39 protein-coding genes and 1 pseudogene (2 of these 40 cut by a window edge) are annotated in these 57,671 nt (G+C 36.5%); 19 read left to right on the plus strand and 21 right to left on the minus strand.

From position 1 onward, the window contains the following. Together IPL24_13900 and IPL24_13905 are read left to right on the plus strand one after the other, a co-directional pair. Nucleotides 1-1,141, plus strand: the final stretch of a protein-coding gene (locus IPL24_13900; GenBank protein ID MBK8364705.1) for a DUF4394 domain-containing protein. 1,607 nt of this gene lie to the left of the window's left edge; only the last 1,141 of its 2,748 coding nucleotides appear in the window; the start codon falls outside the window, past its left edge; it ends in the stop codon at nt 1,139-1,141. A gap of 165 nt (nt 1,142-1,306) precedes the next feature. Beyond that, the gene (locus IPL24_13905; GenBank protein ID MBK8364706.1) at nt 1,307-1,651 is read left to right on the plus strand and encodes a ribose-5-phosphate isomerase; all 345 of its coding nucleotides are present in this window, start codon (nt 1,307-1,309) and stop codon (nt 1,649-1,651) included. Between the two features lie 11 nt (nt 1,652-1,662). Here the strand turns inward: IPL24_13905 and IPL24_13910 are convergent, their stop codons facing one another. The 4 genes from IPL24_13910 to IPL24_13925 all read right to left on the minus strand — a co-directional run bounded on the left by IPL24_13910 (nt 1,663) and on the right by IPL24_13925 (nt 4,107). Further along, a complete protein-coding gene (locus tag IPL24_13910; protein ID MBK8364707.1) occupies nt 1,663-2,631 on the minus strand; it encodes a pirin family protein in 969 nt (322 codons plus the stop codon). A 206-nt stretch (nt 2,632-2,837) separates the two neighbouring features. After that, the gene (locus IPL24_13915; protein MBK8364708.1) at nt 2,838-3,221 is read right to left on the minus strand and encodes a SpoIIE family protein phosphatase; all 384 of its coding nucleotides are present in this window, start codon (nt 3,219-3,221) and stop codon (nt 2,838-2,840) included. Between the two features lie 15 nt (nt 3,222-3,236). After that, nucleotides 3,237-3,827 (minus strand): hypothetical protein, encoded by a 591-nt coding sequence (locus tag IPL24_13920; GenBank protein MBK8364709.1) that lies wholly within the window; start codon nt 3,825-3,827, stop codon nt 3,237-3,239. Continuing rightward, nucleotides 3,796-4,107 carry a cyclic nucleotide-binding domain-containing protein gene (locus tag IPL24_13925; protein MBK8364710.1) on the minus strand — a complete coding sequence of 104 codons (312 nt, stop codon included), beginning with the start codon at nt 4,105-4,107 and terminating at the stop codon, nt 3,796-3,798. The genes IPL24_13920 and IPL24_13925 overlap by 32 nt, the downstream gene beginning before the upstream one ends. Before the next feature lie 159 nt (nt 4,108-4,266). Here IPL24_13925 and IPL24_13930 point away from each other — a divergent pair, with 159 nt between their 5' ends. Both IPL24_13930 and IPL24_13935 read left to right on the plus strand, forming a co-directional pair. Beyond that, nucleotides 4,267-6,177 carry a S9 family peptidase gene (locus IPL24_13930; GenBank protein MBK8364711.1) on the plus strand — a complete coding sequence of 637 codons (1,911 nt, stop codon included), beginning with the start codon at nt 4,267-4,269 and terminating at the stop codon, nt 6,175-6,177. Continuing rightward, a complete protein-coding gene (locus tag IPL24_13935; GenBank protein ID MBK8364712.1) occupies nt 6,137-6,391 on the plus strand; it encodes a prolyl oligopeptidase family serine peptidase in 255 nt (84 codons plus the stop codon). Before IPL24_13930 ends, IPL24_13935 begins: the two co-directional genes overlap by 41 nt. On the opposite strand, the gene IPL24_13940 is transcribed toward IPL24_13935, so the two are convergent. The 3 genes from IPL24_13940 to IPL24_13950 all read right to left on the minus strand — a co-directional run bounded on the left by IPL24_13940 (nt 6,388) and on the right by IPL24_13950 (nt 11,116). Further along, nucleotides 6,388-8,880 carry an AAA family ATPase gene (locus IPL24_13940; GenBank protein MBK8364713.1) on the minus strand — a complete coding sequence of 831 codons (2,493 nt, stop codon included), beginning with the start codon at nt 8,878-8,880 and terminating at the stop codon, nt 6,388-6,390. The two genes, IPL24_13935 and IPL24_13940, sit on opposite strands and share 4 nt — an antisense overlap. Nucleotides 8,881-9,125: 245 nt before the next feature. Then, nucleotides 9,126-9,773 carry a trypsin-like peptidase domain-containing protein gene (locus IPL24_13945; GenBank protein MBK8364714.1) on the minus strand — a complete coding sequence of 216 codons (648 nt, stop codon included), beginning with the start codon at nt 9,771-9,773 and terminating at the stop codon, nt 9,126-9,128. Nucleotides 9,774-9,883: 110 nt separating this feature from the next. Beyond that, nucleotides 9,884-11,116 carry a PQQ-dependent sugar dehydrogenase gene (locus tag IPL24_13950; GenBank protein ID MBK8364715.1) on the minus strand — a complete coding sequence of 411 codons (1,233 nt, stop codon included), beginning with the start codon at nt 11,114-11,116 and terminating at the stop codon, nt 9,884-9,886. A gap of 648 nt (nt 11,117-11,764) precedes the next feature. Between IPL24_13950 and IPL24_13955 the strand changes: the two are divergent. Then, nucleotides 11,765-14,253, plus strand: a pseudogene (locus tag IPL24_13955) (PIG-L family deacetylase). Between the two features lie 114 nt (nt 14,254-14,367). Further along, nucleotides 14,368-16,050, plus strand: coding sequence for a sodium:solute symporter (locus IPL24_13960; protein MBK8364716.1), 1,683 nt, complete (start codon nt 14,368-14,370; stop codon nt 16,048-16,050). A 261-nt stretch (nt 16,051-16,311) separates the two neighbouring features. On the opposite strand, the gene IPL24_13965 is transcribed toward IPL24_13960, so the two are convergent. After that, nucleotides 16,312-17,172, minus strand: a complete 861-nt coding sequence (locus IPL24_13965) for a DUF2911 domain-containing protein (GenBank protein MBK8364717.1) — start codon at nt 17,170-17,172, stop codon at nt 16,312-16,314. Between the two features lie 246 nt (nt 17,173-17,418). Here IPL24_13965 and IPL24_13970 point away from each other — a divergent pair, with 246 nt between their 5' ends. From IPL24_13970 to IPL24_13980, 3 genes are all read left to right on the plus strand, one after another. Continuing rightward, the gene (locus tag IPL24_13970; GenBank protein ID MBK8364718.1) at nt 17,419-20,337 is read left to right on the plus strand and encodes a T9SS type A sorting domain-containing protein; all 2,919 of its coding nucleotides are present in this window, start codon (nt 17,419-17,421) and stop codon (nt 20,335-20,337) included. 47 nt (nt 20,338-20,384) lie between these two features. After that, nucleotides 20,385-21,431, plus strand: a complete 1,047-nt coding sequence (locus IPL24_13975) for a T9SS type A sorting domain-containing protein (GenBank protein ID MBK8364719.1) — start codon at nt 20,385-20,387, stop codon at nt 21,429-21,431. 104 nt (nt 21,432-21,535) lie between these two features. Then, nucleotides 21,536-23,089, plus strand: coding sequence for a T9SS type A sorting domain-containing protein (locus tag IPL24_13980; protein ID MBK8364720.1), 1,554 nt, complete (start codon nt 21,536-21,538; stop codon nt 23,087-23,089). Nucleotides 23,090-23,163: 74 nt separating this feature from the next. On the opposite strand, the gene IPL24_13985 is transcribed toward IPL24_13980, so the two are convergent. The 5 genes from IPL24_13985 to IPL24_14005 form a co-directional block, all read right to left on the minus strand. Next, complete coding sequence (locus IPL24_13985) at nt 23,164-24,861, minus strand: T9SS type A sorting domain-containing protein (protein MBK8364721.1); 1,698 nt, start codon at nt 24,859-24,861, stop codon at nt 23,164-23,166. A 214-nt stretch (nt 24,862-25,075) separates the two neighbouring features. Beyond that, nucleotides 25,076-26,416 (minus strand): T9SS type A sorting domain-containing protein, encoded by a 1,341-nt coding sequence (locus IPL24_13990; GenBank protein ID MBK8364722.1) that lies wholly within the window; start codon nt 26,414-26,416, stop codon nt 25,076-25,078. 97 nt (nt 26,417-26,513) lie between these two features. After that, a complete protein-coding gene (locus IPL24_13995) occupies nt 26,514-26,954 on the minus strand; it encodes a response regulator (GenBank protein ID MBK8364723.1) in 441 nt (146 codons plus the stop codon). Between the two features lie 174 nt (nt 26,955-27,128). Next, entirely contained in the window at nt 27,129-27,692 is a 564-nt protein-coding gene (locus IPL24_14000; GenBank protein ID MBK8364724.1) for a hypothetical protein, read from the minus strand. Further along, a complete protein-coding gene (locus IPL24_14005) occupies nt 27,692-28,228 on the minus strand; it encodes a sigma-70 family RNA polymerase sigma factor (protein ID MBK8364725.1) in 537 nt (178 codons plus the stop codon). The genes IPL24_14000 and IPL24_14005 overlap by 1 nt, the downstream gene beginning before the upstream one ends. Before the next feature lie 131 nt (nt 28,229-28,359). Here IPL24_14005 and IPL24_14010 point away from each other — a divergent pair, with 131 nt between their 5' ends. Then, nucleotides 28,360-29,388, plus strand: a complete 1,029-nt coding sequence (locus IPL24_14010; GenBank protein ID MBK8364726.1) for a hypothetical protein — start codon at nt 28,360-28,362, stop codon at nt 29,386-29,388. A 29-nt stretch (nt 29,389-29,417) separates the two neighbouring features. Next, on the plus strand, nt 29,418-29,951 hold the full coding sequence (locus tag IPL24_14015; GenBank protein MBK8364727.1) for a hypothetical protein: 534 nt from the start codon (nt 29,418-29,420) through the stop codon (nt 29,949-29,951). An 85-nt stretch (nt 29,952-30,036) separates the two neighbouring features. Here IPL24_14015 and IPL24_14020 read toward each other — a convergent pair whose 3' ends face one another. Both IPL24_14020 and IPL24_14025 read right to left on the minus strand, forming a co-directional pair. Further along, a complete protein-coding gene (locus tag IPL24_14020) occupies nt 30,037-30,768 on the minus strand; it encodes a response regulator transcription factor (protein MBK8364728.1) in 732 nt (243 codons plus the stop codon). After that, entirely contained in the window at nt 30,761-31,786 is a 1,026-nt protein-coding gene (locus IPL24_14025) for a histidine kinase (protein MBK8364729.1), read from the minus strand. Before IPL24_14025 ends, IPL24_14020 begins: the two co-directional genes overlap by 8 nt. Before the next feature lie 228 nt (nt 31,787-32,014). On the opposite strand from IPL24_14025, the gene IPL24_14030 reads away from it, so the two are divergent. Further along, the gene (locus tag IPL24_14030) at nt 32,015-33,223 is read left to right on the plus strand and encodes a T9SS type A sorting domain-containing protein (protein MBK8364730.1); all 1,209 of its coding nucleotides are present in this window, start codon (nt 32,015-32,017) and stop codon (nt 33,221-33,223) included. Nucleotides 33,224-33,868: 645 nt separating this feature from the next. Then, nucleotides 33,869-35,539 carry a DUF4139 domain-containing protein gene (locus tag IPL24_14035; protein MBK8364731.1) on the plus strand — a complete coding sequence of 557 codons (1,671 nt, stop codon included), beginning with the start codon at nt 33,869-33,871 and terminating at the stop codon, nt 35,537-35,539. Nucleotides 35,540-35,542: 3 nt separating this feature from the next. Here the strand turns inward: IPL24_14035 and IPL24_14040 are convergent, their stop codons facing one another. Further along, on the minus strand, nt 35,543-36,892 hold the full coding sequence (locus IPL24_14040) for a SpoIIE family protein phosphatase (protein ID MBK8364732.1): 1,350 nt from the start codon (nt 36,890-36,892) through the stop codon (nt 35,543-35,545). A 228-nt stretch (nt 36,893-37,120) separates the two neighbouring features. On the opposite strand from IPL24_14040, the gene IPL24_14045 reads away from it, so the two are divergent. Next, nucleotides 37,121-41,122 (plus strand): CotH kinase family protein, encoded by a 4,002-nt coding sequence (locus tag IPL24_14045; protein ID MBK8364733.1) that lies wholly within the window; start codon nt 37,121-37,123, stop codon nt 41,120-41,122. A 137-nt stretch (nt 41,123-41,259) separates the two neighbouring features. Then, on the plus strand, nt 41,260-41,814 hold the full coding sequence (locus IPL24_14050) for a hypothetical protein (GenBank protein MBK8364734.1): 555 nt from the start codon (nt 41,260-41,262) through the stop codon (nt 41,812-41,814). 69 nt (nt 41,815-41,883) lie between these two features. On the opposite strand, the gene IPL24_14055 is transcribed toward IPL24_14050, so the two are convergent. The 4 genes from IPL24_14055 to IPL24_14070 form a co-directional block, all read right to left on the minus strand. Continuing rightward, nucleotides 41,884-44,799 carry an SBBP repeat-containing protein gene (locus IPL24_14055; protein ID MBK8364735.1) on the minus strand — a complete coding sequence of 972 codons (2,916 nt, stop codon included), beginning with the start codon at nt 44,797-44,799 and terminating at the stop codon, nt 41,884-41,886. Nucleotides 44,800-45,162: 363 nt separating this feature from the next. After that, nucleotides 45,163-46,182: a PorT family protein gene (locus tag IPL24_14060; protein MBK8364736.1), complete on the minus strand. Its 1,020-nt coding sequence runs from the start codon at nt 46,180-46,182 to the stop codon at nt 45,163-45,165. 16 nt (nt 46,183-46,198) lie between these two features. Then, nucleotides 46,199-46,813, minus strand: coding sequence for a hypothetical protein (locus IPL24_14065; GenBank protein ID MBK8364737.1), 615 nt, complete (start codon nt 46,811-46,813; stop codon nt 46,199-46,201). Nucleotides 46,814-46,818: 5 nt separating this feature from the next. Next, on the minus strand, nt 46,819-47,376 hold the full coding sequence (locus IPL24_14070; GenBank protein ID MBK8364738.1) for a sigma-70 family RNA polymerase sigma factor: 558 nt from the start codon (nt 47,374-47,376) through the stop codon (nt 46,819-46,821). 524 nt (nt 47,377-47,900) lie between these two features. Between IPL24_14070 and IPL24_14075 the strand changes: the two genes are divergently transcribed. The 3 genes from IPL24_14075 to IPL24_14085 all read left to right on the plus strand — a co-directional run bounded on the left by IPL24_14075 (nt 47,901) and on the right by IPL24_14085 (nt 54,268). Further along, nucleotides 47,901-49,622, plus strand: a complete 1,722-nt coding sequence (locus IPL24_14075; GenBank protein ID MBK8364739.1) for a T9SS type A sorting domain-containing protein — start codon at nt 47,901-47,903, stop codon at nt 49,620-49,622. Nucleotides 49,623-49,839: 217 nt separating this feature from the next. Next, a complete protein-coding gene (locus tag IPL24_14080; GenBank protein ID MBK8364740.1) occupies nt 49,840-51,801 on the plus strand; it encodes a T9SS type A sorting domain-containing protein in 1,962 nt (653 codons plus the stop codon). A 256-nt stretch (nt 51,802-52,057) separates the two neighbouring features. Continuing rightward, nucleotides 52,058-54,268, plus strand: coding sequence for a T9SS type A sorting domain-containing protein (locus IPL24_14085; protein ID MBK8364741.1), 2,211 nt, complete (start codon nt 52,058-52,060; stop codon nt 54,266-54,268). Between the two features lie 146 nt (nt 54,269-54,414). Here the strand turns inward: IPL24_14085 and IPL24_14090 are convergent, their stop codons facing one another. Continuing rightward, nucleotides 54,415-56,082: a formate--tetrahydrofolate ligase gene (locus tag IPL24_14090; protein ID MBK8364742.1), complete on the minus strand. Its 1,668-nt coding sequence runs from the start codon at nt 56,080-56,082 to the stop codon at nt 54,415-54,417. 396 nt (nt 56,083-56,478) lie between these two features. Here IPL24_14090 and IPL24_14095 point away from each other — a divergent pair, with 396 nt between their 5' ends. Next, nucleotides 56,479-57,671: the beginning of a hypothetical protein gene (locus IPL24_14095; GenBank protein ID MBK8364743.1), read on the plus strand. 5,662 nt of this gene lie beyond the right edge of the window; only the first 1,193 of its 6,855 coding nucleotides appear in the window; the start codon lies at nt 56,479-56,481; the stop codon falls past the right edge of the window.

A 57,671-nucleotide genomic window follows, 5' to 3' on the forward strand; every position in this document is an offset into this window, starting at 1 on the left:
AACTAACATCGGAACAATCGGTTCAGGAATAAGTGTAAAAGATATTGCAGTTGCAATTGATCGTACAGCTCCGCCACTTACAGGAAGAATTATTTATGGACTTTCGGGTTCATCGTTATTCTCTTTCGATTCCGACAACACTACTTTCATTCGTAATTTTATGCCGATAACAGGTGTTACCGCAGGACAAATAATTGTTGGAATGGATGTTCGCCCATTAAACGGCGATCTGTTTATAATGGGTTATGACACTACAGCATCTACTGCACAATTATATACAGTAGATACCACAACAGCAATAGCGACACCGGTCGGCGCAAGTGCTATCACACTGGATCTTGGTACAGGAAATGTTGGATTTGATTTCAATCCATTTGTAGACAGAATCAGAGTTGTTGGTGTGAACGATATGAACTATCGTTTAAATCCAATTACAGGAACTCTTGCAGCAACAGATTCAATGGAAAATTACGCTACCGGAGATATGAACTTCGGAGCTGACCCTTCTATAGGATCAGTTGCGTATACAAATAATTACAACGGTACCGGCTCGACAACTTTGATAGGATTCGATGAAGGCCTCAATACATTTGTTACTCAGACACCGCCAAATGATGGCACTCTGAATACAATTGGAATGTCAGGTCTTACATTGAATTCAAACGATCTGAGTGTTGACATGGATATTTATTTCAATGCAGATTCTGTTATGGATGAAGTTTATTTTGCAGCCAATACAGATTCATCGATAATGGATAATCTTTATACAATTGATCTTGCCACAGGTGCTGCTACACTTGTTGGTCGCATAGGTTCAGGAATTATGGTAAAAGATATTGCTCTTTCTCTTCCTTCCACTTTAACGGCGATAAATGATCTTCAGATTAATTCAATGGATTTGACAGCTTATCCGAATCCATTCCGTGATGTAATAAATGTAACATTCATTGCAACGGTTTCCGGAAACATTTCATTAAGTGTAATTGATATTACAGGAAGATTAATTGAAAGCAAATCTATTAATTCAGAAATAGGTGTTAACAATATTTCTCTGAATACAACGGGATACACTAACGGACTCTACATGATTCGTCTTGAAACTGCTTCGGGAAAATCATCAGGTATCAAGATGATCAAATAATAATCAGACAAATTGAATTTTCTCAAGGGACAGTGGCAGTAGCTACTGTCCCTTTTTTTGATGTAATTTATTTCAAAATTTTACGTTGTGTAACCGATAAGATAGGCAGATGCAAAAATTCTATAACCTATACTGCAGCAATTTCGTATAAATTAAAGTTCTGCAATGTCACACAAAGTCTACGTCATCGAACTCTCTAAAAAAGTTTTCTCTGAAAACTGGAAATTCCGTTCTGCCAATCCGCAGTTTAACGGAGTATTGGAATGTCTGTACGTAGGGATGACTTCTAAATCGCCTGATGAGCGTTTTCTTCAGCATAAAACAGCATATAAAAATTCGAAAGGACACGATCTGTCTTCCTATTATCCATGGAAATATGGTTTGTACTTGAGGCCCTCATTGTACAATGAAATTAATCAGGTAAAAATGAATCGTGAGCAAGCATTAAAAATGGAAGCTAAACTTGCATGGGATCTTCGTAAGAAAGGATATGCTGTCTGGTTTAACTAAACGAAAACTTATTACTTTATCTTATTCACCAGATCAGGATTTCCCATTTTACCTGATTGATAATCTTTGTAGCATTTTTGAATTTCCGATTCGCTGTTCATTACAAATGGCCCGTATGCATAAACCGGTTCATTATGCGGTTGTCCGCCAAGCAAAAGTAATTCGGCGCCCTCTGCACTGAATAATTCTATATTACTATCACCACGCTGATATAAAACAACCTGATTTGCATCGATTGATTTTCTTCCTTCTACTTCCAGCTTTCCATTGATTAGGTAAACGAATGCATTGTGTTGCGGATTCGTTGGTATACTTAACCGGCAACCCGCTTTCATTTTAATATGAAAATAAAATACAGGGAATAATGTTTCTATTTTTGATTTTGCATTAAACATTTCTCCCAAAACAACTTTAGCTGAATAATCCTTTCCATTCAGGTCTGCCATTTTCTCAGTACGATGTACATCAGTTGCCGGCGCAACCCATTTATATTTTGCAGGCATGTTTAACCAGATCTGAAAACCATGATACAGGCCGCCATCATCATACAGCTTTTTACCTGTCTCTTCCATATGAATAGCACCACGTCCGGAAGTGAACATCATAAAATCACCTTTACCGATCTGGAAATCGTAATTGAGACTATCACGATGATGACCTGTGCCATTGAGAAAATAAGTTGTCGGAATTATTCCTGCATGCGGATGCGCATCAACCCGAAGTGGTTTGTCTTTAGGATTCACATGAACAGGACCAAACTCATCAAAGAAAACATAGGGCGATACATAATCATTATTGTCGCCTGCAAAAGCACGTAGAACCGGCAATGTACCCACCATAGTTTTATTCGCAGTTATGATTGTGTAGACCTTTCTGCCTTTTCCCGTCTCCAGCATACCGGAAGTAGCCTTAAGAAATTCCGGAATAACAACCGATGCACCTATGATCGCTGAACCTTTGATGAATTGTCTTCTTTTCATGTGACGTGGAGTTTGGTGCAAAGGTAAACATCTGCCCTTTTACTTTTACGCACAATAACAAAGTCAGAACCGGGATTTGCCTGATTTTGGGATTTTGCTGATTCGCAGTTTGGCAATTTGTTAGGAATTGGGATTTCATATTGGCTAACTCCCATTCAGATAAATCCCAAAATCAGGCAAATCCCGGTTCAGACATTGTTTTCCCATTAACCTTTGCTTTGAAACTTGCTGTTCAACAAAACGCCCATTACCAAAACATCGTCAACTTGCTCGTGGTCGGACTTCCATTTTTCAAGATATTCTGCCAGGAAGAATTTCTGTTCTTCCATTTTCAAATGCTGAATTGAAACTAAGATCTCTTTAAACTTCTTTGTCATCAATTTCTTGCCAAACTCACCACCAAATTGATCGGCATAACCGTCGCTGAAAATATAGAATGTGTCATTCTTTTCTACTAAAATCTCATGTGTCGTAAAATTTTCTTCATGAGTGATCTGCAATCCACCAACCGGAAATTTATTGGGATTATAAACTAACATTTCATTGTTTCTGATAAACCACAAAGGCCTGTTTGCGCCTGCGTATTTCAAAAAGATTTTTCCAGATTATAATGAACATATAGCAATATCCATTCCGTCTGTAGATTCAGTATGTCGCTGATTCAACATGTTGATCATCTCTTCATGGAGACAGTCAAGAATCTTTCCCGGATCTATTATCTTTCGTTCGTTGATGATCTGTGTAAGCAGTGAATTACCGACAACACTTAAAAATGCACCGGTCACTCCATGTCCGGTGCAATCTGCCGCAATTAAAATTGCAGTGTTTTCTATTTTGAAAAAAGAATAAAAGTCGCCACTGACAATATCTTTCGGAAGATAGAAAACGAATGACTCTTTAAAAGAATTCTGAATCTTTTTCTGATCCGGAAGTATGGCTGACTGAATCCGCTTTGCATAATATACATTGTCAGTGATCTCGCGATTCTTTACGCTGATCAATTCATTTTTTATTTGCAACTCCTTTGTTCGTTCATCAACTAATTTTGTCAACTGTTCTTCACGGGTCCGTAGCTGATCGATGATAGATTCATTCTGCTTGCGCAAACGTTTGGTTAGTGCACTGATAATTTTTTTTGCAACCTCCGGCTGACTTTGCAGCAATTCATAAAACAACTCCCGTGTAAAAGGGATCAAATCTATTTTCAATTGCAGTAACTGACATCGATCTTGGACCGGCATCCAATAAAGAAAATTCACCGAAGAAATTTCCTGCTTCGGTTATTGCAACAATGTGATCACCATCATGAACCTTGACCTTACCTTTAGCGATAACAAACATGGAATCGCCGTGATCGCCTTTTTGAATAATAGTTGAATTGGGCAAAAAAGAAACTACCTGCAGTCGATTTGCAACTTGTTCTAAGAGATCTTCGGGCAAACTGCTGAAGATCTCTACTGTTTTAATCAAATTCAAAATTGATTCTTTATTCATACAGAGTAATGAAATTAATTCAGGCTTGTAAGGTATAATAAGGATATGGATTAAATATCAACTCTACTACAATTATTAAATTATTTTATCAATATTCAAATAATTTTAAATAATATTACACTTCAAATAATCTCTATTAACTTGAAACCACTCTCAATTTTTCTTTTTCTGTCCTGGAGTATTTTTCTTCATGCGCAGAAACCAAATATCTATCCTTTAACCGAAAGAGATTCCGTTGTAGATACAATATGGAATAAGACTGTAGCTGACCCTTACCGCTGGCTCGAGAATGTTCATTCTGATAAAACAAATCTTTGGCTTGAAAGCCAGGCAGAGATCAGAGATAAATATGCCAGCAAACTTACTTATAGCGTAGCCGAACATCTTACCAACTATTCAAGGATTCAAATGAAGAGGGTAAATAAGGAGGGTAAATATTATTTTTCATATGGGAGTAGCACATTACTTGAAACTGCATCATTGTATATTCGATCACATGCCGATGAACAGCCAAAACTTTTATTTAATCCAAATACATTAGAAAAAGGCGTAGCTATTACCATCGACGGTATAGATATTTCAGAAGATAATAAAACTCTTGCAATCATTCTATCGCGAAATGGAAGCGACTGGAAAACGATCCGCTTCCTTGATCTGGAGAAAAAAGAATTGTTAAACGATTCCGTAAATTTTGTCAAGTACAGTCCACTATACTGGTCGGGCGACAAAGTATTTTATATTAAATATGATGTTAAAGATGTCTCTGAATCCTTTTCAGGATTAATAAAAATTAAAGCGCTTCAATATCATACTCTGGGAACTTCACAGGACCAAGATTATCCTGTTTATACACCCGAAAGTCTGACCGATTACTTTAGTTTTAAAATTACTCCGGAAAAGAAATATCTGATCTTCACACAAAAATTCAAGAAAGGTGAAAAATTCTCTATTACATGTTCTTATAAAACTCTTCCTCTGAACCCTGATGAAGATTTTAAAATATTTATTGATACTGAAGTAAAAGATGGCGTCAACATTCATGCTGTAGGAGAAATTAATGGCAAATTGCTTGTAGCTACAAATAAATTCGGCAACAATGGCAGTGCTTACCGGTGTGATCTAAATAAGAAAAATGATTTTGAAAAATTTATTCCACAATACAAAGAAAGACTTCAGTCAGTAGTTATCATTAACGAAAACAAAATACTTACTCTCTACAACGGTGATAAAAAATCATATGCATTAATTGCTGATTCTAACGGAAATAAATTAAAATCGTGGAGCATACCGGAAGGTTATTCTTTCAATGGATTCTCCTATACCCGGGGCGATAGTATTTTAGTTTATTATTTCAATTCATTTTTTAGTCCGTCTTCTGTCTATCAGATCAACCTGAATACATTTGAGCAAACTTCACTCTCTAAAACTATTGTACCATTTAGTTTCAAGGACCTGACTACTGAAATGGTTTACTATTATTCAAAAGACAGCACTTTGATTCCGATGTACCTTACTTACAAAAAAGGCATCAAACTAAATGGAAACAACCCAACAATTCTTTATGGTTACGGAGGATTTGGGAATTCAATGCAACCCAATTTTGATGTCAACAATATCGCCTTTCTGAACAGCGGCGGCATTTTTGCAGTTCCAAAACTCCGGGGCGGCGGAGACTTTCCCGGATGGCATGAAGCCGGAAAGAGATTTAAGAAACAAAATACCTTCGACGATTTTATAGCTGCTGCTGAATATCTGATTGCTCAGAAATATACTAACTCTGAAAAACTTGCTGCAATGGGCGGTTCAAATGGCGGATTACTAGTTGGTGCATGCATGACACAACGACCGGAACTTTTCAAAGTGGTAGTTTCACAATCAGGCGTATTAGACATGTTGCGCTATCATAAATTTAATGTCGGATATAAATATACCGAAGAATATGGAAACATTGAAGACTCTCTCGATTTTCTGAATTTGTTGTCCTACTCCCCCGTGCACAATGTAAAATCAGGTGTTGATTATCCCTGCAACATTACTGGTCGCTTCAGATAACGATGACAGAGTAAGTCCGTTTCATTCTTTCAAGTTTCTTTCTCAACTTCAGACGTATGGCGGAACTAAAAATCCTTATGTATTATATTACCAGGAACAAGCAGGGCATTCAGGAAGCGGCGTATTTGACAATCAGATCACAAGGAAAGCTTATGTCTACACTTTTATTTATAAATACCTTGGCATAGAAAGTAAAATTTACTTTGAAGATTAAGAAGCAAATTCCTTCAGCTTCTTTGCAATAAGCCAGGCCTGCACCAGTTTCAACTTACCAAAAGAATATTTATTCCCACACATTTCTCTCGCTGCTTTTAAATCAGTTGAATTGTCAGGAAAAAATGTTCTTATCTTTTCTATCATATCAACTTCCATCACTGTTTCAATCTGGATCAGATTATTCTGTACTGCAAGTGCTAGATGTCCTTCAATGGTAGATTCTGCAAGTTTTCTGATCGCACAAACTTCTTTAATACTATTTCCTGATTTAATGAGGACAATAGTTTCGTTAACTGTTACCGATAATATTCCGGACTTTTTGAATATCGCTTTACTCTTACCTTTAACTTTTCCTTTTTGATTTCCTTTTGAATAATTCAATTCTATGCTATTCTCTTCACAGTAACGGCGAATCATTTTTAATACCTCAAAACCATATAATGATAATTTTGTTCTGCCAAATCCGCCCATTGCAAGCATCGTACTTTCGTCTCCGGGAAGTTGAGCACAACAATTTCGTATTGTCTGATTACTGAAGATCATATATGGCGGGACATCTTCTTCCTCGGCCATTTCATCCCGATACGATGAAAGGAGTTCGAACAATTCCGATTTCTCACCGGAAACTCCTTCCATAGCAGATGAAATATATGTCGACTTCACTTTTTCGAAATTTGCAGGCAAATTCTTTTTCCATACAGACAGATCATTCATACTAAAACCTGATTTACAGAGGTCCGTTTTTGTCTGATTATAAACCATCTGTTCATTCAGTTCTTCCAACACTTTATCAATTGAACGGGCTGTTCGCTTATTGCTGATCTTTATAGGATGCGCAAGCAAAATATTTTTCCATGTAACTAACTGCTCTGAAAAATATTTAGAGGCTTCGCTTACTCTTACCTGAAGTTTCTCATTTGTTGCCGGATCACCGCCTTCATTCCATATCTCCTGAAGCTGTTGTTTAAACTTGTTTGAAGTTGCAAGCAGGTTTTCATGAAGACCGGAAAATTCTCTCAGCCATTTTCGGATAGAATCGTCGGTTAAAAATTCTGAGATCTCTTTATTAAGTTTGATGAGATAAAAAAGAAATTGTTCATACGTAAACACACCAAATAACACTTGCTTCAAATACTCTTCACGTGCCTTTTCAAATAAAACCGGAAGAGATTTTTCATCATGCTTTGTTTCCTGCCAGCTTTTCAGATCAGCATGCGGGCCAAGAAAACGATCGTTGACAGGACTGGTCAATATTAATCCTTCAAGTGAAGTAGCCCTGCTCAATGCAACATATACCTGTCCGTTTGCAAAAGCATTTTCTGCATCAATCACGACTTTATCAAAAGTCAATCCCTGACTCTTGTGGATCGTAATCGCCCATGCTAAACGCAATGGATATTGCGTAAAAGTTCCAATCACTGATTCCTTGATCTCTTTTGTATCAGGATCGACAGCATATTTAACATTTTCCCAGATATATCTGTTCACATTAATCTTGTCACCATTGCAATTAACAACAACTTCATCGTCAGACAGATCTTCAACAATACCGATCTTACCATTAAAAAATCTTTTCTCAGGATCGTTCTTGATGAACATTACCTGTGCACCTTCTTTCAGCACCAATATTTTTTCTGCAGGTACAATATGATCAGGGAATTGATCTTCAATCGTTGCTTCATATTTAAATTCAGCTTTCTTTACATTGTTGAGTTTAATTTCATTTATCTTATTGGCATTTGCATTGTGAGTTGTTAAAGTAATATAACCGTCGCCATCTTTTGAAATGAAATCACTTTTCATCCTGCTATTCAATGCCAGTAAATGTTGCTTAGTCAGAGTATTTTCTCTTAATCCGTTTAGTATATCGATAAAACTTTCATCTTTCTGACGAAAAATCTTTTTCAATTCTACCATTACCGGTATGTTGGCTTTTAAGACCAGGCTATCGAAAAAGAAATTGGAAGAATAATATTCTTTCAGCAACTTCCATTCATTGTCTCTTACGACCGGCTGCAATTGATACAGATCACCGATAAAAAGTACCTGCACTCCGCCAAAAGGTGCCTGCTTATGCCTGACAGTTCGTAGAATAAGATCAATTTCATCGACAGTATAAGAAGCAACCATACTTGCTTCATCTATTACAAGCAATTCGAGTGCATTAAAAAAATTCAGTTTTTCGGAATTGTAGCGCAATCTCGAAAGCAATGTCTTTTTATCTATAGCTATTGTTGTAGGCCTGTTTGCAGGAATGAATGGACCAAATGGAAGGTGAAACATTGAATGTAACGTTATTCCGCCTGCATTTATCGCTGCAACTCCTGTCGGAGCAGCTACAGCCATATTTTTAACCGGATTTTCCTTCAGATATTTCAGAAAAGTAGTCTTACCCGTTCCCGCTTTTCCGGTAAGAAAAATATTTACATTCGTTTCATTTATGAATTTCAAAGCAAGTTCAAATGCTTCTGTTTTTATAGTTTCCATTTTACAAATTTGGATAACAAAGGTAACACATAAGTAAAACGGAAATTCAAATGATAGTTGTATCGGTACATTTTCATACTTATATGCGAATTCTAAAGATCTAGGATATTGGAATATCTCTCTGCGCAAAATCTGCGGGATTTGCGAGATCTGCGGGAGAACAAATCACGCTTTATTTTCTCCCGCAGATCTCGCAAATCCCGCAGATTTGGCGCAGATTTTTTTTTTCACAAGTATGGGATAGACTAAACCGACAACCCATTCGCTACCGCCAAATCCATTATAGAAGCCACAGTTGCTACAATAGAGATCGATAATTGATTGCCTTGTTTGGAATTTAAATTTCCACATTGCATTCCGATAACAATTCCATCAGAAGTAAATGCCGGACAACCACTGGAACCGCTGTACATCAGATTATCTGTTTCATAAAATGTGATCATGTGTCCGTAAAAATTATGTGGAAAATATCCGCTTACAAAACCATGTTGAAATCGTTCCTTAAGGATCCAGATTCCGTTAGTCATTTCGGACAAAGGAAAGCCAAGTGTTCCTATCATGGTTCCTTTATTTACAAAATCATTTTTGATCGAAACCGAATTTGAATAATTACCACCCATGATCCTTAGAAAGGCAACATCGGTTGTCGGATCCTGAAAAATTAATTGTGCAGGCACCGGAGTCTTTCCAATATCAACTGAACAAATCACTTCAAAAAAATTGTGATGAACTCCGGTAGCAAGATCACGCATACCATGAGCAGTAGTGGCAATGATGTTTGGAGCAATTAAAAATCCGGAGCCTAAAGAATAAGTAATCTGCCCCTGATTATTTACTCCGGCTCTTACACCAAAGATGGAACTACTTAATTGAGAACACGCTTTTTGAAACATAGAGTGGGTTTATTTTTCACGTAAAACTTTTTCTGATAGTCACAAAACTAGTATGAAAAGCCTTACATGCAAACCTCATCACTCACAATTACTAACATTCAAAGCAGAAATCACTTCTTCCCTATTCTATACAATCTCCCTTCATCAGTAATTGCATACAATTTGCCATCATTACCCATTGTAATATCACGAAACCTCTGACCTTCGTCTTCTAGTAACCGCTCTTCACCGGTCACTTTATTATTTTCAATTACCAATCTGGCAATATGATTACTGTTCAATCCGCAAATGAATAAATTATTTTTCCATTCTGCTACTTCGGTTCCATTGTAAAATGTCATTCCACTTGGCGATAAAACAGGATCCCAATAATAAACCGGCTGTTCCAGTCCATCTTGCTTTGTAAGGCCTTCGCCGACTTTAAATCCCGTGTATTCCAATCCATAGGTTATTGTTGGCCAGCCATAATTTTTTCCCGGTTGAATCAAATTAATTTCATCGCCACCCTTTGGACCGAATTCATTTTCCCAGATGTCACCGGTTACCGGATGTAATGCAAGACCCTGAACATTTCTGTGTCCATACGAATAAATTTCAGGACGCACTTTCTGATCATTAGCAAATGGATTTCCTGCGGCTGGTTGTCCGTCAGTAGTTATCCTGATAATTTTTCCTAAACCTGAATTCAGATCTTGTGCCTGAGGTCTTGTAACTTTGTCAGAACGCTCACCTGTACTTAACAAAAGATTTCCTGTCTTATCAAAAATCACTCTGCCGCCATAGTGAAGAGTTCCATCGTATGCCGGTGTCGCTCTATAGATCACTTTAACGTTCTCCAGACTCTTCTCATCGACAGACAATTTCCCTTTTGCAACAGCGGTAAGATTTCCTTCAGGCATATTTTCCGAAAAAGCCCAATAGACCATTCTGTTTGTTTTAAATTCTTTATCAAGTGTCAGTCCCAATAACCCTCCCTGACCATCAGAATTAACCGCCGGTATCCCTGTAATTTTTTCACCCACTTTTCCTGTCGGAGAAACAATTCTCATCGAACCACCTTTTTCTGTAATTAAAAATCTGCCATCGGGCAAAGAGACTATTCCCCATGGTTTTTTAAGTTCGTCAGTTAGTTTGGCTGCTTCATATGATACGGAAGTTTTTATTGCTTTAATTCGTGTTTGTCCTGTGAAAGCGGGTCTAAAATCTGAATTAGGTTTTTTCGTTTCAACAGAAACAACTGATGAATCAGAATTTTGATCTTCATTTTTTCCTGTAGGATTTGATCCACATGCATTCAGCATAAAACCGAAATAAGCAACAATGAGAATAATTTTAGTATTCATATTTTAATAATTTAGAATTTAAAGTAAGTCAATTTGTAACTTCCTGACAATGCAAAAAGGAGGCCTCTGTGTAAAAAATGAAATCGATGACGATTAAAAATTAAACATGGAGAACATAGAGGAAAAAAGGGAGGAAAAAGAGAATTAAATCATATTTTATTATGGCCTGCTCAATTAACTTTAAACCATGCCCAGATTGCAATTCCTATCCAAACCAGGCCTTTCAGAAGAAAAAACATAAACCCATAGACACCGACTTTTTTCAGCCAGCTCTTTTTCTCTGTAGGGGTAGTTTTGTCTTCAGGCAAAATCATAATTTCAAAATTGTTTTAAACGAAGGAAATTCCGGCTGTTTTTTCATTCCAACTAATTACAAAATTAAGAATAGTTCCCGAATTAAATAAAACTTAAATTCTTTAACAAATTATATTCCTTTTTATCTGAAAGACTACAATTTGCATTAAATGTACCACAGAATAATGACTCTGAGCCTGTTCCCATTAAATCGAAATTAACTAAAATCAGGTTTTTTTAACCCCATTTTCCAATAATCTCAGCTTGTTGCACGCTCTTACTAATTCATGCAGGTTTAATGTATTTTGAATTTTAAAAACAGTATTTTCCCACTCCAAATACATCCCAAATTTTATGAAAAATTTACTGCTAATACTGGTTATTACTTGCTTCCATTTTTGCTCATTCGCACAATCACAACAACCGTTGACTTCTTCAGAAATTCTGCAGGGAATTAAGAAGTTGAATGTTGTTGGATCTGTGTTATACATTGCAGCACATCCTGATGATGAAAATACAAGACTACTTACTTATCTTAGTAAAGAAAAGAAACTTCGCACCGGTTATTTGTCATTGACTCGTGGCGATGGCGGACAAAATCTTGTAGGAAAAGAACAGGCCGAGCAGTTAGGTATAATCCGCACACAAGAATTACTTGCAGCAAGAAGAATTGATGGTGCAGAACAATTTTTCAGTCGCGCAAATGATTTTGGATATTCAAAAATCCTGAAGAAACTTTTAATTTCTGGAACAAAGACACGATTTTATCTGATGTTGTCTGGATCATTAGAAATTTCAAACCGGATGTCCTCATCTGCCGTTTTCCTACTACAGGCGAAGGTGGCCATGGACATCATACAGCTTCTGCAATACTAGGCTCTGAAGCGTTTGAAGCTGCTGCCGATCCAACACGTTTCGCATGGCAATTAAGATATGTTGATGTGTGGCAGATCAAAAGAGTTTTCTGGAATACTTTTAATTTCGGGACAACAAACACTACTGCAGCAGATCAGGTACAGATCGATGTAGGCGGATTCAATTCTCTCCTCGGTAAAAGTTATGGAGAGATCGCAGCTGAGAGTCGGTCAATGCACAAGAGCCAGGGATTTGGTTCTGCAAGATCGCGTGGAAAACAAATTGAATTCTTCAAACAAATAAAAGGAGATTCAGTGAAAGCTGATGTTTTCGAAAATATAGATTTGACATGGAACAGACTGGGTAATCAAAATGATCTGATAAATAAAATCAATTCATGTATTGCAGAATTTGATCCCGAATTTCCTGCCAAGAGTATTTCTGAATTAAAAATTATTTACAATTCACTACTTGCTTTACCTGAAACAAATAAAAATATTGCATATTGGAAAAAACAAAAATTAAAAGAAACAGAAAATTTACTGCTCAATTGTGCCGGCATCTGGATTGAACCATCTGCAGGAAATTTTTCAGGAATACCGGGAAAGAAAGTAGAAATTACTTTGCAGGCAATAAACAGAAGTGATGCAAATGTAAAGATCAATAGCATTGTTTATTCTGATAAATCAGATACTATTGCTGAAATTCCTCTGAAGAAAAATGAGCTCAGTGTTTTTAAACGAACAATTTCACTGAACAAAAACATTTCTTATTCCAATCCTTACTGGTTGAAGTCTGTACACAATGAAGGATTCTTCACAGTCACTGACCCAATGCTTATTCTTCAACCTGAAAACTCTGCAGCCTATTCTGTAAAAATCAATCTGAATATTGAAGGACTGAATCTGGAGATCAACAAACCTCTGGTTTATAAAAGTGTAGACCCTGCAAAAGGAGAAGTATACAGACCCTTCGAAGTTCTTCCTGCAATTGCAGTTAATTTTTCCGCCAAAGCTTTTACATTTCAAAATGGTAAACCTGCTGGAATTCAATTGAACATAATTGCTAACGAGGACAGTGTAAAAGGAAAAGTCACTCTTAATTTACCTAAAGGCTGGAAAGCTGAGCCGGCGGAATTCAATCTGGAAATATTCTCAAAAAACAATAACAGAATTTTTGAAACAACTATTACACCGCCTACTACCCATTCAGAAGGAACGATTTCTGCTATGGTCATTTCAAATGGCGATTCCATTTCTTATGGTATAAAAAGGATGGAGTACGACCATATTCCATATCAATTTATGCTTAATGAAGCAAAAGCAAAATTGGTGAGTTCCGATATCAAACTTGCAGGGACAAATATTGGTTACATTCCCGGAGCAGGCGATGAAGTTGCAGAATGTCTTGCACAGATCGGTTACAACGTAACTATTCTCAGCGATGAATTATTATCAAAGATCAATCTGAATGGTTTTGATGCAATTGTTACCGGTATACGTGCATACAATACAAATGACTGGCTTCAAAATCATAGTCAGAAGTTACTTGACTATATCAATCAAGGTGGAAACTTTATAGTACAGTATAATACTAATAACAGAATCGGACCGCTGATCTCAAAGATCTCACCTTACCCTTTTAATATTTCCCGCGAAAGGGTAACAGATGAAAAAGCAGAAATTCGTTTCAATGAACCTGCAAGTTCAACTCTTAATTTTCCGAATAAAATTTCTCCGGATGATTTTACAGGATGGAAACAGGAACGCGGAATTTATTTTGCATCAGATGCTGATCCGGCATATCAGAAAGTACTTTCAATGAATGATCCCGGAGAAAAAGCAAATGATGGAAGTTTAATTGTTGCAAAATATGGTAAAGGGAATTTTGTTTATACCGGTCTTGTTTTCTTCAGAGAATTACCTGCAGGAATTCCCGGGGCATACAGACTCTTTGTGAATTTGCTAAGCATACCGAAAAACAATTAGAATGAGTGAAAACCGATCGCATGAAGTAAAAAACTGGAAACGGATCTATCTTTCAATAGTAGTCTTTCTTGTCTTGCAGATTTTATTTTATAACTGGTTTACCGGGTTCTTCAAATGAGTACGATCGACTGGCTGGTAATGGGCATAACTCTGTTTTCCATAGTTGTCTATGGAATGTGGAAAAGCCGTGGAACGAAAAATATCCGCGGATATCTGCTTGCCGATAAAAAACTTCCATGGTATCATGTTGGATTATCAGTAATGGCTACACAGGCAAGTGCGATTACATTTTTATCTGCGCCCGGACAAGCTTACAATGATGGAATGAGGTTTCTGCAATTCTATTTCGGATTGCCGCTTGCTATGATCGTTCTATGTGTCACATTTATTCCGATTTTCCAAAGCCTGAATGTGTATACAGCATATGAGTATCTGGAAAAACGATTTGATATCAAGACAAGAATGCTGACGTCGTTTCTTTTCCTGATTCAGAGAGGTATTTCTACCGGCATTACGATCTATGCGCCTTCGATCGTGCTTTCATCGATCTTAGGAGTTAACATTACTTACACTACTCTATTCATTGGGGGAATTGTAATTTTATATACTGTGTATGGCGGAACAAAGGCCGTTTCACATTCACAACTTTTTCAGATGATCATTATTTTCTCCGGATTATTCTGTGCTGCGTTTATGGTGATTCACATGCTGCCGGAAAATATCGGCTTGGTCGATGCGCTTCACATTGCAGGGAAAATGGAAAAACTGAATCTGATCGATACCGATTTTGATCTAGACAACAGGTATAATATCTGGTCGGGAATCATTGGTGGCTTCTTTTTGCAATTGTCGTACTTCGGAACGGATCAATCGCAGGTAGGTAGATATTTAACAGGCAGTTCAATAACACAAAGCAGACTTGGGCTGATCATGAATGGATTTGTGAAAATTCCAATGCAATTTTTTATACTGTTAATTGGTACGCTCGTTTTTGTCTTCTATCAATTTCATCAACCACCGGTTTTTTTCAATGAAGTTGAAGTAAAAAATATCCGCAATAGCGTTTACAAAGAAGATTTCAATAAACTTGAGTCTGCCTATGTTGAATTGCATGGAAGCAAAATTGTTCATCTGAATAATCTTAAAACCGGAATCGATTCAGAGAACGAACAACTGATAGATGAATCACGGAAGCAACTACAACACACAGAAAAAAAAGAGAAAGAAATTAAAAAGTCTGTTACAGATCTTCTTAAAAAAAATAATGTTTTAGCAGATGTGAATGACACTAATTATGTTTTCCTGAGTTTCGTTACAAAACAGTTGCCGGTTGGAATGATCGGATTGTTAATTGCGATCATCTTCCTGGCATCAATGGGCTCAACGGCCAGTGGCTTGAATTCTCTCGCATCAACAACGCTCGTAGATATAATAAAACGTCTGATCAAAAAAGATGAAAGCAGCCATTGGTATTTATCGGCTTCACGCTGGGCTACTGTCGGCTGGGGATTATTTTGTGTCGTCATTGCAATCTATGCCGGGAAAATGGGTAACCTACTTGAAGCTGTTAATATTCTCGGATCACTATTTTACGGGACGATACTTGGAATCTTTGTTGTGGCATTCTACATGAAAAATGTTGATGGCAGATCTGTATTCTATGCAGCAATTCTTGCAGAAGTCTTTGTATTTATTTCCTGGAAACTTGATCTGACTGCTTTTTTGTGGTTGAATGTGATCGGGTGTTTACTGGTGATGGGTTTTGCATTTGTTATACAGAAGCTTAAACCGGACTAGGATTTATTGGATTTAAGGATTAAAAGATTATCATGGAAGATATCCGGAATTTAAAGGATTTCGGGGTTACCGGGAACTTGAATTAGAAGGAAAAAAAATGGACTTATAAATTAACATAAATCATTTACGTCAATCCATAAATCCATTTTATCAGAATCAAAAAATCTCGGTAATCCCGAAATCCATTAAATCCCGGTCAAAATCTCCTGTTATTAAATAACTAAGAAATCCTATAATCCATTAATCCAAATAATCCTAGTCTTACTTGGTTCCTTTAGCTTCAGCGATCAGCTTCTCATTCAACTTCACATAATCAGCATTGCTATCTTCTTTCGCAGCTGCCATCGATTTTTCTGCAGACTCAACAGCGCCTTTTGTATCTTTCATCTTCATCTGAATTTTTGCTTTCAAGTGCATCATCCAGTATGCTTTTGGATTTTGTTCAGTAGCTGTGTTTACCCACGTAAGAGCTTTAGTAAGGTCTTTGTTATTTTCATAGTAGTAATTTGCTGCCTGAAAATATGGACGCGAATCTTTTTCTAAAGCAGCTTCAATGTTTTTCATAACCTTCTCGTCAATGTCAGTTGATACACCGAAAGAAACTTTAGTCATATCCCAAAGTAGATCGATACTTGCTGTTGTTGCAGTCATATCACCAACATTAATCGTAAATGTTTCAAATTTCATAGGAGACGCTGAAACTTTTCCTTTTACACGAAGAGCTTCTTCTGTTGCTTTGTATTCAGCAGTGTTTCCGCCCAACGTAAGATCTTTGTAGAATAAAATATCCCAACTGTCTTTATTAGGAATTGTATACAAAGCATATGTTCCTGCTTTAAGTGCAACACCTTCAATTTTTACATCATCACCGAAAGTGATCTTTGTAGATTGATTTGCTCCTGTTCTCCATACTTTTCCATAAGGAACTAGATCTCCATAAATTACTCTGCCTTTAACGCTCGGTCTTGAATATTCGATCTTGATATTTGACAAAGCAAAAGCCTGGTCAATAGTTTGAGTTGGACTCGGTGCCGGAGTCTTCAACGCTTGCGCATTCGATGGGAAGATCGATGCGATCTGCACTATTAATAATAATGCAAGTGTGTGTGTAAGTGATTTCATTTTCATTGTTTATCGGGTTGGTTAAATTAGGGTGCAAAAATAACGATTATTTTGCTACTAAAAGATTTCAGATGCAAATGATATAAAATGCTGTAATCTAGCAATATGCAAGCTTTATGGCATCTGTTTTTTCGAGTAAATTTATAGACTCCGATTTTTGATTAATTAAAGGACATAACTGACTTTTAGTTAAACAATAGATTAACAGTTAATTATTTATATTTGTTTTGATAAAACCTTATAACAATGAATAAATTCATTTCTTCCTTTAATTTCGTTATTTTAACTCTTATAATTTCAGGAATAATTTTCTTAAAACCACAAGAAGGATTCGCACAAAGATTGTCATCAAGTAATCATCATAGTGCTATAATATGCGCTGATGGTACAGTACAGTCATGGGGATTGAATCTGGATGGTCAACTTGGAAATGGTTTAAATACAAATACTAATTTTCCGGTAACTGCTCTAATTGATAGTGTAATTTATCTATCAAGTGGTGGCGCATCAGCAAATGGATATACACTCGCAGTAAAATCAAATGGCACAGTTTGGGCCTGGGGTGGCAATACTTATGGCAATCTGGGTGATGGCACCTACGTTTCAAGGAATACTCCCGTGCAAGTGCCAAACCTTATCAATATAAATTCTGTTGTTGTTCCAACTGTTCAGGTCAGAGCATTCTCTCTTGCTTTAGATAATGATGGCATTATATGGGCATGGGGAGAAAATAACTCCGGTGTATTAGGAAATGGAACTACAAATAATAGAATTACTCCGGGACAGGTACCCGGATTATTTAATGTAAAAAAAATTACAGCCGGAGGATCCGGAAATGTAATTGCTTTGTGTGAAGACGGATCTGTATGGACGTGGGGCGAAAATAATTTGGGACAACTGGGTGATGGAACAACAACATCTAAACTCACACCGGTACAACTACTTGGTCTTCCACCCATGATTGATATAGCAGCAGGATTTCAACATGGACTAGGTCTAAGTGTGGATAGTAACGTTTGGGCTTGGGGAGTAAATTCTGCAGGTGAGATCGGCGATGATTCTTTGATCACTCGTTTAAATCCAATCAGATTATTTTCCCTATCAGGTATTTCAAAAGTTTTTGCTGGCTTCAGAACATCATTTGCCTTAAAAAATGATTCATCTTTATGGGCATGGGGAGTTAATAATTATGGTCAACTTGGAATTGGAACATTAGATTCAAGCTTACATCCGGTTCAGGTTCTCACGAGTGATATTACAGATATAGGAGTTGGGGGATATCAGGTTCTTGCTCTCAATAAAGACGGTCGATTGTGGTCATGGGGTCACAATGTTAATGGACCTTTAGGTGATAGTACAAATATCGACCGTTCTATTCCCGGATTGACAGCCACTTTATGTTATATACCTTCACCTGAACAATTTTTTGAACATAGAATACGGGGAATAATTTATCACGATTCAAATGCTGATTGTAATGAACAACCCTCAGAGTTAAAATTCCAATTTGTTCCGGTTTACTCTTCACCGGGAAACATGTATGGCTTCTCTAATTCATCTGGTTATTATTCAATCAAACTCCGAGATTCAATCAATTATTCAATCACCCCTCTACTGAATGCATATCATTCAAGTATGTTGACAAATCCATGTCCGCCTTCATATAATGTCACTTTAAATAATCCTGACTCAAGAGATACTTCAGGTTTCAATTTTGGATTCACTGGAAATCCTTGTCATTTGCTTATGGTTGATCTGAGTAGTACTCCTAAGAGAAGTTGCATGCTCTCTAATACTATTATCAGATACAGTAACACCGGTATAACACCTGCGTATAATGTTACCATCCATGTTAAATTTGACCAGGACGATATTCCTGTTTCTGCTTCATTACCATATACAATTGATGTTTCAGACAGTTCAATTGTTTTTGAAATAGATACTCTTAATCCGCAGCAAACAGGAAGCATTCAAATCAGAGATTCAATTGCGTGTGACACCGATTTATTCGGTTTGACAAAATGCACAAAGACCTGGATACTCCCGGTGAACCAATGCTTAATTGACTCAACGACCGGCCCGACATGGGATCAGTCTTCCGTATACGTTACCAGTATTTGTGTCAACGATACTGTTATCTTTCAAATCAAAAATAACGGAAGCAACATGGCTGTTCCAAGTAACTACAGAATTTTTGCCGATAATAATCTGGTACAAACAGGGAGTTATCAGTTGATGGCAGGTGATAGCATCTTGATTTATTTTGCATCTGCAGGAGCAACTGTTCGTCTTGAAGCTGATCAAACTCCCGGTCACCCCGGAACAAGTTTGCCAAGAAGCACCATCGAAGGATGCGGTGTAAATCTTTCAGGATTAATTTCAACTAATCAGGTTAACAATGCTCCAATGGACGATGAGGATGTTGACATTGAAATTGATTGCATCATGATTACTGGATCTTATGACCCAAATGACAAATCTAATTCTCCTTTGGGCATTGATTCCATTCACCTTGTCACTCCCGGAACTCCAATTGATTACACTATACGTTTTCAAAACACAGGAAATGATACTGCTTTTAAGGTAGTTATCATAGATACACTTTCAAATGACTTTGATCTTTCTACTTTAGAATTAGGGGCTGCTTCACACAATTATGTAGCAGAATTAAGTGGGCAGAATATTGCAGTGTTGAAGTTCATTTTTGACAACATCCTTCTGCCGGATTCAAATATTGACGAATTAAACAGTCATGGTTTAATTAAATACAAAATTAAACCAAAGAGCAATGTTGCTTTAGGAACTCAAATTAATAATGTCGCTGACATCTTTTTTGATTTTAATTTTCCTATAAAAACAAATACAAGTTATTTCACTTTAGGAAATTACTCAACCGCTTCAGTAAAATCTCTGGAGAAATATAAAACACTCGTAACAGTTTATCCAAATCCATCTTCTAATTTAATAACATTCAAATCAGATCTTAATCAACCGTTCAGATCCATAACAATTTATAGTACTGATGGAAAAGAAATTCAACTACAGGAATTTAATCTGAGTCAATCCGAAATCACATTGTCTTTAAATAAGCTTTCTAAGGGAATCTATTTCGCTAAATGTGAATTTAAAAATGAAAGTCATATGGTAAAATTCATAATTAATTAAAAGGAAGAAGAAAAACTTTTATAAATTGGATTATCAAAACTAAACTCATGAAAATACCCTTTCTTCTTTTATCCTTGTTTATGATCTGCTTTATGCCTGAAGTTAGTGCGCAAAATAATAATATAACTTCAGGCTCATCCATCGATGCAGTTACTTGCGCTGCGAATACTTTCTACGGTTTGACATCAACAAATGAAATTGTTTCATTAACGATCAATGGTTCTTCTGTAACTAACAATGGTGTCATTTCAACTTCAATGAACAATATAAATTCCCTTGCAGTGGGAAATGATCTGATCAATGGAACGAGCCAGCATATTTTCTATTCCTCAAATGTTGACAGCATAACATACAACGATGGCACCATTTGGAATCCTGTTTTATTCGATCCTGTTACATATCATAATGCAGGTGGGGCAGGATCTTTTGTCTATTATATGTCCAACGCTTTTCCATCCACTATCTCGCGTTTTACGGGAACCGCACTAAACACAATTCTTATCGATAGCAACCTGACATTTACTGTTGCTGATATAGGAGTTTCAAACTACGGTACCATTTACTATTTCTCAGGTACAGGTGCATCTACTCAATTTATGTATGAAATTTCTTCAACAGGAAATTTACTGAATACATATCCACTTAGTCTGTTTTCAGCAGCAGCATATGGCTGCTTTGTTATGAATAATACAATCTATGTTGGAATAGGGCCATCAGGTTCTCCTGCAAATTCAATTATTCCAATAACCATTAGCGGAATGAATGCTACTGTAGGTTCACCTATATCAATGCCTGCGATCAACTTTAAAGATCTTGCTAGTTGTATAGGAGAAGTAACTGATGTTACTTCAGTTAACAATTCAGAGAATATAGTTGTTTATCCAAACCCTGCTTCTAATATTTTCCATTGTGAAATTCCGGGAACAGGGTTGGTTGAATTCAACATCTCTGACGTTTCCGGAAGAATATTTTTCTCCAAAAAATTTAAATCCGGAAAAAATGAAATCGATTTAAGTCATTTAGCAAATGGAGTATATTTTGCCAAATTCATATTTAAGGACGAGATCATAATTAAAACGATTCAGAAATTTTAACAATTTCGATTTTCAGCTTCAGGACAACTGTTAGATAAGTTAACATTAATTTAAAAGATTTGAATGCAAGAATGTCTACATTGCGATGTTCACAAATTCAAATCATGAAAATTATCTTTGCACTATTGACAACTTGGATCTCATTCACTAAAATTTCAGCTCAGATCCTTCCCGGCTGGCAATTCAACAGTTTGAGCGGCTACAATTACTATCCTACAACAAACATTATACACGATGGAACGAGCACATTTGTTTGTTCGCAATCGACCGACCCTCTTAAAGTGGCCTACATTTATAAATTAGATGATAATGGCAATTTAATTGCGCAAGACAGTATACATAATTTCGACTATTCCATTCTGGACCATAAACGAATGGTCCGTGATAATTCAGGTGCTATATATCTATGCGGAAATGAATATGACGCTTTTCTGAATAAAACTATCAGACTGATCAAATTTGATTCATCTTTAAACAGAATCTGGGATGTAAATTTTCTTGATTCAAATTCGCAATCCAGCGCAGCAACCGGTTTATTGTATTCATCAACCGAAAACAGAATATCTCTTGTAGGAGAAAAATATGATTCGATGGATCATACAATTATTCTCAAATATGATACTTCCGGAAATTTATTGTGGGAATCTATCGATACACTGACAAATACTCTATCCTTAACGTCATATACAATTGACAACATTGGAAATGTAATTTTGGGTGGCTATGCTTTTATTAACGGAATTGGTACCGCTGAAGATTTTGTGATATACAAAACAAATACTTCCGGTTCACTGGAATGGCTGGTAAGAGAAAATGGCAGTTCAAATTCTGATGATATGTTATTTGACCTCTGTGTGGATTTCGAAAACAATATTTATGCTTCAGGAATTTTTGAAGATACAGTCCGGCAGAAAATCTTTAAATATAACTCTGCAGGGAATCAAATCTGGACGAGAAACCTTCCTCAGATCAGCTTTACCAAAGTTGCAGCAGATCTTGCAGGTAGTCTTTATATTGTAGGACTTGATACTGTTCCTGAACATGAATTTGCTGTCTTAAAATACGATTCTTCCGGAAACTTCATCCACTCAGCCTTTAGTGACCTTCCTGATTTCAATTATTACAATCAGGATTATTTCGTAAGTATTCAGACAAACGATTCCGGGAATGTCTTTCTTTTGAATAATGCTGATTCCTCCGGCAATTATAAATGGCTGGCTGCAAAGCTGGATTCAACCTTAAATTTAAAATGGGCTTTCGTCCACCCTAATTCAACTATTAATCCGGCCACGACAGGTGCATTGTGTGTTGTTGATGACGGAATAATAGTTGCAGGAAGAATCGATAATTTTTTGAGTGTAGTGCATTTCGAAGAAACCTTTTCAAGTGCAATTGAAAAGAACACATCCGACAATAATTTGTTTTTGTGGCCTAATCCCACTAGTTCGATTTTAAATATCTCAGCTACAAATATAAATACCGGATATTTTCAATTAAAAATTTACGATGTAAATTCAAAAGTATTACTCGAGAAAAATTTAAATACAGGAAATTCAAATTACTTTCAACAGGATCTTTCAGATTTTCAAAGCGGGTTATATTTTTTAACACTTCTGACAAAGAACTCTTTCTATTCAGGTAAATTCATAATTGAATAGTTGATTTGTAAATTGATAAAATAAAAAGGCTTCGTTAAATTAACGAAGCCTTTTTATTTTTAGAAGAAATAAGATTACTCTGTCTTAACAACTGAGATTGTTCTTTTTTCATTCTCAGAATATAATTCCAGGAAATATAATCCCGGTGAAAGTTCTTCACCGAAAGCAATTTCGCCATTTAAATTTTCCTTGAGACCTACTAACAATCCATAGGAATTATATAACCTGAATGAAATAATGTTCTCAGCATTAAAATGAAAATCATCGGAAGTTGGATTTGGATACACAATTACTTTTCCCAGTTCGTTTTCTGTTTCTCCGATATTTCTTGTTCTATCAAACGACTGATTGAACATTGCATCGTTAACGCCTGTTAAACTAAGTTGCGGTGTAGAATTTACAGGCGATGAAATTTTCGTTACAAAAAAATCTGCCCAAGGCTGATTAGGATACCCAACTAAAGTAAATGAACCGAAAAGCGCCGTGCCGTTAAACAGACCGGTTGTATAAACAAATCCTTGCGAATTCGTTGCAACTGCAAGTCCAATATCACGTCGTGTTCCACCGTAAGTTTTCACCCATTTGATCGACCCATCAGTTCCATATGATGCAACGATTACATCTTTGTACCCTGCAAACGAATATGCTTTACCACTGATCGAACCGGCTGTAGTTACAAATCCAGTAACGTGTACGCGGTTGTTTATTTTGTCCACTGCAATTCCATGTCCTACATCTTCGCCGCTGCCACCAAATTTCTTTGCCCATTGAACACTACCTGACGAATTATACTTTGCAACATATACGTCTCTGCTTCCACTTGTTGAATTCAATGTAGTAGAACTGAATTTTGTTTGTGCAGCGAAAGAACCGGTCAGATAAATATTTCCGGATCCATCGAGAGCAATTGCATTTGCTTCAGTAGTATCACAACAATCACCTGCTGCTTTTACCCACTGAAATGAACCACTTGAATTATACTTTACGAGAAACGTACTGTACTTCCCTGAATTTGTAATTGTCGTTCCATGAAATCTCGCAGGTGACGTCATTCCACCTGTTACGAATACATTCTCATTCGCATCAATAGCAATTCCATGCCCGCGGTCCTGTCGCGATCCTCCGCCACGTTTTGCCCAGATGCCATTTCCATTCGAATCAAACTTAGCAGTGAAAATATCGTTTCCGCCATCGCTGCTTATTGTACTCGGACCAATGGTCATTGAATTAGAAAAATTTCCCGTCACATAACAATTTCCATTTGGAGCAACTGCAATCGCACGGCCTTTGTCACTGCTGTTTGCATCTCCGAATTTCTTAGCCCAACGAACATTCCCATTGGCATCATACTTTGCTATAAAGATATCGTTACCACCGGATGACGTTAAACTTATCGTCGAACTGAACCGAACAGTTTTTTCGATCTCACCGGTTATGTAAACATTATGCTGAGCATCGATCCCAATTCCCATTCCGATATCTCCATCGGTCCCGCCTGCACTTTTTATCCAGATAATGTTCCCGCTGGAATTGTATTTTGCGACGAAAATGTCATGTGAACCATAAGATGACAAAGTACGATTATCAAATACAGAAGTGTATTCAAACTGTCCGGTTACATACACGTTACCGGAATCGTCAGCAACAATAGCATTTCCGTTTTCGAATCCTTGCGAAATTCCTTTTTTCGCATAATGGACTGTCTGAGCGTTAATGTTTAACATCAGGCAGAAAATTGCAAATGCCGAAGTGAAAAGTAGTTTTGTTTTCATTTTATTATGTGGGTTTTTTTGAACGATTTGTCTAAAGTAAATACTGCCGCTAATTTACGGCTTCTGTAAAAATATTAAAATGACTTTTACGATAAACTTCAATTATATTTTTTCATTAATTATTTTTTACATATAGAAAGCAGCAAAAGTAACGTAATAACTGTATAAAAGTTGCAATCATTCTATATTAAATCAATCTTATTCATTTTCGGATTTAATCAATAATAATTTTTTTTACTTGAGACCCGGAACCCGATGTTATCTCAGCAAAATAGATTCCTTTCGAGAAATTTGATATATCTATTTCACTATGCATTGAAAATTCTCTTTGCAATAATTTCCTGCTATGGATGTCAAAAATTCTTATGACTGTACTACCCTTCATTGAGACCTGCACATTAATTTTATCAGATGCAGGATTTGGAAAGATCACAACAGATTCTGCAGATAATAAATCGTCCTGAACTTTCAGCAGATTACAGTAATCCGGAGAAACAGAAGTACTGAAAGTGATAGACAATCCATTAGAAGGAGAAAATGATTCCGGTGCATAATTATACTGATGTGAACTTGAAATATAGCTATTACCTGTAACAACGGGTAAATTTTGATCTACAATACACTGGCTGTTTAACATAGTATCAAACCTGATTTCAACAGTATCAATTGTACATACAATTTCATTATTAGAAATTGAAATTGACCTTATATTACTTACTGACATGAGACTTGGCCAAAGTTTCGAAGCTAAAACATTTCCTGTAGGTGAAATTTTCATTCCGGCAAGACCTTGAATGCCGGGAATAGAACAATAGCAAAATAAGTAACTATTTCCTGCACTGTCACAAATCATTTCGAGTTCAAAGAACTGCCCTGATCCGGTAGCTTTATAATCTGACCGCCAGATTACATTACCATTGTCATCAAATTTCGTCAGAGTTGTGAATTCATCACCCCCAGGAGAGGATGGGCGATGATTTACGCATACAAGATAGGTTGAATCCGGAAGTAATGTCAATTTTCTGATTGATGCAACGGAGCCATACCAAAACCCCAATTCCTGAACATAATTCCCAAGACTATCAATTTTAAAAGCATCTCCGTAATGTGTAAAGCCGGGAGCGTACTCCGAAATCACCCAGGCTCCATTAAAATATGAAGGGTAAATATCATAAGGAGTGTAACTATTCCCGGGAAATACTGAACCTGAAACCGTAAAAATTACATTTCCTAACGTATCCATTTTAATTATTGAAGGATAATAGGTATGCGGAAATGAATAATCCCGTCCCTGCATTTCTAAAACATACAAGTATTTTCCATCAAATGCCGATCCAATTAATTCGTTTCGATAAGTTGAAGCGGGGATTATAAAACCTCTGAAATCTTTTACCCAAACTGAATTTCCGGATATATCGACTTTAAAAACACATGTGTCGTTAATTCCATAAGTTTCAGAAATACCATCTATAGTATTTGCAAATTTAAATGTTTGAGAATAGGAACTCAGGAACATTGAAAAGAAAAAAGAAAGTAAAATAAAGTTACGTAACATAGCAGAGAGATTTATTCAACAAAGTTAAAGAAAAGAAAATCCCTCGTATTAAACTTTGGCCAATGCCAGTATTCGATAGGCAGCTAACTTAATTCTATCAGTTAGTATTCAACATAAATTCCTTCTCAATGATCACATCCAGTTTTTTAAACCCTTCCATCCCTTTCACAATATAATCATATGCACCTTTCTTTTTTGCCAATTCAATGATCCGTGTATTGTCTACTGAAGTGTGCATGATGATAGCTGAATTCGGGCTGATCTCTTTCAATTTTACCAGGATCTCCAATCCGTCCTTTGAATTGGCTACTTCTGAATCCAGAAAGTAATCCATTAAAATCATGTCAGGAGAGATGCTGGATAGGATGATCTCTTTCAGACAATCATCTCCATTTGGAAATCCCTTTACTTCAATTCCGGGATACTTTTCAAAATAATCCATCAGCATTGAACGCTCGATTGGATTGTCGTCAACAACGAAAATAGTACCTAGTCTTCTTGGGGCAGTGGGTGTGAATGTGAGTTTAATGCCTGACATAAAAATGTGTTTTGAGTGCGGCAAAAGTAAAGGTTTTATTGGATTATTTTGGAATGCATAGCGAATTAATTGAAAAATAATGCTTGAAATTGAGTTGTTTTCAGCATTAATTCCCGAATTACCGGTCTGTATTCTTATTTATGACACATTCTATTGAACATAGAATCTCAAATCCTATTGAATTGAAAAAGTAAAACTATCTGCGGGTTCCTGCGCCGGTGGTCGAATTTTCTGCCGGATAAATACAGTATCTGAAACAACTTTTCTTGTCACCTTTGTTTCTATTGTATCCTTTTTATTGTAGTACACTGTATCTCGTATAACATTGTAATGGTACACTGTGTCTACCTTCTCTGAATCCGGGAAAACAGACTGTACTTCCGAAGGATCAAGTTTGCCTGTTGAATACAAATACGCAACAATTGCTATTACTCCTGCAATTATTATCATTGAAAAACCACCACCACTTCCGCCGCTACTTCCTTTTCCGGATTTAGTTGGTTTGTATTTATCAAAACCATTTTGCTGCTCAACATTTTTTTGGATAGCAGTCAGACTTGACATTAATTCAATACGACCGGCAGACTGAACAATTGACAAAGCTTCAAAATGTGATTTCGCTGCAGAAGCAAAATCAACATCTTTCATCTTTGACTGCAAGACAGCAAGCTCTTCACTTGTTAATTCATTTCTGAAATAACGATCGAGTAATTCAATATCTGTTTGATCCGGTTCCATTATCTCTTTTCAACAACCAATTTCTTTAATCGTTGAATGCATTTATATTTTTGATTTTTTGCTGTGTCTGCATTAGAATAGTTTAATTCCAGACTTATCTCTTCCATCGATCTCTTTCTGTAGTAAAAAAGGATCAGCAGTTTTCTGCAAGCTTCACCAATTTCCGCAAACAAATTTTTTATATCGATGTCTTGCGAAAATTCAGATTCACTTTCTTCTACCCGTATAAAATCTTCGAAGTTTTTTAATTGAACATTCTTCCTGCTTGCATTTAATTTCTTCAGCCATTGATTTCTTGCTACAGAATAAATAAATGTTTTAAGTGAACAGCTAATATGAAGTTTTTTATCCCTCACCTTTTCAAAAATTATGATCAACGTTTCCTGGAAAATATCAGAAGCGTCATCGTAAGTCCCTGAATTTTTTTCAACCAGATTTCTGATCATATTAAAGTGCGCTTTATACAAATAGCTGAAAGCAGCGGAATCAGATCCCGCGATCAAATCAAGCAATTCAGTATCGGTATAAACAGCCATATTCAGATTAATACAAAAGTTGGCGAAAGGTAACCCAAAACAGGAATTATAAAAATAATTATTTCTCTTCGGGTTACTTCTTTGTTTTCGGGGGTACTAACACTAAAATAAACTATTAAAATCCATTCAACATGAAAAAGCTCCTCACCTTATTATTTCTTGCCACTGTTGTTCTGACTGCTTGTCACCGCGAAAAACTTCAGGTCAATGATCTTTACTCTACTTTATACTCAAAAGACAATCTTCCTACTACGGGGTATTCAATAGATGCCGGCAAAGACACAGTACTCATTGGCAAGTCAGGAACGAAATTATTTATCGCCCAAAACACCTTTACTGACCTTCATGGAAATGTGATTGACGGAGAAGTTAAGGTTGAATTACGGGAAGCTATCTCAAACAGCGACCTTGTACTAGGCAATATGACCACTACATCAAATGGACAGATTCTTCAGAGTGGCGGCATGGTTTACCTGAATGCTCAATCGGGTGATCGTCAATTATCAATAGCTGAAGGCAAATCAATTGGTATATCAATTCCATCGGACAACAAACAATCTGATATGAAAATCTTCTCGGCAAAAATTGACAGTTCGGAAACGGAATTGAATTGGGTGGATCCTGAAGACAAAATTCAGGAAATTAACTTTAGTGAGCCCACTGCTCAATCATCAGATATGTATTCTGATTCATTAACGCCTGTGATCGCTCACAATTCCAATTACGATTTAGCTAAAGCTGAGAATTATATATCGCAACTGGTTCCGCCAAAGAAACCGGAATCAATAAAAACAGAATCCGATACAATCTTATCTCTGGATTTTGATCCTGTTCAATTTCCTGAACTGGCACAATATAAAAATGTAAAATTCAGATTGCGCAATTCACCAAATTACGATCCTAAGGATGCAGGCAAAACGTGGACTAATGTTGACCTCAAAAAAACCGATGAAGAAGGCATTTATCTGATCACATTTTCCTCTGTGCTTTCTGAAGTGATCGGCAATAAAAAGAAGTTTCATACCGCGTATCGCCCGGATTCACAGGAGAAGATTATAAGAAAGCTCTGGCTGTTTACAATAAAAAATTCGAACAATACGAATATGCAAAAGCTTCTATCGCTGAAAAGAAAGCTGAAAAAGAAAGAAGGGATAAAATAGCATTCGAGGAAAATCAAAGAAAACTCAAAGTGCAAAATGAAACTTTTCAAAGAAAATGGATTTCTGACTCAACAGCTCAGGCCAATGCAGTACGAAAAAATGCGTCAAATAATTTGTTAACGAGTCTGCAATCAGCAACTAACATAAACAGAAATATATTTTTACGAAACGCTGTTAATGCATATATCTTTGACGTAACCTCACTCGGCTGGAGCAACATCGACAAATATTATCAGGACCCTCGGATGAAAACTGTAGACATTTCAGCTGACATTTTTGAAAAAACAGAATTCGATGCAGTTTTTGTCACACTGCTTTTGAATAATCAGAAGGTTTACCTGAGAGGACTACAAGGGCAAGAAAATAAATTTTCATTTGATTATGGAAGTGGCTCAAAATTACCTCTTGGCGAAGAAGCTACAATAATTGCAACAGGATTTAAAAATGAAACTCCTTTTATTTCAATTCAAAAAATAATTATCAAAGAAAGTCAGAACTTAGAACTAAAACTCGAGCAGACTAACATAAGTGAAATGAAAATCATTGTTGACAGAAACGTCTGATATAATTCATCTCACAACTTTTTCATGGGAACACCGGATGGGCTCATTTCACTTTGGGAAATGGGCCTTGATGGTGTTCTTTTATTTATCTCCGGATCATATTTCTTCCTACAATTTTCTCTACTGCCGAATCTTTGAAACTTCTGCTCATTTGCAATTGAATTGCTTCAAGGATTATTGTATTTCCATCTATACTTTTAATAGCATTAATTGACACGATCATCGATTTGTGAATCCGTACAAACTTCTCTACAGGCAACGACTCTTCAATTCCTTTGAATGTCATGTAGGTTATATATTTCTTTTCGTTAGTATGAATAACAACATAATTCTGCAAAGCTTCAATATGACTTACTGAATTATACAAGATCCTTTCAATTTTACTTCCACACTTTACATAAAAATGTTCATAAGCATTTCCTGTCGGAGTTTTTGAAAAATGCGTTACGTTTTTCATTAAATAATATTCATACGCTTTATAACTGGCTTTCATAAACCTATCACGCGAAATTGGTTTTAACAAATAATCAATTGCATCCAGGGCAAATCCATCGACTGCGTATTCAGAATAAGCAGTAGTAAAAATAATCATTGGTGGATTCTGAAGAGACCGAATAAAATCCATTCCATTCATCTTAGGCATTTGGATATCCAGAAAGATTAAATCCGTAGAATTTTCCTTTAAAAGATTATACGCTTTAAATGGGTTTTCTGCTTTTCCTGACAGTTCAAGAAATTCCACATCATGGATATATTCTTCAATTCCCTTTCTGGCTATTGGTTCATCGTCGATGACCATACATTTTAGTTTATTCATATCTTAATTCCAGATTAACTTCAAATGCTTTATCACTCTTACTGATCTGTAAATTATGTTTCCCGTTATAGATCAGCTCCATTCTTCTTTTAACATTTTCCAGTCCGATTCCACTATTTTTTTTATCGTGCTGTGCCACGCAATTATCGATCGTATTGAAAACTCTGAAACTAAATCTTCCATTAGATCTGAATAAATTTATTTCGATCGCATTTTCAATTTCAGAATTGTTGCTTACATGTTTAAATGCATTTTCCACAAATGAAATCAGGATCAGCGGTGCTATACAGAATTGCTTTACTTCTTCTGAACAATTAAATGAAATCCTGAAATTGTCTTCTTTTCTCAGACTTTGCAGCTCAACATAACTTCTCAAATAGGCGATTTCCTTTTCAATAGCTATTTCGTTGGCCCTGCAATCATATAATTGATATCTGAGCATTTCTGAAAATTTTACAAGACTGTTTCTCGCAGCAGTATTTTCCTTTTCTATCTGAAAAAAAATAGTGTTGATAGAATTAAATAGAAAATGCGGATTGATCTGAGCATTGAGAAAATCAAGTTCAGCTTGAGTTTTCTCCTGAATCAGCAGCGCCATTTGTTTGTCAGTGAGAATTCTGTTTTGAAGCAGCTCAATACTTATACCAAAAAGTGTTCCGACAAATATGACAATGTAGGTATTGAATACCTGATAGAATAAACTTTTTGATAATTGAATAAATTCCGGAGTAAGTGTTCCACGAATGCTGTGTACTTGCCAGTCAACAAATTGCAAGAACAAACTGAATATGATATTACAAGACAAGAAAGAAATCAGAAATAATATAAATTGTTTTTTGTATAAAAGCCGGGGTACAAAAATCCGATTGATGATCCTAGTTGCAGAAATGATCGATGCCATATCGATGATCACGAGAATAAAAGTCGTAAAGAATGAACCATCAGTTGAACAGATCCATCTATACAGGATAAGGATTAGAAAAAACACTAACGTACCTATAATTTTTAGCGGCTTCATCAAATGCAGTTTACACAATGTTATGGTAATTATGTGTCACGCTTAAGTAATTTAGATGAATGACATTTTCTATATGACAAAATACCATTTTCATAAAACGAACAGCAAACCTTGCCGATATGATTAACTAAACAACAACAGTGATCAGTCGTCAAGAATTATTGTTACCTCCTCAGAATTTATTGACAAACTGCTTTATAAATTTCAATTTCAACGAAAAAATATAAAATGAAAGCAGAAAAAAACAAAATTTTAGTATCGCTAATCGCACTCTGCCTGTTCGCCGGCAATGCATTTTCTCAATGGGTTCAAAAAAACGGTTTACCCGGAAATTTAGCCGCTCGTGATGGAGCAGTAAGTTGGGTTATCGGAAACAAATGCTACATGGTAGGTGGAAATGGTCATTCTGATCTTTTGGAATATGATCCGACTACTGACGGATGGATTCCAAAATCTTCGATTCCTCAAGGCATAACCATGTTTGCAATGGGATTTGTTGCAAATGGCAAAGGTTATCTATGTGGCGGAAACGGTCCGAATTTCATTTATTACAATTCCCTTTGGGAATATGATCCTGCCATTGATTCATGGACACAAAAAGCAGATTTCCCAACCGGCAAACGTGCAGGTGGATGTGCATTTTCAATCGATGAAAAAGGATATGTTGGTTGTGGTGACGACAGTTCTTTTATCTATTCTGATTTCTTTAAGTATGATCCAATAACAAATTCATGGTCACCCTTACCATTATTTGCAGGTGGATTCAGATCCTGGCCCTATGCTTTCGCTGTTGGCAATAAGGGTTATGTAGGTGGAGGAGCTCAGGTATCAGAAATGAATGATCTATGGGAATTTGATCCTGTATTAACTTCATGGACACAACGATCATCCTTCCCGGGAAGTGCGAGACAATGTGCTGCATCATTCTCAAGTCTTACAAAAGGATATGTCGGATTAGGTCAATCATCTTTCACAACGACATACGATGATGTCTATGAATATGATCCGACATTAGATTATTGGAGGCCATTGGCTTCATTTAATCCTGGAGGAAGAGCATGGCCAACCGGATTTGCATTTGGCAACAATATCTACCTATCAACAGGATGGAATTTTACTACGTTTTATAGAGATCTATATATGCTTGATGTAAGTACCCAGATTACAAATTTGCATGTGAATTCATCAAATGCAAAATTTCAGTATAATAATTCGAAGCAAACTTTGTCGTTGGAATGGTTAAATGGCACAGCAACAAATATTCGGTTCGACATTTTTAATTCAATGGGTCAGCTCATCAATTTATGTGAATACAAAGCCACTGCTAACGAAATAAATCATTTCACAAAAGAATCGGGTAAGTTAAGTAAAGGAATATATTTTCTTAAAATGTATTCTAAGGATACGAATCAATCGTTTAAATTTATTGTTGAGTAAAGATTATAAGCTATACAATATGATCTGCGGGGAAAAATATTGCGCTTAAATATTTCCCGCAGATCTCGCGGAGCTCGCAGATTCTGCGCAGATTTTTTTTAATAAGAACTTGTTTTGTAACTGAATTTTTTCTGCGTTAAATCGTGAGATCTGGGGGGTGCGCGTTTTCCCGCAGATCTCGCGGAACTCGCAGATCTCTCGCAGATTTTTTTTAATAAGAACTTGTTTTGTAACTGAATTTTTTCTGCGTTAAATCTGCGTATCTGTGAGATCTGTGGGGAAAAATATTGCGCTTAAGTTTTTCCCGCAGATCTCGCGGAACTCGCAGATCTCTCGCAGATTTTTTTAATAAGAACTTGTTTTATAACTGAATTTTTCTGCGTTAAATCTGCGTTATCGGCGAGATCTGCGGGAAAAAATAATGCGCTTAAATTTTTTCCCGCAGATCTCGCGGAACTCGCAGATCTCTCGCAGATTATTTTTTTCCTGCGCTAAATCGGCGTGATCCGCAAGATCTGCGGGAAATAATTTCTCTCCACTCTTACCAGCAAAATAAAAAATGGCACTGTAGTTGTAATCTGAATTTTTAATGAAGGAAATTTTCCTTCAACTTACCAAAAATTCAAACTTCTAACACAGCTAAAAATGAAAAATTCATTTCTTTTGGCAGTACTTTGTATTGCCCTTTCCGCAAAAGCGTCGAATGAAAAAATTGTCAAGTCCGTTGTAAAAAATGTAACTGTCTTCACTCAGGGAGCTCAGGTATTCCGTTCAACTTCTGTTCCACTTTCTCCCGGAGTTACTGATCTTGTTTTTCAGGGAATCTCACCACAGATAAAACCAACGAGTGTTCAGGCCGGCGGTAAAGGGGATTTTATAGTAACGGAAGTTCGACACAATATTAAATATCCTGAACCGGTTCAACCGGTAGATGAAAGTCTACCGAAAGAGGTTGTAAGAGAAATAAAACTTCTTGAAGATTCGTTAGTCGAAATCGGTTTCAGAAGAGAAGAACTTACAGACCGCAGGACCGCTTTGCAAATGGAGAAGGATATGATCATGAAAAATAAATTATCGAATGGAGAAGGAAAGAGTGACTCATTACCAATATTAAAACAAGCGATGGAATTTTTCAGATTAAAATTAAATGACATTAATGCACAACTTAACAAGATCAAAAGAGATGAACAAAAAAATGCAACGGCAACGACTCTTGTAAATGCGCGATTGACAGATCTTAGAACGTATAAGAACAGTGAACAACCAAAAAAAGTGTATGAACCGATCCACCAGGTGATCGTAACAGTAAGTTGTGAAACCGCAGTGAATGCAACAGTAGATGTAAGTTATATGGTTTCAAATGCAGGATGGATTCCATCCTACGATCTGCGTTCAACTACCGCTACAGCTCCGGTACAGCTTACATACAAAGCAAATGTTTTCCAGAATTCAGGTGAGGACTGGAAAGATGTGAAACTCAAACTAAGTACTTCAAATCCGAATCGCAGCAACATCAAACCGGTATTGCCAACCTGGTATGTCAGTTATTATACCGCTAACAGAGAAGTAAAGATCCCTACTGGAGCAAGAGCCGGATCTTCTGAAAATTCTACAATGAATGAAATAGCACTTGATGCTGCCAAGAAAGACATGGATCAACTTTCACCTGCTCAATCTGCAGCTCACTACTCTCAACTTGTAGAAACAATGGCAAATGTTATTTTTGAAATAAATTTACCTTACAGTATACCATCTGATGGAGCATCTCATGTAGTTTCAATCAAGACAAGCGATTTACCTGCAACATACTATCACTATCTGGTTCCAAAAATTGAAAGCGAAGCATTTTTATTGGCGAAAGTTACAGGTTGGGAAAACTTAAATCTCCTTCCGGGATCAGCAAATGTATTTTATGAAGGTACCTATGTAGGCGAAACTGTTCTGAATCCTGCAGTAATCAATGATACTCTCGATCTCGCTTTCGGAAGAGACAATGACATTACTATTACACGAACTAAACTTCCGGGAAAAGAAAGTAATAAACTTCTAGGTAACGATATTACCAAAACTGTTAATTATCAACTTCGATTGAAGAACAACAAATCAAAAATACTTAACCTTATTATCGAAGATCAGATTCCGATCTCGCAAATTTCAGAAATTAAAATTGAAATGAAAGATAAAGGAACAGCTGATTATAATTCTACAACCGGACTTTTGAAATGGAATCTGAATATGAATCCGAAAGATCAAAAGACGCTCACTTTCTCCTATGATGTCACATATAATAAGGACAGACCAATAGGCATGTATTAGTCTCTAAGATTCAATCCTTATTCCCATAACAAGTATATCATCTATCTGATCACCTTTGGCTTTATACTCGTTATGAAAATTCAGTAAATTTATTTGTTGTTGCTGCAACGATTTTCCTCTTTGCAGCAGCAACAATTCTTTGAATTTTTTCCGGGTCAGCTTTTTTCCGTTGTCTCCTCCAAACTGATCAGCATAACCATCACTGGCAAGATAAAGAATATCGCCTTTTTGGATTTCAATTTTGTGTTCTGTAAAAGGAATGCGGTTTTCAGTTAATCCAATTGCTTGCTTGTCGGGTCGATGTTCAATTAATTCATACACGATTCCTGTACGTGCTATCCACAATGGAATATTGGCACCGGACCAATAAAGTTCACGTGTAGATTTATTGAAAGAACAGATGCTTGCATCCATTCCATCTTTTACTTCGCCATCGAGCCCGATACTTTCTACTATTAATTCAGCGACCTTATCAAGTATTTTGGCCGGCGAAGTTATGCCGTATTCTTTTATTGCACGGTTCAAAGCATTGTTACAAACAATATTGATCAAAGCTCCCGGTACTCCGTGACCTGTGCAATCACATACCGCAAAAAACACCCAGTCACCAACTGTTTCTACCCAATAGAAATCACCTGAAACAATATCTTTGGGCAGATACAAAATAAAATTTTCTCCTATCCTGTTCTGTATAACATTCGATGAAGGCAATAAAGCCGTCTGTATCCGTTTGGCATAATTTATTGAATCGACTAACTCTCTTTTCTCCCGCTGAATATTGTCTTTTTCTTTTTTTAATTCATAAGTACGGGTATCGACCTGATTTGACAGATATCTGTCCTGAATTATCCGAAACAAATCATTAAACTTAAATTGTAAACCACTAATAGAAATATTTATCGGAGATCCGTTTCTTTTATATTCCTGCTCAAGCCATATCCTTTTAAAAAAATTCTTCTGATTTGAAATGTAGCGTTTCGGATTTTTCACTTTGATAATAATACAATCTGAAAAAACTACTTTACTGGTATTAACTTCTACTACATCAGACCAGAAAACCATTCCAGCCGAAACCAAACCTGAGTTATCAAGAATTCCCATACTATTTATTACTAATCCGGGACCTGAATCTGTCAGACGTTTAATACATAAGCCGGCAACCATTCCGGATATGACAGCCAAAATCAGATTAATAATAGAACTGTAAATCAATTTTACTATAGAACCTGAATGTTCTGAAATATTATCATATATGTTTATACAGAATTCATATGTCAGATAAAGTGAAAGGAGCAAAACGAAAGTCAGCAATTTCTTTCTTGACTTAATTACAATATCTTTTTGAGGATTCATCTTTTAATAAAATCGATTTGCTTAAACCAATTAAATAAACATTGGACAATGCGAATATAACAGAAATGATCAACTATAAAATTTAATAAAAATCAAAGGTTTTTAACTTTCACCAAGCAATTTCAGTCGTCCGCCATTTAGTTCATTGTCAAGTTTTTAATTCGGTCTTAAAGGAATAAATTTGCCCCTCGACAAATAAAAAAAGCATAGTCATTATGCTCTATTTCCATGTACACACACCGTTTGAAACTGGCATTTTGTTGCCTGATTGCACTTTTTTCCAATTTACCATTGATAAATGGTCAGATAGTCATTAATGAAATCTGCCCTTCAAATGTTACTACAATTCAAAATTCTGACGGTAAATATTCCGACTGGATCGAATTGTTCAATAATGGCGGTACTCCTTTTGACCTCGCTGGTTATGGATTAACAGATGATTTAAATTCACCTTATCAGTTTAAATTCATATCACATGAACTTGCTGCCGGAAATAGTATTCTGATTTTTGCTTCTGATTCAAACAGCAATGCTGTTGTTGATCATTATGAAATGGCTGTAGATGCACATTCAGATTGGAAATATGTTTTAGGCAGTACAGCAATTGATACCAATTGGAGAAATCTCGATTATGATGACATAACATGGTCAACGGGAAATGGCGGGTTTGGATTTGGCGATTTTGATGATGGAACTATGATTCCACCCACAGCATCCGTTTTTATGCGGAAGAGTTTCATTGCTGACACTTCTGAAATTTTGAACGCTATCTTTTTTATGGATTATGATGATGGCTTTGTTGCATACCTGAATGGAGTTGAGATTGCCAGAGCAAATATGGCCGGTACCGGATCACGTCCTCAATGGAATGCACTTGCTAAAAGTGCTCATGAAGCTCAAATGTATCTTGGACTGCCCGCTGACTCCTTTTATCTGAATCCTGCATTTATCAAATCAATATTGATTCATGGTACAAATGTTCTCACAGTTGAAACACATGATGCATTTGCAATTCAAACTGATCTTTCATCAAATCCATATTTGATTTTTGGAATTAAGAATCCGGTTTCTATCTACTCCCCTACTCCTGCATGGTTTCAATCAACACCATCCTCATATTACAATGCTAAATTTAAACTAGGTAAAACCGGAGAAACAATTTATCTCTTCGATCCTTCAGGAAATATTGTGGATCAGATCACTTATCCGGAATTACGAAACGATAATTCTTATGGCAGAATTCCTGATGGCAGTTCAACTCTCTGTTATATGGATGCTCCTACACCTGCAGAAGAAAACAATTCTTCGGTATGTTATTCCGGATATGCTTCTGCTCCGGTCTTTACATTAGCATCCGGATATTATTCGTCGGCACAAAACTTAAATCTGATTACAGGACAGACCGGTGCAACAATTAAATATACAACTAACGGTGACGAACCGGCATCATCAAGTCTTACATATTCCCTGCCGATCAATGTCTCATCGACTACTTCAATTCGTGCAACTGTTTTTGCTCCCGGATTATTACCCAGCAATACGATCACAAATACATACATCATTGGCCAGGATTTTCATCTCCCTGCATTTTGTATTACAACTGACTCTTTGAATTTGTGGGATTATAATTCAGGAATTTATGTGCTTGGACCGAATGCGGATACAGTTTCTCCATATTTCGGCGCGAACTTCTGGCAAAACTGGCAGAAGCCGGCAAGCATTGAATATTTTGACAAGTCAAAAAATAAAATTTTCTCTACAAATGCTGAAATTGAAATCTATGGAAATTACTCGCGCTATAAACCGCAGAAAAGTTTCGAAATAAAACTCAGTGACCGTTATGGCACAAGTGAATTAGTCTACCCATTCCTTTCTGACAAACCTTATGTTACGGAATTCGACCGCTTTGTTCTACGGAATGCCGGTACTGACTGGAATGTAGTCCACTTCAGAGATGCTTTGATGCAACGGTTGATGAAAAACACATATAGTGGATATGTTGGAGCCGAGCCTGTTGTTATGTTTTTAAATGGTGAGTTCTGGGGAATCTATCAGTTCAATGAAAAGCATAATCAAAATTGGGTAAAATCTAATTTTGGTTTTGAAGAAGATGAAATTAATTATCTTGAAATAGAAGGTCAGAATATTATATTAAATGAAGGTAGCGATGATTCTTTTATCGATATGTATAACTATGCAACATCTACTTCTCCGGTATCAAACGATTTTTATGATGAAATGGATGAAGAACTTGATCTGAAAAATTTTGCCGACTATTTTATTGCAGAAACATATTATAACAATGGTGACTGGCTGGGAGAATGGACAAACAACATCAAGCTCTGGAAACCTAAAATCGAAGGTGGAAAATGGAAATACATGTTGATCGATACAGATTATGGCTTTGGACTTAAGGGATCTGTTAACGATAATCGACTGCAAATGGCTCGCTATCCAACTTCTCCCGCTCCGAATCACAATTCAGAGATCTTTGATGCCCTTCTTGACAATCCGGTTTTTAAAAATTATTTCATTAACAGATATGCTGATCTGATGAATACAGTATATCTTCCTGCAAACGTAGAAAACGTAATGAAACAATTCAAAGATTCTATGGCTTTTGATATGGTTGCACATTTTGCAAAATGGGGAAGTGATACAACAGCCTGGAATGGACGAATTGAAAACATGATGAATTTTGCAATTCAGCGTCCTGCCATCACAAGAAATTTTATCAGAGATGAATTCAATCTTACTTCTGATGTATTGTTAACGATCAATACACTTCCTGTCGGTTCTGGAAGAATTGAAATCAGTACTGTTACACCTTCTGTTTATCCCTGGTCAGGAATATATTTCAATGGAAATCCTGTTACGATTACAGCGATACCAAATCCGGGATTTACATTCGACCATTGGACATCAGGTGCTATTCCTGCAGGTAATAACAATCAAAGAGTCACATATAATTTTACTTCAGACGATAATATTGTAGCATATTTTACAGGAAGTCCTGCTCCCGCAGATCTTACAATAAGTGAAATAAATTACAATTCATCACCTGAAATTGATGCAGACGACTGGATTGAATTACATAATTACGGAACTTCTTCTCTGGATATTTCAGGATGGAAGGTTGCTGATGACCAGGAGAATCACAAATATGTTTTTCCTTCAGGAACGGTTCTTTCTCCCGGCGGTTATCTGGTAATTCCTGAAAATACACATGAGTTCCGCGAAGCTTATCCTGATGTAACAAACCTCATAGGTGAACTCGGATACAATTTAAGCAATAGCGGAGAAGAGATCAGGATTTATGATTATAAGGATTCTATTTTTGTGGTGATCAATTACAATGATCAATCGCCCTGGCCTGCAGAAGCAGATGGATTGGGATACACATGTGAATTGCTTGATCCGTTTGGCGATATAAATAATGGTAACAACTGGTATAAAGGATGTTTTGGAGGCTCACCCGGAGCGGAATTTACTTCGAATCTTATGACTGAAATTTTAATTTCCGGAGATTCGGTTCTTTGTATTGGAAGTACGTTGCAATTAAATGCAACAGATTTTTCTGAATATATTTATCAGTGGAAACAAGATCAGAATATTATTCCGGGAGCAAATGCAGAACTTTATATTACATCACAACCGGGCGACTATTCAGTAGAAGTATCTGTTGATGGATGCTCTGCAAGTTCATTGATAAGACATGTTTCCGAAAAACCTTTTGCAACAATAAGTGAGGTAAATTCAGCAAGCCGCTGTGGTACAGGTAGTGTTATGTTATCAGTCGCATCAAACGATTCTGTTTCATGGCTTAGTTCTCCTCGTGGAAATATTCTCGCAACAGGAAATGTGTTTGTTACACCAGATCTAAGTCAGACGACAGCATATTTTGTTCAGGCGGGAATCAGCTGTAAAAGCACGCCTTTGGAAGTTACAGCAACTATTTTATCTGAACCATGCGATCAGCTGGTCTCTATTTTCCCGAATCCTTCAGCAGGAACCGGGATTACATTCTCTTCTCAGGAATTGCTGGAGGGACCTGCTGACCTGACTATTTCCAATGTTGAAGGAAAAATAGTTTTCGTCAAATCCATTATAATATCTAATGATGGAAGTTCTACGATCGATCTTTCAATGCTTGCGGAAGGGATTTATTTCGTTTCTATCAATCAAAACGAAACAACCCTGAATGCAAAGTATGTGAGCTTGCGGCTGTAATTTTGATTGAGGCTGAAATAGGGTTATATAAGTAATTTCATGAGGTATTACAGGATAAAATTGTTTCATTATCTTTGAGGGACCAATTCAAAATAGGCAATTTCTATTCATTCCTTACTCCAAAAAAAATCAACCCAATGAAAAAACTAATAGTTATTGCCGGTGCAATCGGAATTGTCATATTTCAAAGTTGCGGAAGCGATAAAAAAACAGAATCAGAATCAGAAACTGTAGCCACTGAACAACCTACTGTTCAATCTGAAGTTGCAACTACAGATAGCACACAAATGCAAACTCCCGGGCAACCTCTTGAAATAAATTCAACGCAACCTGCTATTAGTTCTGCTCCGGTAACAACTCCGACAACAGCCGCTCCAGCTGCAACTGCAACTGCAGCAGGAATGAATCCGGCTCATGGTCAACCGGGACATCGTTGCGACATTGCCGTTGGTGCTCCATTGAGTTCTCCTGCAAATAAACAAACGACAGCAACTCCTTCAATTACTCCAACAACTCCAACGATAAATAGTACAAGTCCGACGATTACTCCAAGTTCATCTTCACCTCAGATCCAGACTACTCCGGTAGTTAGTCCTGCAGCTGCCGGTCCAACACCTGCCGGAATGAATCCTCCTCATGGACAACCGGGACATGACTGTTCTGTTGCAGTAGGAGCTCCCCTAAAAAAATAAAATATAATTTTTGCAATAATTTTTGCACGGCCCTTAAGGGCCGTGCAAAATTATTGCAAAAATTATATTTTATTTTTTTATCAATTTGATTGTTTCTTCAGGAACATCATTTCTGAAATATTGTAATAGATACAATCCATCTGTATAATTTGACAAATTAATTTCTCCTCTTAAATCTACGTAAGAAATATCTTTAATCGTTCTGCCTGAACTATCAAATACTTTTGCACCTGAGATCGAATCAAAACCTGATCTGTCAATCAATAAATATTTTCCGGCAGCAGAAGGATTTGGAAAAACAATAACTTCTGATTTCAGGTCCATTTCATTTACATCTACAACTGTTCCTCCAAATTTAATTGTGACCATTTGATACAGGAAATTATTTAAAAATTCTGTTGCGCTCTCTCCCGTAACAATAAAATCACCGGCCTGATCACTCGTTAATGAATATAATCTGTCAGGATTGAAATTCGGCGTAGTATAAATATTTTCAAACTCCTGTACTCCTGCAGAAGTATAACCAACTAATACATAATCATAATTTGTCGTAGCACCATCTATTCGCCAGCCGGCTGTTACAACTCTTCCTGTTGATTCGACAATCAGCTCTAAAGGTTCTCTGTCACTTGCTGTCTGATCATAGCTGCTGCTCCAAAGGATACTTCCCGTAATTGTGTGGAAACTTGCTGTGAAATATCTTGCAACAAAACCGGACCAGCCACGACTAATAATTGTAATTGAATTTCCGGGACCATACCGAACCTTCACGCCATATTCAGTGCTTGACGCTGTAGGATTATAGATCGTTCGCCAAAGCAAATTTCCTGTTGCACCATCAATTACAGCTACAACTGTTGCTGCACCTGATGAACCGGTTACAGCTACCAGTCCAATTCCATTCACTGCAATATCTTTTCCTTCGTCAGCAACTCCGGCTGAATCAATTTCAACAGACCACAATCTGTTTCCGGAAATATCAAACCGTTTTGCAACTAATTTACCTGTGGTTCCCGGTCCGGTTTGAGAATATCCAACAACTGCAATGTCACCATTCGGAAAAGATGAAACACTATTTACTTTTGTAATTGCAGATGGAGTTGAATCAATTAGTGCAGTCCATTGATGATTCAACTGATCGTCAAAGTATGCCAGATACCCGCCGGATATTGATGCGGTGCCACATAGAACGACACTACCATCAGTTCTTACAAGCATAGAATTTGCAAACTGAACTCCTGTACTAACATTGTTATACCAGATAGTATCAAGAAAATTTCCTGCAACTGACATTTTAACCAACGTTGGCTGATAGCCTGTTCTTGTTGCATTCGTGTCTGAAGATATGCTTAGGATAAGATTTCCATTCTGATCAAGATCCATTCCTGTCAGTGTATCATTTCTCCAACCCGGTGTAGTATAGTACTTCTCCCACAATAAATTTCCGGCAGGATCATATTTTACAATCGCTACATCAAGTCCATTAGAATAAAGTCTGTCAATTGTTCCGGCGCAGTAAACATTGTTTGTGGCATCAGTACGAACAAACTGTCCTCTCATAATTGTATTTCCAATTCCACTGAACTCCCATTCATTTACAATCGTTCCGGAAGTATCCAGAACAGAAGTGAAAAAATTCTCGTCAACATAGGCAGTGTCTGCTTTAAAACCTCCTGCATAAACATTCCCGTCGTGCACGTCAATTGAAAATCCAATTGAAACATCTGTATTACTTGTTAAACGATAAGTCCATAATGAATCACCTGCAGCTGAGTATTTAACTACATTTAAATTATCAAGTCCGCCATTTCCGAAATGATTTGGTCCGGGATAAATTCCTTTTCCAACAGTATAGATTCCGCCGACTTCATCAGTTGCTATATCAAAGGGAATGGTATTGAAATTATTCACCGGCGAACTCCAGGACTTTCTCCATGCCATTGAGCCATTTGCATCAATCCTATAAACCAGTTGATGAAGAAAATCTGTTCCTGCAATGTATACGTTACCTGACGGATCAAGTGCCATTGAATAAAACTGCTCATCGAAAGTTGTTGTAGAATCTGAATAGATCGTTGCCCACTGTTGAACACCGGTTGGTGAATATGAAAGTGCAAGAACATCAGTTGACGTAATAGTTCCATTTGCAGATTGTCCACCAACAATAATATTTCCATTTGAAGCTATCCTTATTACTTCACCTTTGTCACCGCCTAAAAAGGATGGATTAGTATAAGTCTGCATCCATTCTTCTAATCCTGAAGTAGTATATTTTTTCACAAAAACATTCAATCCCCCTGCTGTTGAAGTATCATAAATAAAACCACAAATAATTGCTTGTTGATTTGCGTCAATAACAATATCACGATCTTCTTCATATCTGTTTCCTGTTGTATTCATCAGATCAACCCATTCGATCTGACCTAAAGGATTGTATTTAATAGTTATTCCATCTCTTGAATTATTGAAAGCATTATACCATCCGGTAATGTAAACGTTGCCGGAACTATCTACTGCAATTCCATTTGGCTGACTTTCACGGTTTCCCGGCAAATTATACAGACTCTCCCATTGCATAATGCCATTGGAATTTAATTTTATTGTTACACATTGATCAAGGTAACTTGTGCCGGTTGCACTTCCAGTCAGATAAACATTTCCGGAAGCATCGACTTCCATGTCTGTTACAAAATCTTCTTCACTTAGTGTCCCATCAAAATAATATTCCCAAAGCGTATCGCCTTGAGCATTATATTTCAGTGCAAAAATATCCTGTGAATGATTTGAATTTTGCGCATAACCGGAGACCACAACATTCCCTTGAGAATCTGCTTTTATCTTAGCAATGCGATCCGGATTTTTTCCTTGCCCGTGAAATGTTGCAAGCCATTCTTGTGGTAATGATTGCGAATTGGAATCAACGGTTAGAAAAATGAATATTAAAATTAATATTGCATGCGGATATTTCCGGTAATTTGTCTTCATAAAATCAGGGTTAGAATAGTACGAAGGTAATTAATAATGAATAATTATTAATTAAAAAAAGGATGCAGCGTTAAACCACATCCTTTCAGGAAAACTTACACGAACAACAAAGAAAATAACCAATTAACATTTTAATTGAATGAAGGGGGACGACTCAATTAAAACGGACCAAAGCAAGCCATCGAAAAATCCGCTCTCACGCAAACGACGGCAAAAAATACAATTAGGGTAGAGAAATCATTTTACTATTATTTTTATTAATGTAAACCTGTTATGACTTAATCTTTGATGGTTTACATAAATAATACGAAGTGATTTTAAAAGGTTGCCTGGGATTTTTTAAATAAAATTCTTCGTTTTTTTTTAAAATTTAAACCTTAGCCCTGCTTTCAATGAAAAAACATTGATCTTTTCGTCAGGCAGCTGCTTGAAAACGCCGGTGAGCCCATAATTAAAGGATGGTTGCACCATTAACTGAAATTTGCGACTGAGTGAATAAAGAAAACTAACCTGACCAACATAATTAGTGTAACTTTTCTCAGTTGAAATTGAATTGAAATTGTTGATCACATAATTCGAATTATCAATTGACAGAACTGAAGTTGCACTTGAAATCAGGGAAAATGAAATTCCGCTTTCCACATGGATGGCAAATTTATTCATCTGAAAATTATAGCCTATAAGAATAGGTATATCAATAATGGAATAATCCGTTTTAAAGGTTGCTGCCAGGGAAACCGGTATCAAAATACTTGAAGTATCCTGGTAAAAAGTTGTGTAAACAGTAGGAACTTGCGAACTATGTTTTGAAATATTCACTCCTGCACCCAGAGTAAAGTTGTTTATGAAATAATTCAATTTCAATCCTGCAATTAATTCCGAATTCTTTGTGCCGGAAGTTCCGCCTGATGATCCCGAAGTTGCAAGACCTTGCTTCATGGTGAACTGAAGTCCGGCAAAAATTTCCACCGCAAATCGTGATGAAAAAGTACTGTCTGTTTTTAAAGAATCATTAGCAGGTACAGCTGAAATTTTACTTTCTGTATTAAGACTATCAGAAAACAAAGAATCCGATTTTACTTTTTCAGTGTTCGCTACATTTTCATTTGTCTGAGCAAGTGGCGCCACTGTCTCATTCGGCTGACTGGCATCAATTGTTGAATCTCTTTTGGCATCACTCAAATCTTTTCCCACGGAAGAATTCACTTCAGAAACAGGAAGAATATTTTGTGACTCTTCTTTGCCTTTTTCAACATTATCATCTGAAACTGATTCTGAAACCTGGCTGCGGTTCTTGTCACTGATCTTACTTTCTCCGGAAATATTATTTCTGGATGCTATCAGGCTTTCATCACTTGCTTTTGTTTCATTGTTGGTTTCCAAAACAGAAGTTTGATGACTATTCTTTCCGGAAAGTTTTTTTGTCAGACTTTTCTTTTGACTTTACAAGATTTTTTGCACCGGAATTATTCGATTTTTGTAATGCAGATTTCATTTCATCAGGCTTGCTATCTGCTAAATCAGATGACGACTTTTTTACATCATTTTTAATAGACAACACTTCCGTTGCTTTTGGTTTCAATTCACTTTTTTCTTCACCGGTTTCAGATTCAGGAATTGAAGAACTTTTTATTTCTTTATCATCATCTATTTTTGACAAATTTGTTTCGTTCTCCTTACTCAATTCTACTTCGGAATTATCCGTAATCTTTGATTCTGTATTTTTTGAACTACCGGCCAACATTGAAACCTCATTTGATTCAATCTTTGAAGGTCCCGACTCAACAATTGAAGTCTTGTTGACATAATTATACCCGCCTGCAAGAATAGCAAGTATTGCAATAACAGAAAGGGAAAAGAAAAGCCATTTCCTGTTATTACCTGATCCTTTTTTAATTAAGCCTTCTTTGACAAGTCTGCTTTCAATAGCTGCCTTCAATTCAGAAGGAACCTGCTGAGTGCCCTTTGCCAGCTTATCTTTAATCAGCTTATCAAATTCATTATTGGCATCCATTGTATTTATTTTACTCTTATTAATGTTTTCATCATTAAATTTTTCTGAAGCAGATTTCTTGCTTTAAATAATTGTGTTTTTGAAGTACTTTCAGAAATATTCAATTCACTTGCAATTTCTTTATGACCCTTTTCATCAATTACATACATATTAAATACAGTTCTGTAACCGAGAGGAAGCTCACTAATGGCCTGAATTAATTCTTCATATGATAAATTATTTATCACGCCCATTGGTTCGCCATCTGAGTCTGCTATTTCATCAGCAACTTCTTCAATTGGTAACGAGGAAATATTATTTTTTTGTTTACGATAATGATCAATACACAGATTAATAAAAATTCGCTTCATCCAACCTTCGAATGATCCGCGTGTTGATTCATATGTATTTAACTTCTGAAAAATCCTGACAAATCCTTCCTGCAAAAGATCTTTCGCTTCATCGCTGTCTCCGGAATATCGCATACAGATATAATACAAGCCGGATGAGTATTTCTCATACAGCTCGGTAAAATGACTCCCTTTACCTTGCAGGCAGCCTTTTATCAGTTCATCTGTCGACATAGAACATAAAAAGTACGGATAAATCTCAAATGGTTGTCCGGTTTTTATAAAATCATAGCCAATCTACTCAATTTTTAATAAATAACCGCTTAATTAACGATTGGAACAAAGAAAATCAATACCGAACACAATTAAAAACATCTTTCTAAATGGAAGAAAAAGGGCAAGCTGACAGGACATTCAATTACAATCGGCTCAGGATTGGCATATTTAAAGACAGGCTTTTATTTAATATCTTGTCCCATCAAATTTTATTTCTAATTTTATAATTCATATATACAGATTTACCAGACAATTTTTTATTATGAATGAAGTTAATTTTTATGAAAATTGATTTAAAGAAAGTATAATATTTTAGTCTTATTCTAAAACATCTAATCATAAAAGGAGTAAATTTTAAGAATCAAATGAAAATCTATATCTCTATATTATTTTTTTATTTCTTAATCGGCCATGCATTCGCAGAAAATGACAGCTTAAGATTTTCTTTTTGCATAAATTCTAACGATTTGAATAACGACAAGATGCCAAGCTATACAAAAAGTATTCAGGTTTTGGATAGTCTAGGAAGGGTGATTCAATCTGAAGAGTTCATGCGTGAAGGTGCTACTATAAATGGAACTTCAACTAATATTCCCGATTCAATTTTTCGGATTACTTCAAGAGATATTTATCAATACGATGCGTTTTCGAACCTGATAAGCAATATACATACCTATTTCAATTTGACAGATTCTGTTATATCACGATTTTTATATCGCTATGATGCAACCGGAAAAAAAATTGCTTCCGAAGATTATCGTTTGTACCCAAACCCAATTGCATTAATGGGTTTTGACACTTCAGGTTATTCAGGCGATAGTATAAATTATTATCTGAGAATGCAGTGGAACGGATTATTGTTTGATACTGCAAATTATTACACTATCAATTACGATTCCCTGAACAGAAGGACAGAAGAACTAAAACATTTGTATAATGGAAGTTTTCTTGGGATCACAAAAAAATTCTGGAGTTATTTGCCAACCGGAGAAATAGACCAGATAATTTCAAAAAACCAATATGGAGACTCAACAAGAGAAAGATATTTTTATAATTCTTTCAATGATATACTATATACGGTGAGTGAAATTTACAATTCAGATTCTTCAGGCTGGGTTTCGCCATACAGATTGGATTATCTGTACGATATAAATAATTTTCCATATAGAATTATTTATATTCCTTGTCTGACACCGGCATGTCTTGATACAATCGTTAAAAAAGAATGGAACTATGATAGTCTTGGACGATTGACACGAATACTTTTAAGTAATTACGAAGGTCAAGCTTACAATATGAATACATATTCATACGATGCTAATGGCGACATGTTTTACACCGAATTATTTTATGACGATGGCGGGCCATGTGGTGCAGGCAGTTATACATATTATTTTTATAATTCCGAACATAGTGTTATACATACTCAACATTCATGGTACTCTTGTTGGTCTAACGCTTCTGATTGTTACTTTTATGATCTCGGAGCAGACTCTATGATGGTTGATATCTGTTATCCTCTGATTTCATGTTCAAACGATACAATTTATCCTGTAGTGATTAGTGCCGGTGGAATAAGCCCACATACTTACCACTGGTCACCAGGAATTCATTTCTCTGATTCTATTGGAACACAACCATATGTTCTAAGCGATACATCCAGGATTTATGCATTAACCGTTACCGATTCGTCCGGAAGAATTGTTTCTGACACAATGAATATTGCTATCTCTATACCTTTTCCAAATCTTGGAACAGACACTGTTTTGTGCACTAATTCAATGATCGAACTTCAACCCGGTAACTTTTACAGCTATGAATGGAGCGACGGAAGTTCTGTTTCATCTTTGCAGCTGACTTCTTCTACAGAAGATTCAATTTATATTTCAGTTATCGTAATCGATTCGTCTAGTTGTTATGGAACAGACTCTGTTCTTGTTTTCTTCAATGATTGTACAGGAATCGATGAGATCCAAAATACTTCGTTCATTTATCCAAATCCTTTCCAGGATAATTTTGTAATTGATTTCAAAGGAATACCATCTCTCTGCTATATTTATTCGCACGACGGAAAACTGATCAAAGCGATAAATTTACATTCAGGAGAAAATTTTATTGAAACGAAAAATTTGGCTTCGGGTATTTATGTTATTGTTATCAATGAAGCGAACAATTCAAAAATGAAATTAATTGTAAAAGAATAACCCCCTTTTCACGATCTTGATGGTTGTCTGAGTTCACTAGGACTCTTTCCTGGTGACAAAGTTTTTGTGACCAGGACAGTGTTCTGGTCACCTCCCAACTCAACTTTACACACAGTTTCAATCCACTCACCAAAAATCTACGATTTCAGCGTAATTATCTCATTTACACTGGTTTTTTATCCTTAGCTTTAGTTAAGCTCTCAGTAAATCTGTTCTTATGAAATCCGGAAATAGAAGAATAATTCCATTGCTAGTTGTAGCATTTTTCATCTATTGCAACTTTTGTAATTCACAGAATACTTTTTTAAAGTCTTATAATACCGGAGACATGGGTTACTGTGTCAGGGAAGCAAATGGAGTTTCATATGTTGCAACAGGATGTACTGATTTTTATTACAACTTCCATTGGTTCAATATGTCGCCAATTGTCAATACAAACATACAGTTGCTAAAAACGATGACTGACGGAACTTTGCTTTGGGAGAAAATATATTCTTATCCTGGAAACAGAAGTCTGGCAACATGGATGGAACATACCTCAGACAATGGATACATTGTTACAGGTCGGACGAATCAGGATCTTATCTGGCCACCTGACAGCAACGATATTATTTTACTTAAGACTGATGACGATGGCAATATTCAATGGTCTAAAATTTATGATACCGGAAAAGATGATCTTGGCTATTGTGTTCAGCAAACTTCAGATGGCGGCTATATCATCTCCGGATTTCACGATTCTATTCCCTTAAGTCTTGAAGGAACAACGTATGCTATTCTTATAAAGACCGATGTTTCAGGAAATGTAATTTGGGAGAAGAAATACGAATTCGCCGTCCGCGATCTTGATACGGGCGAATCATTTCCATGGGTAGTCAGACAAACTAACGATGACGGTTATATACTAACAGGAACAACAGCAGGATCACACGCTGCTGATCTTTATGTTATCCGTACTGATCCAACTGGAAATGTTGTTTGGGCAAAATCATATGAGCACGATTTTACAAATTTCAGATTTTCTCTCGGTCTCGATATTATTGAAAACAGCGCCGGTGATTTCATTGTTGCAGGTGCGTTAGATAAAGATCAATCACTGAATGAATATAATTATCCATACATACTTAAACTAAATAATGCGGGAACAATATTAAACGCTAAATTCTTCGACTCAGCGCCGCCGGAAATGTTTCAATCCGGATTTTCTTCAGTAGAAGAAACACCTGACAATGGATATTTATTTACAGGCATGGGCGGATACAGTAATTTTGGTATGCTGGCACAAATTCTAAAGACAGATTCTGATTTTAATATGGAATGGTCGAGAACATACTCGAATGATGGAATCGCCACTGTAGGAACACGGTCAGGAAGAATGACAACTGATGGTTGTTATATTTTCACCGGTAAAAGACTGAACGATGGAACTATTTTAATGAAAACCGATAATATCGGATTGATCCCCTGTAAAAATCCGGGAACTCTCTTCGAAATTGTTCCGTCCATTCTTGAAGTCGATCGCTTTCCTTTAACATATTCCGGAATAAATTCAATAGATGTTGTCTTAAACACTCAGGTATTTCTCAGCGACACTTCAACTCTTTGTCCCGACACCCCTGTCATATTACCAATCGAATTGCTTACGTTCAATGCACACAGGAGCAATGACAAAACAATTCTACTTCAATGGGAAACTGCTTCAGAGATCAATAACGATTATTTCGAAATTGAAAAAAGTTCTGATGGAATAGCATTTACTTCAATTGGCATTGTTAAAGGTGCCGGAAATTCATCTACGCTCTCCAGTTACAGTTTCGAAGACTTGCATGATGAATCAAACCGTTTAATTTATTATAGACTTGCTCAGTTCGACTATGACAGATCAAAAACCTTCTCAGAAATAATTGCAGTATCAAATCATAACACAGATATTACTGAGATCACTTCAGATTATAACAGAGATAATGAATCAATAGAATTGAGTTTCTCGTCGTCAGTAAATGAAAAAATAACTATAAGTATGATTGATTTACTGGGAAAAGTCTGCTATCAATCGAACCTAACAACAGCATCAGGTTATATAAATTACACACTTGATGTCGGACCACTTGAAAAAGGCATTTACATAATATCAATTTCAAGTAATGCATCCAGAACAAATAAATTGATACTGAATTAATAAAACGAAAGCTTAACATTCAATTGATATCAGGCGGAGAAAAATTCACTGATTTTTTTAAACACTAAGAGCACTTAGTTCACAGAGAGTTCACGGAAATAGCTCTGCTTAATCAGAAGAGAAAATTCTATTAAAAATATTACATTAAAATTACGGTTGTTAATCTACGAAATAGCAACGTTAACCAAATATTGAGAGCAAAAAACTCATTACCTAGAATTACTATTACCTTCGTATTAACAAATTCTCTCTCACCATGAAAAAACAACTACTTATAGTAATTTTTATTCTCGTTTCTTTTTGCACCTATGGACAGGTAAGTTCAATCGTTCCAAATTCTGCTTCCAAGGGTACGACTTTGAGAACTGTAATTACAATGGCGCAAAATGTCCTTCTGTGGTCTAGTCCACCAATGGGCGCAACCGATGTTTATCTTCAACAAGGATCAACAATTATTTATGTTGATGCTTTTGATCCGGCAGTAAATATTTATCCCGGTTGGTTTCAATACTCTGATTCAATGTATGTCGATTGGACAATTCCTGCTAATATTCCCAGTGGATCCTATGATGTTCACGTATTAACATATGATGGATCATTTCCGCCATCCTATTTTGATAATATATTGGCATCGGGATTTTTAATAAACGGGGCAGCAGGAACAATTGAAGGTGATGTCTTTTTCGATTATAACCAGAACGGCCTTCGCGACGGAAACGATTATGCACTCAGAAATCAACGAGTACAGTTAAACCCTGTCAATTTTACTACATACACCAATTCAAGCGGACATTATTCCGCATATTTGGATTCAGGCAATTATACTGCTTCACTTATTCTCGGCAGTTATACTTTAACAACTGCAAATCCATCTTATAATGTCACCTTACCACCATCCTCCACAGGAAATGATTTTGGTGTGTACAATGCTTCAGTTGGATTGTCGCAATCATTTTATGCATGGCATCATCCTATGCGATGTAATGCACTTGGTTATACTTATATATATCAGGGAAATTACAGTCCGATCCCGGTTAACGGAAGTATTACAATGATTCATTCGAACAACATGCCGTTCAATGCTTCGATCCCGCCGCCTGATGTTATTTCAGGAGATACGCTTGTTTGGTATTACAATAATTTATTACCGGGACAAGCTCTGCATATTGGAAATCCTTATATAACATTCAATAATCCACCTGCAGGGCAAACTATCTGGTGGGCCATTTATGACTCGGTATTTGATAACTCGAATACACTGCTTGGCGTTCTTCGAGATACATTCTCATTCGCAGTTTCGTGTGCAGTAGATCCGAACGACAAACTTGTTTCTCCTCAAGGGGCAACTGCACAGCATTACGTTCCGATGAATTCACCACTTACATTCACCATAAATTTCCAAAACACAGGAAATGATACAGCGTTCAATGTTGTGATATTGGACACACTGGACTTTGATCTTGACTTGAGTACATTTGAAGTTTTGGGAAGTAGTGATCCGGTCAATATTCAAATGGACGCAAATGGTGCTATTCAATTCCGGTTCGACAACATACTCTTACCCGACAGCAATATCGATGAACCTGGTAGCCATGGAATGGTCATCTATAAGATCAATCCGAAAGCCGGCCTGACTGATCCAACTCAGATCACAAACACTGCTCATATCGTGTTTGACTTCAATGGTGCTATTGTTACAAACACTTCCTTAACAACATTAAGCAATCTGCAATACCCTTCGGCATCATTCAATGTTGCAGATCCTACCATCTGTCAAAACAGCTGTATTGTTTTCAATGACCAGTCCAGTTCCGGAACAACTTATTCATGGTCGTTCCCGGGAGGTAATCCTGCTTCAAGTTCGAATGCAAATCCGGGAGCGGTATGTTATAATACCGTTGGACAATTTGATGTTCAGCTGATCGTTTCTAATCCGCTTGGCTCTGATACTCTGACACAGATCCAATACATTAATGTTAGCTCCTCGCCTGCAGGTTTGAATGTTACTCAATCAGGCGATACACTTTGGGCTAATGCAGGTTACGATTCTTACCAATGGTTTTATGAAAACGATTCCATTCAGGGAGCTACAGGTCAATATTATGTTGCACCTATAAGTGGTGATTACGGAATTGTTGTTGCCAATCTTAATGGTTGCACATCAGGTGTAAATATTCCTAACGTTATTTCTGCAATAAGCGAAATGATCGACAGCAAAGGGATTTTATTATATCCTAATCCGACTTCAGGAGAATTTGAAATTTCATTTTCAGCTTTCGGAAAAACCAATGCCAGAATTGTAGTAACAAATTCTACTGGTCAGACAGTGTCAGATAAATCTATCGTAGTTAATTCAGGTATAAATAAAATAAAGTTTGACGAAAGTATTTTAACTGAAGGAATTTATTCTGTACAAATTATTTCGACAGAACAAACCATCACTAAGCAATTATTAAAAACTAAATAGTTTAACCAGAAATATGATCAAAAAAAATGTCTCCGGGATCCGGGGACATTTTTTTTGCTTTCAACTTACTCTTACGCTTGTTTTAATCTTAGAGTAAGTTTAAGAGTAAGTTTATAGAAAAGTACCGGCATACTATTTATTGGCTATTAGCTTAGGCCTTCAATCTCACCATTCACAATTCCTATAGTCTTTGCATTTGGTTCTTCAGGTAACCCCGGCATCCTCATGATCTCGCCGATTATGGCTACAACAAATCCGGCACCTGCATTGATAACAACATCCTGAATCGTTAGTGTGAAATCAGAAGGAGCATTTACAAGTTTAGGGTCTTCACTGAATGAATATTGTGTCTTAGCAATACATACAGGTAACCTTAGCCATCCTAAACGTTCAAATTTTTTAAGTTTTGTTTCTGCTTTCGGACTAAAAGAAACCTGCCCGGCATGATAGATCTTCTTGGCAACTTTTTCAATTTTTAGTTTCAACGGATCTACATCATCGTAGGTAAATAATATTGGAGCTGATGGTGATTCTTCAATTACACGAACTACCTCTGTAGCAAGTTCTCTTGCTCCTTCTCCACCTGATTCAAATCCGGAATTTACAACAAATGAAATATGGCGATCTTTACACCATTGTCTGATGTAATCAATTTCATTTTGCGAGTCGAATGGATAATGATTCAGTGAAACAATTATACTTTGTCCAAATGCGCGTAAATTTTCTACGTGACGTTCAAGATTTGGAATTCCTTTCTGCATCGAAAAAAGATCAGGCTTTTTCGTTTCTTCGTAAGCAACTCCGCCATGTAATTTTAGAGCCTGAGTACTTAAAACAAGTACAGTTGCTTTTGGATGCAATCCGGATAACCTACATTTTATATCCATAAACTTTTCTGCACCTAAGTCACTTCCGAAACCGGCTTCAGTAACGACATAATCAGAAACCGATAATGCCATTTTTGTTGCGATCAAAGAATTGCAACCATGAGCAATATTTGCAAATGGTCCGCCATGAACAAAGGCAGGTGTGTTCTCAGTAGTCTGAACAAGGTTAGGCATCAAAGCATCTTTCAGTAAAACAGTAATTGCACCTGCAACACCAAGATCTTTTACTGTAAAAGGAGATTTATCCTGTTTGTAACCGACAACAACTTTTTCTATCCGCGCTTCAAGATCTTCGAGACTGGTAGACAAACAAAAAAGTGCCATTATCTCTGATGCGGGAGTGATATCAAATCCGGTTTCAACGAGTTCGGCTTTTGCTCCTTGTCCGATTCCTGTAATGATGCTTCTCAAAGAACGATCATTTACATCCAGCACTCTTCGCCAAACAATTGAATCAATTTCTTCTGGTTTATGATGATTCTGATATTGATGATTGTCGAGCAAAGCCGAGATCATATTGTTCGCCGAAGTGATCGCATGAAAATCGCCGGTGAAATGCAGATTGATCGCATCCATTGGAAGCACCTGTGCATATCGGCGACCTGTTGCGCCGCCTTTCATACCAAAGCACGGACCCAGGCTTGGTTCGCGTAAAGCGACCGATGCCTTCTTTCCGATCTTATTTAAACCAAGGGAAAGCGATATTGATGTAACTGTTTTTCCTATTCCTGCTTTTGTCGGTGTTATGGCGGTAACGAGAATCAGATTACTGCTTTTAATTTTTTCTTCGTTGATATATGACAAAGGTACCTTTGCAATATATTTTCCGTGTTGAATAATATCGTCAGAATTGATTCCTAATTCTCCGGCAACTTCTGAAATATTTTTCAGTTTGGTTGTGCGGGAGATTTCTATTGCTGAGAGCATTGAAGTTTTGAAGTTTAGTGACCGTTTAGATCAATTATAAGGCAGCGAAGTTAAAAAGGTTAGTCGAACTTAACAGAAGATTAATAAAATACGAGTAAATAATAATTTTAATTATTCAAGCCTTTACATGTGCCTGGTTCAGATAAAAATACCATAATTAATCCCGTAATTTCCCGCATTTTACCCATAAAAACCACATCCAACTACTTTCTTTAAAATCCATTTTTATTTTACCTATAAATTCCTATTTTGCATAATACTACAATAATTTTCCTTAAATAATTAATAATAAAATATATAAAACACACATTAGTAAATTGCATTTTAAATTATAACCACACCAACCCATACACTACTATGAATTTTAAATTTTACTTCCTAACACTCATCATAATGATGGGGTTAAACGCTAATGCCCAAACAAATCTCTGGTCTGTTACTCCTAATGGCGGAACCGAAGGAGCCGGAGCAATTTACAAGATCTCTGATGATGGTTTATCATATCAAAATGCTCTAAACTTTCCTGTCACAGGATTTGTTGGAGCATCGCCGAAGTATAACACACAATGTCAGGCAACCAATGGTAAAATATATGGTACCATGACAGAAGGAGGTTTTAACAATTTAGGATTGATATATTCTTACGATATTACGACTTCAACTTTCACTGCACTTTACCACTTTAACGCATTGGGAGATGGAATAAATCCTTCCGGGAGTTTAATGCAAGCAAGCAATGGTTTATTGTATGGAATGACACCCGATGGCGGTGCATTTAGCAGCGGAGTAATCTTTAGTTTTGATATCGTAACAGGAATCTATACTAAGCTTTTCGATTTCCAATCTACTAATGGAAAATATCCTGCAGGTGGATTGATTCAAGCGTCAAATGGACTACTTTATGGAACGACTTTTCAAGGTGGGCTCAATAATGGTGGGACAATTTTCAGCTTCAATACTTCAACATTAACATTTATTAAGTTGCATGATATGGCAACGGGATCGTTTACTGTTGGAAACCTTAAGCAATCTCTCAATGGAAAACTTTATGGTATGACTTCTCTTGGTGGTGCTAACAATCAAGGAACAATTTTCAGTTATGATATTTCAACATCAACTTATTCAAAACGATTTGACTTTTTAAGTGCAAATGGATATTACCCACTTGGGGGATTAGTTGAAACTACTTCAGGACTTTTTTATGGCTTAACACCACTTGGCGGCACAAATGCAGATGGTGTAATATTCAGCTTTGTTGATGCAACAACAACATATACCAAATTGCATGAGTTCAATAATTCTTTAGCAACTAATGGTGGATCTCCATATAGTAGCCTCATGCTTGCAAGTAATGGAAAACTATATGGAACAACCACAATAAATGGAACAGCAGGCGGTGGTACTCCTTTCGGTACAATTTTCAGTTTCACAATAAACACTTCAACTTATGCAAAAGTCTTTAGTTTTACAGGAACTGCAACCGGTGGTTCACCACAAACTGCGCTGCTTCAAGCAACAAATGGAAAACTTTACGGTCTGTGCAATGGCTATGGAAACGGTCCATTCGGATCAGCTTTCAGTTGGGATCC

The organism is Bacteroidota bacterium (genome assembly GCA_016711505.1).
Classification (GTDB): Bacteria; Bacteroidota; Bacteroidia; order AKYH767-A; family 2013-40CM-41-45; genus JADKIH01.

Coding starts and splice junctions, on each gene's coding strand:
- IPL24_13905 (MBK8364706.1), top strand. CDS start 1,307: ATGTCACACAAAGTCTACGTCATCGAACTCTCTAAAAAAGTTTTCTCT.
- IPL24_13910 (MBK8364707.1), bottom strand. CDS start 2,631: ATGAAAAGAAGACAATTCATCAAAGGTTCAGCGATCATAGGTGCATCG.
- IPL24_13940 (MBK8364713.1), bottom strand. CDS start 8,880: ATGGAAACTATAAAAACAGAAGCATTTGAACTTGCTTTGAAATTCATA.
- IPL24_13945 (MBK8364714.1), bottom strand. CDS start 9,773: ATGTTTCAAAAAGCGTGTTCTCAATTAAGTAGTTCCATCTTTGGTGTA.
- IPL24_13950 (MBK8364715.1), bottom strand. CDS start 11,116: ATGAATACTAAAATTATTCTCATTGTTGCTTATTTCGGTTTTATGCTG.
- IPL24_13960 (MBK8364716.1), top strand. CDS start 14,368: ATGAGTACGATCGACTGGCTGGTAATGGGCATAACTCTGTTTTCCATA.
- IPL24_13965 (MBK8364717.1), bottom strand. CDS start 17,172: ATGAAATCACTTACACACACACTTGCATTATTATTAATAGTGCAGATC.
- IPL24_13970 (MBK8364718.1), top strand. CDS start 17,419: ATGAATAAATTCATTTCTTCCTTTAATTTCGTTATTTTAACTCTTATA.
- IPL24_13975 (MBK8364719.1), top strand. CDS start 20,385: ATGAAAATACCCTTTCTTCTTTTATCCTTGTTTATGATCTGCTTTATG.
- IPL24_13980 (MBK8364720.1), top strand. CDS start 21,536: ATGAAAATTATCTTTGCACTATTGACAACTTGGATCTCATTCACTAAA.
- IPL24_13985 (MBK8364721.1), bottom strand. CDS start 24,861: ATGAAAACAAAACTACTTTTCACTTCGGCATTTGCAATTTTCTGCCTG.
- IPL24_13990 (MBK8364722.1), bottom strand. CDS start 26,416: ATGTTACGTAACTTTATTTTACTTTCTTTTTTCTTTTCAATGTTCCTG.
- IPL24_13995 (MBK8364723.1), bottom strand. CDS start 26,954: ATGTCAGGCATTAAACTCACATTCACACCCACTGCCCCAAGAAGACTA.
- IPL24_14000 (MBK8364724.1), bottom strand. CDS start 27,692: ATGGAACCGGATCAAACAGATATTGAATTACTCGATCGTTATTTCAGA.
- IPL24_14005 (MBK8364725.1), bottom strand. CDS start 28,228: ATGGCTGTTTATACCGATACTGAATTGCTTGATTTGATCGCGGGATCT.
- IPL24_14010 (MBK8364726.1), top strand. CDS start 28,360: ATGAAAAAGCTCCTCACCTTATTATTTCTTGCCACTGTTGTTCTGACT.
- IPL24_14020 (MBK8364728.1), bottom strand. CDS start 30,768: ATGAATAAACTAAAATGTATGGTCATCGACGATGAACCAATAGCCAGA.
- IPL24_14025 (MBK8364729.1), bottom strand. CDS start 31,786: ATGAAGCCGCTAAAAATTATAGGTACGTTAGTGTTTTTTCTAATCCTT.
- IPL24_14030 (MBK8364730.1), top strand. CDS start 32,015: ATGAAAGCAGAAAAAAACAAAATTTTAGTATCGCTAATCGCACTCTGC.
- IPL24_14035 (MBK8364731.1), top strand. CDS start 33,869: ATGAAAAATTCATTTCTTTTGGCAGTACTTTGTATTGCCCTTTCCGCA.
- IPL24_14040 (MBK8364732.1), bottom strand. CDS start 36,892: ATGAATCCTCAAAAAGATATTGTAATTAAGTCAAGAAAGAAATTGCTG.
- IPL24_14045 (MBK8364733.1), top strand. CDS start 37,121: ATGTACACACACCGTTTGAAACTGGCATTTTGTTGCCTGATTGCACTT.
- IPL24_14050 (MBK8364734.1), top strand. CDS start 41,260: ATGAAAAAACTAATAGTTATTGCCGGTGCAATCGGAATTGTCATATTT.
- IPL24_14055 (MBK8364735.1), bottom strand. CDS start 44,799: ATGAAGACAAATTACCGGAAATATCCGCATGCAATATTAATTTTAATA.
- IPL24_14065 (MBK8364737.1), bottom strand. CDS start 46,813: ATGGATGCCAATAATGAATTTGATAAGCTGATTAAAGATAAGCTGGCA.
- IPL24_14070 (MBK8364738.1), bottom strand. CDS start 47,376: ATGTCGACAGATGAACTGATAAAAGGCTGCCTGCAAGGTAAAGGGAGT.
- IPL24_14075 (MBK8364739.1), top strand. CDS start 47,901: ATGCCAAGCTATACAAAAAGTATTCAGGTTTTGGATAGTCTAGGAAGG.
- IPL24_14080 (MBK8364740.1), top strand. CDS start 49,840: ATGAAATCCGGAAATAGAAGAATAATTCCATTGCTAGTTGTAGCATTT.
- IPL24_14085 (MBK8364741.1), top strand. CDS start 52,058: ATGAAAAAACAACTACTTATAGTAATTTTTATTCTCGTTTCTTTTTGC.
- IPL24_14090 (MBK8364742.1), bottom strand. CDS start 56,082: ATGCTCTCAGCAATAGAAATCTCCCGCACAACCAAACTGAAAAATATT.